At 69.4% G+C, this 55473-nt stretch carries 57 protein-coding genes, 1 tRNA gene and 1 pseudogene (1 of these 59 only partly in view); 31 read left to right on the forward strand and 28 right to left on the reverse strand.

Annotated features, from left to right (window positions below; translation table 11 throughout):
* Nucleotides 1-428 (reverse strand): annotated as a pseudogene (locus E4M00_RS10975) (hypothetical protein); the annotation flags it as partial.
* A 270-nt stretch (nucleotides 429-698) separates the two neighbouring features.
* Entirely contained in the window at nucleotides 699-1721 is a 1023-nt protein-coding gene (locus E4M00_RS10980; protein ID WP_135120584.1) for a LacI family DNA-binding transcriptional regulator, read from the reverse strand.
* A gap of 185 nt (nucleotides 1722-1906) precedes the next feature.
* Between E4M00_RS10980 and E4M00_RS10985 the strand changes: the two genes are divergently transcribed.
* The 6 genes from E4M00_RS10985 (at nucleotide 1907) to E4M00_RS11010 (ending at nucleotide 10574) form a co-directional block, all read left to right on the forward strand.
* Complete coding sequence (locus E4M00_RS10985; protein WP_135120585.1) at nucleotides 1907-3949, forward strand: beta-galactosidase; 2043 nt, start codon at nucleotides 1907-1909, stop codon at nucleotides 3947-3949.
* Nucleotides 3946-4854 (forward strand): carbohydrate ABC transporter permease, encoded by a 909-nt coding sequence (locus E4M00_RS10990; RefSeq protein ID WP_056169244.1) that lies wholly within the window; start codon nucleotides 3946-3948, stop codon nucleotides 4852-4854. The genes E4M00_RS10985 and E4M00_RS10990 overlap by 4 nt, the downstream gene beginning before the upstream one ends.
* Nucleotides 4851-5780 carry a carbohydrate ABC transporter permease gene (locus tag E4M00_RS10995; protein WP_135120586.1) on the forward strand — a complete coding sequence of 310 codons (930 nt, stop codon included), beginning with the start codon at nucleotides 4851-4853 and terminating at the stop codon, nucleotides 5778-5780. The genes E4M00_RS10990 and E4M00_RS10995 overlap by 4 nt, the downstream gene beginning before the upstream one ends.
* An 83-nt stretch (nucleotides 5781-5863) precedes the next feature.
* The gene (locus E4M00_RS11000) at nucleotides 5864-7192 is read left to right on the forward strand and encodes an ABC transporter substrate-binding protein (RefSeq protein ID WP_135120587.1); all 1329 of its coding nucleotides are present in this window, start codon (nucleotides 5864-5866) and stop codon (nucleotides 7190-7192) included.
* Nucleotides 7193-7199: 7 nt separating this feature from the next.
* Nucleotides 7200-9296 (forward strand): alpha-galactosidase, encoded by a 2097-nt coding sequence (locus tag E4M00_RS11005; protein ID WP_135120588.1) that lies wholly within the window; start codon nucleotides 7200-7202, stop codon nucleotides 9294-9296.
* 120 nt (nucleotides 9297-9416) lie between these two features.
* Nucleotides 9417-10574 (forward strand): hypothetical protein, encoded by a 1158-nt coding sequence (locus E4M00_RS11010; protein WP_135120589.1) that lies wholly within the window; start codon nucleotides 9417-9419, stop codon nucleotides 10572-10574.
* Between the two features lie 147 nt (nucleotides 10575-10721).
* Here E4M00_RS11010 and E4M00_RS11015 read toward each other — a convergent pair whose 3' ends face one another.
* On the reverse strand, nucleotides 10722-11492 hold the full coding sequence (locus E4M00_RS11015; protein ID WP_135120590.1) for an SGNH/GDSL hydrolase family protein: 771 nt from the start codon (nucleotides 11490-11492) through the stop codon (nucleotides 10722-10724).
* 310 nt (nucleotides 11493-11802) lie between these two features.
* Between E4M00_RS11015 and E4M00_RS11020 the strand changes: the two genes are divergently transcribed.
* From E4M00_RS11020 to E4M00_RS11030, 3 genes are read left to right on the forward strand one after another with little or no spacing between them, the layout of a single operon-like run.
* Nucleotides 11803-12249, forward strand: a complete 447-nt coding sequence (locus tag E4M00_RS11020; RefSeq protein WP_135120591.1) for an FAS1-like dehydratase domain-containing protein — start codon at nucleotides 11803-11805, stop codon at nucleotides 12247-12249.
* The gene (locus tag E4M00_RS11025) at nucleotides 12249-12665 is read left to right on the forward strand and encodes a MaoC family dehydratase (protein WP_135120592.1); all 417 of its coding nucleotides are present in this window, start codon (nucleotides 12249-12251) and stop codon (nucleotides 12663-12665) included. Before E4M00_RS11020 ends, E4M00_RS11025 begins: the two co-directional genes overlap by 1 nt.
* 3 nt (nucleotides 12666-12668) lie before the next feature.
* Nucleotides 12669-13847, forward strand: a complete 1179-nt coding sequence (locus tag E4M00_RS11030; RefSeq protein ID WP_135120593.1) for a UDP-N-acetylmuramate dehydrogenase — start codon at nucleotides 12669-12671, stop codon at nucleotides 13845-13847.
* 129 nt (nucleotides 13848-13976) lie between these two features.
* Here the strand turns inward: E4M00_RS11030 and E4M00_RS11035 are convergent, their stop codons facing one another.
* Nucleotides 13977-15509, reverse strand: a complete 1533-nt coding sequence (locus tag E4M00_RS11035) for a PucR family transcriptional regulator (protein WP_135120594.1) — start codon at nucleotides 15507-15509, stop codon at nucleotides 13977-13979.
* Between the two features lie 133 nt (nucleotides 15510-15642).
* On the opposite strand from E4M00_RS11035, the gene gabT reads away from it, so the two are divergent.
* The 5 genes from gabT to E4M00_RS11060 all read left to right on the forward strand — a co-directional run bounded on the left by gabT (nucleotide 15643) and on the right by E4M00_RS11060 (nucleotide 22449).
* On the forward strand, nucleotides 15643-17025 hold the full coding sequence (gabT, locus tag E4M00_RS11040; RefSeq protein ID WP_135120595.1) for a 4-aminobutyrate--2-oxoglutarate transaminase: 1383 nt from the start codon (nucleotides 15643-15645) through the stop codon (nucleotides 17023-17025).
* On the forward strand, nucleotides 17022-18500 hold the full coding sequence (locus E4M00_RS11045) for an NAD-dependent succinate-semialdehyde dehydrogenase (RefSeq protein WP_135120596.1): 1479 nt from the start codon (nucleotides 17022-17024) through the stop codon (nucleotides 18498-18500). The genes gabT and E4M00_RS11045 overlap by 4 nt, the downstream gene beginning before the upstream one ends.
* A 129-nt stretch (nucleotides 18501-18629) precedes the next feature.
* A complete protein-coding gene (locus tag E4M00_RS11050) occupies nucleotides 18630-19988 on the forward strand; it encodes a flavin monoamine oxidase family protein (protein ID WP_135120597.1) in 1359 nt (452 codons plus the stop codon).
* A complete protein-coding gene (locus E4M00_RS11055; RefSeq protein ID WP_135120598.1) occupies nucleotides 19985-20854 on the forward strand; it encodes a universal stress protein in 870 nt (289 codons plus the stop codon). The genes E4M00_RS11050 and E4M00_RS11055 overlap by 4 nt, the downstream gene beginning before the upstream one ends.
* Nucleotides 20855-20865: 11 nt before the next feature.
* Nucleotides 20866-22449, forward strand: coding sequence for an APC family permease (locus E4M00_RS11060; protein ID WP_135120599.1), 1584 nt, complete (start codon nucleotides 20866-20868; stop codon nucleotides 22447-22449).
* 117 nt (nucleotides 22450-22566) lie between these two features.
* On the opposite strand, the gene E4M00_RS11065 is transcribed toward E4M00_RS11060, so the two are convergent.
* Nucleotides 22567-22926, reverse strand: coding sequence for a hypothetical protein (locus tag E4M00_RS11065; protein ID WP_135120600.1), 360 nt, complete (start codon nucleotides 22924-22926; stop codon nucleotides 22567-22569).
* Nucleotides 22927-23012: 86 nt separating this feature from the next.
* The gene (locus tag E4M00_RS11070; RefSeq protein ID WP_135120601.1) at nucleotides 23013-24845 is read right to left on the reverse strand and encodes a PspC domain-containing protein; all 1833 of its coding nucleotides are present in this window, start codon (nucleotides 24843-24845) and stop codon (nucleotides 23013-23015) included.
* Nucleotides 24846-24959: 114 nt separating this feature from the next.
* Between E4M00_RS11070 and E4M00_RS11075 the strand changes: the two genes are divergently transcribed.
* The 3 genes from E4M00_RS11075 (at nucleotide 24960) to E4M00_RS11085 (ending at nucleotide 27357) form a co-directional block, all read left to right on the forward strand.
* Nucleotides 24960-26204 (forward strand): ATP-binding protein, encoded by a 1245-nt coding sequence (locus tag E4M00_RS11075; protein WP_135120602.1) that lies wholly within the window; start codon nucleotides 24960-24962, stop codon nucleotides 26202-26204.
* The gene (locus E4M00_RS11080) at nucleotides 26197-26862 is read left to right on the forward strand and encodes a LuxR C-terminal-related transcriptional regulator (protein WP_056169200.1); all 666 of its coding nucleotides are present in this window, start codon (nucleotides 26197-26199) and stop codon (nucleotides 26860-26862) included. Before E4M00_RS11075 ends, E4M00_RS11080 begins: the two co-directional genes overlap by 8 nt.
* A gap of 108 nt (nucleotides 26863-26970) precedes the next feature.
* Nucleotides 26971-27357 (forward strand): DUF1304 domain-containing protein, encoded by a 387-nt coding sequence (locus tag E4M00_RS11085; protein ID WP_135120603.1) that lies wholly within the window; start codon nucleotides 26971-26973, stop codon nucleotides 27355-27357.
* A gap of 62 nt (nucleotides 27358-27419) precedes the next feature.
* Here E4M00_RS11085 and E4M00_RS11090 read toward each other — a convergent pair whose 3' ends face one another.
* From E4M00_RS11090 to E4M00_RS11130, 9 genes are all read right to left on the reverse strand, one after another.
* On the reverse strand, nucleotides 27420-28157 hold the full coding sequence (locus E4M00_RS11090) for an endonuclease domain-containing protein (RefSeq protein WP_167756875.1): 738 nt from the start codon (nucleotides 28155-28157) through the stop codon (nucleotides 27420-27422).
* Between the two features lie 310 nt (nucleotides 28158-28467).
* Nucleotides 28468-29115 (reverse strand): response regulator, encoded by a 648-nt coding sequence (locus E4M00_RS11095; protein ID WP_167756876.1) that lies wholly within the window; start codon nucleotides 29113-29115, stop codon nucleotides 28468-28470.
* Between the two features lie 4 nt (nucleotides 29116-29119).
* A complete protein-coding gene (locus E4M00_RS11100; protein WP_135120606.1) occupies nucleotides 29120-30307 on the reverse strand; it encodes a sensor histidine kinase in 1188 nt (395 codons plus the stop codon).
* A 44-nt stretch (nucleotides 30308-30351) separates the two neighbouring features.
* On the reverse strand, nucleotides 30352-31161 hold the full coding sequence (locus tag E4M00_RS11105; RefSeq protein ID WP_135120607.1) for an ABC transporter permease: 810 nt from the start codon (nucleotides 31159-31161) through the stop codon (nucleotides 30352-30354).
* Nucleotides 31158-32033, reverse strand: coding sequence for an ABC transporter ATP-binding protein (locus E4M00_RS11110; RefSeq protein ID WP_135120608.1), 876 nt, complete (start codon nucleotides 32031-32033; stop codon nucleotides 31158-31160). Before E4M00_RS11110 ends, E4M00_RS11105 begins: the two co-directional genes overlap by 4 nt.
* Nucleotides 32034-32212: 179 nt before the next feature.
* Nucleotides 32213-33583: an RNA polymerase sigma factor gene (locus tag E4M00_RS11115; protein ID WP_240037050.1), complete on the reverse strand. Its 1371-nt coding sequence runs from the start codon at nucleotides 33581-33583 to the stop codon at nucleotides 32213-32215.
* Nucleotides 33580-33927: a YciI family protein gene (locus E4M00_RS11120; protein WP_135120609.1), complete on the reverse strand. Its 348-nt coding sequence runs from the start codon at nucleotides 33925-33927 to the stop codon at nucleotides 33580-33582. Before E4M00_RS11120 ends, E4M00_RS11115 begins: the two co-directional genes overlap by 4 nt.
* 5 nt (nucleotides 33928-33932) lie before the next feature.
* A complete protein-coding gene (locus E4M00_RS11125) occupies nucleotides 33933-34280 on the reverse strand; it encodes a YciI family protein (RefSeq protein WP_135120610.1) in 348 nt (115 codons plus the stop codon).
* Between the two features lie 125 nt (nucleotides 34281-34405).
* On the reverse strand, nucleotides 34406-35122 hold the full coding sequence (locus E4M00_RS11130) for a LysE/ArgO family amino acid transporter (protein WP_135120611.1): 717 nt from the start codon (nucleotides 35120-35122) through the stop codon (nucleotides 34406-34408).
* Nucleotides 35123-35194: 72 nt separating this feature from the next.
* Between E4M00_RS11130 and E4M00_RS11135 the strand changes: the two genes are divergently transcribed.
* Nucleotides 35195-36097 (forward strand): LysR family transcriptional regulator ArgP, encoded by a 903-nt coding sequence (locus E4M00_RS11135; RefSeq protein ID WP_135120612.1) that lies wholly within the window; start codon nucleotides 35195-35197, stop codon nucleotides 36095-36097.
* Between the two features lie 49 nt (nucleotides 36098-36146).
* Here the strand turns inward: E4M00_RS11135 and E4M00_RS11140 are convergent, their stop codons facing one another.
* The 9 genes from E4M00_RS11140 to E4M00_RS11180 form a co-directional block, all read right to left on the reverse strand.
* On the reverse strand, nucleotides 36147-37346 hold the full coding sequence (locus tag E4M00_RS11140; RefSeq protein WP_135120613.1) for a pyridoxal phosphate-dependent aminotransferase: 1200 nt from the start codon (nucleotides 37344-37346) through the stop codon (nucleotides 36147-36149).
* Nucleotides 37347-37394: 48 nt separating this feature from the next.
* Nucleotides 37395-37982, reverse strand: coding sequence for a hypothetical protein (locus E4M00_RS11145; RefSeq protein WP_135120614.1), 588 nt, complete (start codon nucleotides 37980-37982; stop codon nucleotides 37395-37397).
* Between the two features lie 99 nt (nucleotides 37983-38081).
* Nucleotides 38082-38345, reverse strand: coding sequence for a hypothetical protein (locus E4M00_RS11150; RefSeq protein WP_135120615.1), 264 nt, complete (start codon nucleotides 38343-38345; stop codon nucleotides 38082-38084).
* A 103-nt stretch (nucleotides 38346-38448) separates the two neighbouring features.
* Nucleotides 38449-38715, reverse strand: coding sequence for a hypothetical protein (locus tag E4M00_RS11155; protein WP_135120616.1), 267 nt, complete (start codon nucleotides 38713-38715; stop codon nucleotides 38449-38451).
* Entirely contained in the window at nucleotides 38712-39167 is a 456-nt protein-coding gene (locus E4M00_RS11160) for a glycohydrolase toxin TNT-related protein (protein WP_135120617.1), read from the reverse strand. The genes E4M00_RS11155 and E4M00_RS11160 overlap by 4 nt, the downstream gene beginning before the upstream one ends.
* Nucleotides 39167-39472, reverse strand: a complete 306-nt coding sequence (locus E4M00_RS11165; protein ID WP_135120618.1) for a hypothetical protein — start codon at nucleotides 39470-39472, stop codon at nucleotides 39167-39169. Before E4M00_RS11165 ends, E4M00_RS11160 begins: the two co-directional genes overlap by 1 nt.
* Nucleotides 39469-40944, reverse strand: a complete 1476-nt coding sequence (locus tag E4M00_RS11170) for a glycohydrolase toxin TNT-related protein (RefSeq protein ID WP_135120619.1) — start codon at nucleotides 40942-40944, stop codon at nucleotides 39469-39471. The genes E4M00_RS11165 and E4M00_RS11170 overlap by 4 nt, the downstream gene beginning before the upstream one ends.
* On the reverse strand, nucleotides 40944-41270 hold the full coding sequence (locus E4M00_RS11175; RefSeq protein WP_135120620.1) for a hypothetical protein: 327 nt from the start codon (nucleotides 41268-41270) through the stop codon (nucleotides 40944-40946). Before E4M00_RS11175 ends, E4M00_RS11170 begins: the two co-directional genes overlap by 1 nt.
* The gene (locus E4M00_RS11180; protein ID WP_135120621.1) at nucleotides 41267-41701 is read right to left on the reverse strand and encodes a YbaB/EbfC family nucleoid-associated protein; all 435 of its coding nucleotides are present in this window, start codon (nucleotides 41699-41701) and stop codon (nucleotides 41267-41269) included. Before E4M00_RS11180 ends, E4M00_RS11175 begins: the two co-directional genes overlap by 4 nt.
* 165 nt (nucleotides 41702-41866) lie before the next feature.
* Between E4M00_RS11180 and E4M00_RS11185 the strand changes: the two genes are divergently transcribed.
* The 7 genes from E4M00_RS11185 (at nucleotide 41867) to E4M00_RS11215 (ending at nucleotide 45400) form a co-directional block, all read left to right on the forward strand.
* A tRNA-Trp gene (locus E4M00_RS11185) sits at nucleotides 41867-41939 on the forward strand.
* Nucleotides 41940-41982: 43 nt separating this feature from the next.
* Complete coding sequence (gene secE / locus E4M00_RS11190) at nucleotides 41983-42255, forward strand: preprotein translocase subunit SecE (protein ID WP_056169155.1); 273 nt, start codon at nucleotides 41983-41985, stop codon at nucleotides 42253-42255.
* Between the two features lie 87 nt (nucleotides 42256-42342).
* On the forward strand, nucleotides 42343-43314 hold the full coding sequence (nusG, locus tag E4M00_RS11195; protein ID WP_056169153.1) for a transcription termination/antitermination protein NusG: 972 nt from the start codon (nucleotides 42343-42345) through the stop codon (nucleotides 43312-43314).
* Nucleotides 43315-43443: 129 nt separating this feature from the next.
* Nucleotides 43444-43872, forward strand: coding sequence for a 50S ribosomal protein L11 (gene rplK / locus E4M00_RS11200; RefSeq protein ID WP_055909661.1), 429 nt, complete (start codon nucleotides 43444-43446; stop codon nucleotides 43870-43872).
* A 73-nt stretch (nucleotides 43873-43945) separates the two neighbouring features.
* The gene (gene rplA / locus E4M00_RS11205) at nucleotides 43946-44635 is read left to right on the forward strand and encodes a 50S ribosomal protein L1 (RefSeq protein WP_055824575.1); all 690 of its coding nucleotides are present in this window, start codon (nucleotides 43946-43948) and stop codon (nucleotides 44633-44635) included.
* 83 nt (nucleotides 44636-44718) lie between these two features.
* Entirely contained in the window at nucleotides 44719-45087 is a 369-nt protein-coding gene (locus tag E4M00_RS11210; protein WP_135120622.1) for an iron chaperone, read from the forward strand.
* A 121-nt stretch (nucleotides 45088-45208) separates the two neighbouring features.
* The gene (locus E4M00_RS11215) at nucleotides 45209-45400 is read left to right on the forward strand and encodes a hypothetical protein (protein ID WP_056169147.1); all 192 of its coding nucleotides are present in this window, start codon (nucleotides 45209-45211) and stop codon (nucleotides 45398-45400) included.
* A 189-nt stretch (nucleotides 45401-45589) separates the two neighbouring features.
* On the opposite strand, the gene E4M00_RS11220 is transcribed toward E4M00_RS11215, so the two are convergent.
* Nucleotides 45590-47095 (reverse strand): APC family permease, encoded by a 1506-nt coding sequence (locus tag E4M00_RS11220; protein WP_135120623.1) that lies wholly within the window; start codon nucleotides 47093-47095, stop codon nucleotides 45590-45592.
* 243 nt (nucleotides 47096-47338) lie between these two features.
* On the opposite strand from E4M00_RS11220, the gene E4M00_RS11225 reads away from it, so the two are divergent.
* The 3 genes from E4M00_RS11225 to E4M00_RS11235 are packed head-to-tail and all read left to right on the forward strand — an operon-like array spanning nucleotide 47339 to nucleotide 49600.
* Entirely contained in the window at nucleotides 47339-48142 is an 804-nt protein-coding gene (locus E4M00_RS11225) for an amino acid ABC transporter substrate-binding protein (RefSeq protein ID WP_135120624.1), read from the forward strand.
* Between the two features lie 35 nt (nucleotides 48143-48177).
* Nucleotides 48178-48843 (forward strand): amino acid ABC transporter permease, encoded by a 666-nt coding sequence (locus E4M00_RS11230; RefSeq protein WP_135120625.1) that lies wholly within the window; start codon nucleotides 48178-48180, stop codon nucleotides 48841-48843.
* Complete coding sequence (locus tag E4M00_RS11235) at nucleotides 48830-49600, forward strand: amino acid ABC transporter ATP-binding protein (protein ID WP_135120626.1); 771 nt, start codon at nucleotides 48830-48832, stop codon at nucleotides 49598-49600. The genes E4M00_RS11230 and E4M00_RS11235 overlap by 14 nt, the downstream gene beginning before the upstream one ends.
* Nucleotides 49601-49741: 141 nt before the next feature.
* Here the strand turns inward: E4M00_RS11235 and E4M00_RS11240 are convergent, their stop codons facing one another.
* The 3 genes from E4M00_RS11240 to E4M00_RS11250 form a co-directional block, all read right to left on the reverse strand.
* Nucleotides 49742-51109 carry an NAD-dependent succinate-semialdehyde dehydrogenase gene (locus E4M00_RS11240; protein ID WP_135120627.1) on the reverse strand — a complete coding sequence of 456 codons (1368 nt, stop codon included), beginning with the start codon at nucleotides 51107-51109 and terminating at the stop codon, nucleotides 49742-49744.
* Between the two features lie 118 nt (nucleotides 51110-51227).
* Nucleotides 51228-51950, reverse strand: a complete 723-nt coding sequence (locus E4M00_RS11245) for a cache domain-containing protein (protein ID WP_135120628.1) — start codon at nucleotides 51948-51950, stop codon at nucleotides 51228-51230.
* Nucleotides 51919-52728: a FadR/GntR family transcriptional regulator gene (locus tag E4M00_RS11250; RefSeq protein WP_135120629.1), complete on the reverse strand. Its 810-nt coding sequence runs from the start codon at nucleotides 52726-52728 to the stop codon at nucleotides 51919-51921. Before E4M00_RS11250 ends, E4M00_RS11245 begins: the two co-directional genes overlap by 32 nt.
* Before the next feature lie 89 nt (nucleotides 52729-52817).
* Between E4M00_RS11250 and E4M00_RS11255 the strand changes: the two genes are divergently transcribed.
* The 3 genes in view from E4M00_RS11255 to E4M00_RS11265 are tightly spaced (each overlapping or abutting the next) and all read left to right on the forward strand, a layout consistent with a single transcriptional unit that may run on beyond the window.
* The gene (locus E4M00_RS11255; RefSeq protein ID WP_135120630.1) at nucleotides 52818-54071 is read left to right on the forward strand and encodes a CaiB/BaiF CoA transferase family protein; all 1254 of its coding nucleotides are present in this window, start codon (nucleotides 52818-52820) and stop codon (nucleotides 54069-54071) included.
* The gene (locus E4M00_RS11260; protein ID WP_135120631.1) at nucleotides 54068-55273 is read left to right on the forward strand and encodes an acyl-CoA dehydrogenase family protein; all 1206 of its coding nucleotides are present in this window, start codon (nucleotides 54068-54070) and stop codon (nucleotides 55271-55273) included. Before E4M00_RS11255 ends, E4M00_RS11260 begins: the two co-directional genes overlap by 4 nt.
* A protein-coding gene (locus tag E4M00_RS11265) for an aldehyde dehydrogenase (NADP(+)) (protein ID WP_135120632.1) crosses the window boundary here: on the forward strand, nucleotides 55270-55473 show its 5' end (the start). It continues 1284 nt past the right edge of the window; only the first 204 of its 1488 coding nucleotides appear in the window; it begins with the start codon at nucleotides 55270-55272; its stop codon lies beyond the right edge, outside the window. Before E4M00_RS11260 ends, E4M00_RS11265 begins: the two co-directional genes overlap by 4 nt.

Genomic DNA, 55473 nt, shown 5'->3' on the forward strand with positions numbered 1-55473 from the left:
CCGGTATTGATGGCGGCGGCGACGTGCGGGTGTCGGGGCGGCATCCGCTGCCCGGAGAACGCCTGCCGGGATGCTGTCGCCGCCCCCACCGCAATGAGTCGGGCCGCTTCAGCGGTGGAGCCGCCGGATGCAGCAGCGACGAGCGCGGCCGGAGACCGATACCCCTGCTGCTTCGCCAGCCCGTCACGGCCGAGCTCAGGGGTGGAGCGGTTCGCGATCTCGACGGCGACCCGCGCCCGTACGGCGGCGAGATGGCGTTCGGCCCGGGCGAGGACCTCATTCACGGTGAGCAGACCAGGACCGCTCATCGATTCCAGCTGCGACTGCGGGTCGGTGTCGGGAATCCCGAGAGCGGGAAGGGCGTCGATCCAGGCGGCATCGAGCGACGCGAGGTCGATCGCGAGTGCTCGGGTTGCGGTGCTGGGCATGACTCCACTCAATCAGCACCCACCGACACTCGTCCGCGTGGAATGCATAGTTGATCAGGATTTCCTTATCCACACCCTGTGTGTACAGCGGCTGCGGAAAGTGCCTGTGGAGGAGTGCCCGGGGTGGGTGAGTGTGATCTCATACGCGTCCTCGCTGCGCTCGGTCGCTACTCGATCAGCGGGAGAAGTGGTCGGGCATTACTCGATCTGCGGGAGTCGCTACTCGATCAGCGGGAGAGATCTCGGGCCCTCAGCGAAGGAGCGCACACCCTAGGCCGAGTCGCGCCAGACGATCGGGGTCTCGAGGAGGATTCCGCCGGCGGGCTGGTCCTCGCCGCGCAACTGCGAGAGTACGCTCTCCGCGACGGCGCGGCCGAGGCCCTCGGCCGGCTGGTGCACCGTCGAGAGGGCGGGTTGCGCGCGCACGGCCCAGGCGCTGTCGTCGAAGCCGACCACGCCGACGTCGGTGGGCACGCTGCGCCCGGCTTCGCGGAGCGCGTCGAGCACGCCGGCGGCGACGGCATCCGATGCCGCGAAGATCCCGTCGATGTCGGGCGCGCGCTCGAGGAGCGCGTGCATTCCCGCGCGGCCGGCGGCGTAGGAGTACAGCGGCACCCGTTCGACGAGCGCGGGATCGAAGCGCGCACCGAGAGCATCGGTGAACCCGGCGAGGCGGTCGGCGCCCGAGTCGCGATCGAGGGCTGCTGCGATCATTCCGACGCGCCGACGGCCGGTGCCGAGCAGGCGTTCGGTGATGCTGCGGGCCGAGCCGCGGTTGTCGATGCCGACGAAGGGCGCCCGGGCGAGGTCGGGCGGATGCCCCACGAATGCGGCCGGGATCTCGAGGCGCTCGACCACCTTGGTGATCGGGTCGTTCTGGCGAGCGGACACGATGATGACGCCGTCGACGAACCCGCCGCTGAGGTAGCGGGCCACCCGATCGGTGTCGCGCTCGGAGTCGACGATGAGGCAGGCCATCTGGTAGTCGGCATCCGACAGCGCGGTGTTGGCCCCCAGCAGGATCTCACCGATGTTCGGGTCTTCGAGGAACAGGGAATGGGGCTCGTGCACGATGAAGCCGATGGCCTGCGTGCGCTGCATCACCAGGTTGCGCGCCGCGTTGTTGGGCACGTAGCCGACCTTGACGATGGCCGCCTCGATGGCGACGCGCGCCTCCTCTGAGACGTAGCGCTCGCCGTTGACCACTCGGCTCACGGTGCCGCGCGAGACCCCGGCCTCGACGGCGACATCGTGCACCGTGGCGCGCTTGCGACGGAGGGGCGGAGTGGACACGAGACCCACTGTATTGGCTGCCGCTCACGGCGGCGCGCGGCCCGCCCGCGCCGTGCACGGGGCGAGCCGTGTTGACATCCGCGGAACCCTCTGATTAGTCTGTGCACGTTCACAGAAAATGCTCGGAGACAATCTCCGCGGCAATCTGTGCACGTTCACAGAGCAGCGTCGCTGAAAGGGAGTCGATGTCGCGAGCAGCGCACGAGAAGCCACGGGTCTCCGCCCGGGACTTCGCTCACGACGGGATCGCATTCGGATGCGACTACAACCCCGAGCAGTGGGATCCGGCCATCTGGACCGAAGACGTCGAGCTGATGCGCACCGCGGGCGTCGACCTCGTCGCCATCAACATCTTCGGCTGGTCGCAGATCAATCCGGGCCTGGGCGTCTTCGACTTCAGTGCCCTCGACACCGTGATCGAGCTGCTGCACGCCGGCGGCATCCGCATCAATCTCGGCACGGCCACCTCGTCGCCGCCCCCGTGGCTCACGACCCTGCACCCCGAGATCCTGCCGGTGACGGATGATGGAACCACCCGCTTCCCCGGCGGTCGCCAGGCCTGGTGCCCGAGCTCGCCGGTGTTCCGTCGCTACGCGCTCGCCCTCGTCGAGCAGGTCGCCGAGCGGTACGGCGCCCACCCGGCCGTCGAGCTCTGGCACGTCTCGAACGAGCTGGGCTGCCACAACGCGCTCTGCTACTGCGCCGAGAGCGCGACGGCTTTCCGCCGCTGGCTCGAGAACCGGTACGGCTCCATTGACGAGCTCAACCGGGCGTGGGGCACGAGCTTCTGGAGCCAGCGCTACAGCGCGTGGGACGAGATCCTGCCCCCGCTGCAGACCCTCTCGAGCCGCAACCCCGGCCAGATGCTCGACTTCCACCGCTTCAGCTCCGACGAGCTGCTCGACTACTACCGCTCCGAGGCCGCCGTCATCCGTCGCTTCAGCGAGGTGGCCATCACCACGAACTTCATGGTGACCAGCCACATTCGCAATCTCGACTACTGGAGCTGGGCTCCCGAGGTCGACATCGTCGCCAACGATCACTACCTCGACCACCGCCTCGAGGAGCCGACGGCCGAGCTCGCCTTCGCCGCCGACTTCACCCGCGGCCTGGCCGGAGGAGCCCCGTGGCTGCTCATGGAGACCGCCACCAGCGCCGTCAACTGGCAGCCGCACAACATCGCCAAGACGCCGGGGGAGCTCACCCGCAACGCCCTCGCCCACGTGGCCCGTGGCGCCGACGGCATCTGCTTCTTCCAGTGGCGGGCGTCGGCGCAGGGCTCGGAGAAGTTCCACTCCGCCCTCGTTCCCCACGCCGGCACCGACTCCGCCGTCTGGCGCGAGGTCGTGGAGCTCGGCGGTCTCATCGAGCGCCTGGGCGAGGTGGCCGGCAGCCGTGTCGTCGCCGAGGCCGCCGTGGTCTTCAGCTGGGACGCCTGGTGGGCCGGCGACGGCGAGAACCGCCCGAGCCACTCCGTCGCCTACCTCGACCAGGTGCACGCCGCCTACAACGCACTGCACGACCTCGGCATCACCGTCGACATCGTTCCGCCGGACGCCGACCTCAGCGCCTACAAGCTCGTCGTGCTGCCGGGTCTGCACCTGGTGACGGATGCCGATGCCGCCGGCATCGAGTCCTATGTCGCCGGCGGCGGCCACGTGCTCATCACCTTCTACAGCGGCATCGTCGACGAGGACGACAGGGTGCGCCTCGGCGGCTACCCGGGGGCCTTCCGCGATCTGCTGGGCATCCGCGTCGAGGAGTTCGCCCCGCTGCTGCCCGGCCAGTCGATCGGCCTGGCCTCGGGCGCCAGCGCGCGGCTCTGGACCGAGCGGCTGCAGGCGACGTCGGCCGAGGTGCTCGACAGCTTCGCCGATGGACCCGCAGCAGGCATCCCGGCCGTTACCCGCAACGCCCACGGCTCGGGCTCGGCCTGGTACGTGGCCACCATGCTCGAGGACGGCGCCTACAGGAACCTGCTCGCCGATGTCGCCCGGAGTGCCGGAGTCGCGCGCCACCCCGGCGGCGAGGACGTCGACATCGTGCGCCGCGTCGGCGACACCGGTTCCCACCTCTTCGTCATCAACCACACCGCAGACGACCTGGAGCTCCAGGCGACGGGCGAGGAGATCGTGACCGGCGCATCCGTCACCGGAACCCTGCTGGTTCCCGGCGGCAGCGTGCGCATCGTGCGCGAGAGCACCACCACCCAGGAGGGCACAGCATGACGACGACGTCGACCGTGGCGGCGGTACCCCGCCGACGGCGAGTGGTGCAGCACAAGCGCGCCATCGCCTTCTTCATCCTGCCGTTCGGCGTGCTGTTCACGCTGTTCTACCTGATCCCCATCGGCTACGCCATCTACCAGTCGATGCTCGTGGTGGAGCGCGACGGCACCTTCGGCGAGGCCCAGGAGGTGTTCGGCTGGTTCCAGCAGTACGTGCTGGTGTTCCAGAACGGACCGTTCTGGCGCTCGGTCGGCCGCGTTCTGCTGTTCGGCATCGTGCAGGTGCCGGTGATGCTCGGCCTCGCGCTGCTGTTCGCCCTGCTGCTCGACTCGCCCCTCGTGCGTGGCAAGAAGTTCTTCAGGCTCGCTTTCTTCGTGCCCTACGCCGTTCCGGGCGTCATCGCCGCCATCATGTGGGGCTTCCTGTTCTCGCCCAACCTGTCGCCGTTCACGGCGGTGACGAAGAACATCGACTTCCTCGGGGCGGACCTGGTGCTGTGGTCGATCGCGAACGTGGTCACCTGGGTGTTCGTGGGCTACAACATGCTCATCATTTACTCCTCGCTGCTCGCGATCCCCACCGAGATCTACGAGGCGGCCAGGCTCGACGGCGCAGGTCAGGCCCGCATCGCCTGGTCGATCAAGATCCCGCTGGTGCGCCCGGCCATCGTGCTCACCGCGATCTTCTCGATCATCGGCACGCTCCAGTTGCTCGCCGAGCCCCAGGTGTTCCGCTCGTTCAGCTCGGCTGTCACGAACACCTTCACCCCCAACATGACCGTCTACGCCACGGCGTCGGTTCCCAACGCCTCGCTCGCCGCAGCCTTCTCGGTGGTGCTGGCGCTGGCCACCTTCATCCTGTCGTTCACGTTCCTCAAGTTCACCCAGCGGAAGGAAGCCGAATGAGTTCCACGACGCTGGACCAGAACACGAAGCAGCCGCGCTCGCTGAAGCCGTCGAAGGCCTCCGACCCGTCGGCCTCGGCCGGCTCGCTCAAGGAGAGCCTGCTCTCGCGCACCGGCGCGATGCTCATCATGGGCATCTTCACGCTCTACTTCCTCATCCCCATCTGGTGGCTCTTCGTCGCCTCGAGCAAGAGCCAGGGCCAGCTGCTCACCACCAACGGACTCTGGTTCGCCGACTTCAACCTGTTCCAGAACATCGGCGACCTGTTCGCCTACCGCGACGGCGTCTTCCTCAGATGGATGGGCAACAGCGTGCTCTACGCCGGCCTCGGCGGCCTGGTGGCGACGATCATCGCCGGCATGTGCGGCTATGCGCTGGCGAAGTACCGCTTCCCCGGCCGCGAGGTCATCTTCAACGTGGTGCTCGGCGGCGTGCTGGTGCCGGCGACGGCCCTGGCGCTTCCCCTGTTCCTGCTGTTCAGTCAGGCCCAGCTCACCAACACCTTCTGGGCCGTCTTCCTGCCCAGCATCGTGAGCCCGTTCGGCGTCTACCTCACCCGCATCTTCGCCGCGCAGTCGGTTCCGGATGAGCTCATCGAGGCCAGCCGCATCGACGGCGCCGGTGAGATCCGCACCTTCTTCACCGTGTCGATCCGGCTCATGGCTCCGGCCCTGGTGACGGTGTTCCTCTTCCAGTTCGTGGCGATCTGGAACAACTTCTTCCTGCCGCTCATCATGCTGCGCAGCGAGGAGCTGTTCCCGGTGACCTTCGGGCTCTACGCCTGGAACACCCAGCTCAACCAGGTGCCGGAACTGCGCCCGTACGTGCTCATCGGCGCCCTGCTCTCGATCATCCCCCTGATCGTCACATTCCTCCTGCTCCAGCGATTCTGGCGCTCCGGCCTCGGAACCGGATCCCTGAAGTAGGACCCCTTCGCGAAGGCCGCGACATCGCGTGGCCGAGCGGATGCCCCACCAAGTAATCACCCATCACTAGATAGAGGATCAGCATGCAGCACATGAAGAGAGCGGCCGGCGTAGTCCTGCTCGCAACGCTCGCACTGGCCGGTTGCTCGGCGACGGGCGGAGGCGACGGCACCGCAGCCGACGCAGACGCCTGCAAGCCGTCGACAGGCAAGGTCGATCTCGAGTTCACCTCGTGGATTCCCGGCATCGAGGATGCCGTCGCCCTGTGGAACTCCGAGAACCCCGACATCCAGGTGAAGGTGCAGACCGGACCGAACGGAAACTCCGGCACGTACCAGAACTTCTTCAACCAGCTGAAGGCCGGCAACGCGCCCGACCTCGGTCAGATCGAGTACGACGCCCTGCCGAACTTCCGCGTGCAGGACGGCCTCGAGGACATCGGAGTCTGCTCCGAGGTGGCCGAGGCGAAGGACTCCTTCGTGCCGTGGACCTGGGGTCAGGTCACCCTCGGCACCGACAAGAGCGTCTACGGCGTTCCGCAGGACTCCGGCCCCATGGCCCTGTTCTACCGGTCCGACCTGTTCGAGGCGAACAACATCCCGGTTCCCACCACGTGGGCCGAGTACAAGGATGCCGCCAAGAAGGTGCGCGCCGCCGGCGGGTACATCACCAACTTCTCGCAGAGCGACATCAACCAGTTCGCCGGTTTCGTCTGGCAGGCCGACGGCCAGTGGTTCCAGAACAACGGTGACGAGTGGACCGTCGACCTGACCAGCGACGCCTCCAAGCAGGTCGCCGACTACTGGCAGGAGCTCATCGACGAGGACCTCGTCTCCACGGTTCCGGCCTGGACCGACGAGTGGAACAACGCCTACAACTCGGGCAACGTCTGGAGCTGGAACTCCGCCGTCTGGGGTGCCAACTCCATCGCGAGCGGCGCTCCCGACACCGCGGGCAAGTGGTCGGTCGCTCCGGCCCCGCAGTGGAACGCGGGCGAGGAGAAGGCCGGAAACTGGGGCGGATCATCCGTCGCCGTCTTCAAGGGCACCGACCACCTCTACGAGGCCTCGAAGTTCGCTCTCTGGCTGAACACCTCCGACGAGTCGCTCACGCTGCTCAACAAGTCGGCGAACATCTACCCCGCCACGACCGAGGGCCTCTCGCTCCCGTCGCTGCAGGAGGGTGTCGAGTTCTACGGCGGGCAGAAGATCTACGACGTCTTCGCGGATGCCGCGACCCAGGTGAACCCCGACTTCGTGTGGGGTCCGACCATGACGCAGACCTACGCCGACGTCTCCGACGGCTTCAAGGCCGCCGTGACCGGTGACGGTACCCTGTTCGACGCGCTCACCGATGGTCAGAAGTCGACCATCGACGCGATGAAGGCCCAGTCGATTCCGGTCAAGGGATAGTCATTTGATGCATCACCTCCGTGCCGCGGGCGTCAGTCTCCTTCTCGACACCCGCGGCACGGGCGTGCCCGGCGTCATCCACTGGGGGCGAGATCTCGGCCCGCTCTCCGACGCCGAACTCGTGTCCCTCGCCGACGCGATGGTTCCCGCCGTGTCGCCCTCGTCGATCGACGTGCCCATCCGGTTGAGCCTGCTGCCCTCGTTCCGCGAGGGCTGGAGCGGACGGCCGGCGCTGTCGGTGTTCCGCGATGCTCCGGTCGACCTGTCGCTGGAGCTCGTCGGAGTCGAGGCCTCGGGCTCGGGCACCGCATCCGGCATCGTCATCAGGCTGACGGATGCCGCAGCCGGCGTCGACGTGACCACGACGCTCGAGCTCAGCTCCGAGGGCGTGCTGCGCCTGCGCCACGCCGTCACGAACACCGGCGGCTCCGCGCTCGGCGTGGCGGCGGCATCCGTCGTCGTCCCGGTTCCCGACCGCGCGGCGGAGGTGCTCGACTTCTCGGGCCTGTGGACCCACGAGCGCCGCCCGCAACGGCAGACCCTCGGGCAGGGCGTGTGGTCGCGGGAGTCGCGGCACGGACGCCCCGGCCACGACAACGCCTACCTGCTGGCCGCCGGCACGCCCGGCTGCGGCTTCGGGCACGGCGAGGTCTGGGCCGCGCACCTGGCCTGGAGCGGCGACGGCGTGGTGTGGGCCGAGCGCTCTCCGCTGGGTCCGGCGACGATCGGCGCGGCCGAGCTGCTGGCGCCAGGGGAGCTCAGCCTCGACCCCGGCGCCTCGTATGACGGCCCGTGGACCGTGCTCGTGTACTCGGACGCCGGCCTCGACGGCATCTCCGACCGGCTGCATCCGTGGGTGCGGTCGTGGTCGACGATCGAGTCGCCGCGTCCGGTCGTGCTCAACACCTGGGAGGCCGTGTACTTCGATCACTCCCTCGAACGCCTGACGCCCCTGGTCGACGCCGCCGCCGAGGTGGGCGTCGAGCGCTTCGTGCTCGACGACGGCTGGTTCACCGGCCGCAGCGACGACCGCCGGGCCCTCGGCGACTGGTTCGTCGACCCGGCCGCGTGGCCTGACGGGCTGCATCCGCTGATCGACCGCGTCGCGGCATCCGGAATGGACTTCGGTCTCTGGGTCGAGCCCGAGATGGTCAACCGCGACTCCGACGTCGCCCGCGCGCATCCCGACTGGATTCTCGGGGCGACGGATGCCGTCACCTGGCGCTGGCAGAACGTGCTCGACCTCGCGAACCCCGACGCCTTCTCCTACGTGTTCGAGAGGCTCGACGCCCTGCTCGCCGAGTATCCGATCGCGTACCTCAAGTGGGATCACAACCGCGACCTGCTCGCCGGTTCGGCGCACAGGCAGACCTCGGCGCTGTACCGCCTCATCGACGCGGTGCGGGCGGCGCACCCCGGCGTCGAGATCGAGTCGTGCGCCTCGGGCGGCGGGCGGGTCGACCTCGGCATCCTGGAGCGCACCGATCGGGTGTGGGTGAGCGACACCAACGACCCGCTCGAGCGGCAGTCGATCCAGCGGTACACCTCGCTCGTGGTGCCGCCCGAGTATCTGGGCGGGCACCTCGGCATTGCGCGGGCGCACACGACAGGGCGGACCGCCACGCTGTCGTTCAGGCTGGCGACGGCGCTGTTCGGGCACGCCGGAATCGAGTGGAACATCGCGGAGGCGACCCCGGCGGAGCGGGCGAGCGTGGCCGAGTGGATCGCCGTGTACAAGCGCGAGCGCGGCCTGCTGCACAGCGGCCGGGTCGTGCGACCCGACGCGAGTGACGCCGCCATCGTGTCCCACGGGGTCGTCGCGGCCGACGGATCGCGGGCACTGTTCAGCTATGCGGCGTTGGCGGCCCCGGCCGCAGCGATCCCGACGCCCCAGCGCTTCCCCGGGCTCGACCCCACGCGGCGCTACAGAGTGCGCCCGCTCGTGCTCGGCACCGACGTCTTCACGCTGCAGGATGCCGCCCCGGCGTGGTGGGAGGCCGGCGAAGTCGTGCTCTCAGGAGCCGTTCTCGGCGAGGTCGGACTCCCGATGCCGCTGATCGCGCCCGAGAACGCCGTGCTGGTGGAGTTCGACGCGGTCGACTGAGCGCGCCGGTCGCCGCGCTGTCGCTCCTCGCTCGTGCTGCAGTTCTTTCGATTGCGCCGTGCAGAAACGACAGCGCGCGTCGCGGGTCGTCGGTGAGCCGCCCTCACTAGGCTCGGGCGCGTGAGCCAGCACACTCCTGCCCAGTCGACGCCCGCCGCATCCGTCGCCCCAAGCGACCCGACCGGAGCCACCACGGCCGCCGGCGTCGAGTCTCGCGCCCTGCTGTTCGCGATCGGCGGCTTCGTCCCGGCCGGCGTCATCGGGCTCATCCTGTTCGGCAGCCACGACATCCCGCTGGCCGGAGCGAACTCGCTCGGCAATGTGACCGCGATCGTCAGCGCCGTCCTGGCCCTCGTGGTGTTCATCGTCGGCTACGTGCTCTCGTACGCCGAGCCCTCGCGGGCCTGGTTGCGCGACGTGCGGCTCGGTCGCCAGTTCCTCGACATCGGCGGGCTCGCCTTCGCCCACGCCGTGCTCTGCTACCTCGCCTACGGCGTGCTGTTCAAGCTGCTCCAGGACGCCTTCCTCGACGCCGTCGTGTTCCCGATCCCCGCGGCCGTGCTGCTCGGCGCGGCGTGCGCGACGAGCAGCTACTTCGTCTACCTCTCCGCCGTGCACATGACGACGTCCCGCGTGGCCTCGACCATGGCCATCTTCCTCGTCCTCGGCCTGCTCACCAGCATGCTCACGGCGGCGGATCCGCTCTGGTGGACGATGAACATCAGCGCCCTCGGCATGAACGACGACCTCTCCAGCCACGTCTTCAACTTCACGCTCCTGATAGCGGGCATCGTGCTGACCACCATGGCGAACTACATGACCGCCGAACTCGAGTCGGGTCCGCTCACCCGCACCGATGCGACGACGACGGATGCCGTCGCCCTGGGCCGCGCCCGCTACGTGAAGTGGTCGCTGGTGCTGATCGGCGTGTTCCTCGCCTGCGTGGGCATCTTCCACGTCAACGATTTCTTCTGGATCCACAACACCGTGGCCACGGGCATGGCCGTGGTGTTCTGCGTGCTGGTGTTCCGGCTGCCGTGGGTGGTGCCCGGACTGCCGCGGGCCTTCTTCGTGGTCGGCTACATCTTCATCGCGGTCATCGTGGTGTCCGCCGTCTTCTTCGCCACCGGGTACTACAACCTGACCGCCGTCGAGATCATCGCGTTCGCGCTGATCTTCACGTGGCTGATCGTTCTGATCCGCATGGTGTCGGCGGCGGCGACGGATGCGGCGGCCCTGCCCGCGCCGCCCGTCGCCCCGTCACCGCTGGTCGAGTAGGCCGCGAGCGCAGCGAGCAGCCGTATCGAGATCACGTCTGCGTGCCCAAGGGTCTGGGTGGGCGCCGATCCTCGGCGTGATCGCGATACGCGTCCTCGCTGCGCTCGGTCGCTACTCGATCAGCGGGAGCGGGAGCGAACGGCGTACCTACAGCTGCACCGGCTCCAGCACGGCGCGCTTCGCCGCGCGACCGTCGCCCGAGGAGCGCCCGGTGAGGCGGCGTCCGATCCACGGCAGCACGAACTCGCGGTAGTAGGCGGCGGTGTTGCGCGACTTCGGTCCGGCCGGTGCCGCAGCGACCTCCTCGACACCCCACTCGGTCGGAACCGGAACTCCGATCTCGGTGAGCACGTTGCTGGCGACGCGGGCGTGGCCCAGCGCGTTCAGGTGCAGGCGGTCGGCCGACCAGTAGCGGATGTCGCGCAGTCCGACATCCGAGAAGTTGTCGACGAAGGTCACGCCGGGCAGCTCCGCCAGGTCGCGCAGCGCCGTCGTGAGGTCGCGGCCGCGACGGTCGAACGCCGAGCCGAGCGGCAGGTGGTCGAGGGGATTGGCTCCCGAGAGCATGAGCGCGTGGATGCCCTCGGCACGGATGCGCTCGATCGCCCCGCGGAAGCGTCCGGCGATGAGCTCCACATCCATGCGGGGGCGCAGGATGTCGTTGCCACCGCCGTTGAAGCTGATCACCTCGGGTCGCAGGTCGAGTGCCGGCTGCAGCTGCTCGTCGATGATCGGAACGAGCTTGCGGCCACGGATGGCGAGGTTCGCGTAGGTGACGGTGCCGAGGCCCGTCGAGGCGGCGTTCTGGGCGAGCCCGACCGCCACGAAGTCGGCCCAACCGCGCACGGTGCCGTCGGGCTGTTCGTCTCCGACGCCCTCGGTGAAGCTGTCTCCGATGGCCACGTAACTGCTGAACACGTACTCTCCCCGATCCCGTGCCGGCTCGGCCGGGCACCCGTCGAGCCTAGACCTGTCTCAGTTCGCTGAGGCTTCCCGCTCGCAGAGCGACGGGAGCGGAGCGAGCGCCGCGAAGTGGACGGAAGCCGACATCCGGGACCTCGGCTTCGCCGCAGGCGCTTCGGGCGGTCGCTTCGCTCGGCCCTCAGCGAGCGGGGTACTCGTTCGCTGAGGCCCGGGCGCAGCCCGCGGTCGAAGCGGGGATGCGGTCGCTGCGCTCGGCCCTCTGCGAGCGGGGGTGCTGCGAACGCAGCGTCGGTAGACTGGCGGGGTGCCTGTGAACCCCGAGCTGCTGGGACGCACGTTCCCGCCCGCGCCCCCTTATCTCGTCGGTCGTGAGAAGGTGCGCGAGTTCTCGCGTGCGGTCTTCGCCACCAACCCGATCAACCTCGACGTCGACGCCGCTCGCGCCGCCGGTCACGCCGACCTCGTCGCGCCCCCGACGTTCGCCATCGTCGTGCAGGAGATCACCCTCGCCCAGTTGCTGGCAGAGGAGGACTCGGGCATCGACTTCACCCGCGTCGTGCACGGCGACCAGCGCTTCACGACGACGCGCGCCATCGTCGCCGGAGACGAGCTCACGGCGCAGCTCGCCGTCACCAGCGTCAAGACGCTCGGCGGCCACTCGATGGTCACCGCGGAGTCCACCATCACCGATGCTGCGGGCGAGCACGTCGTCACCGCCATCTCCACCCTGGTCGTGCGAGGAGACGAGTGATGCCCCAGCTGACCGACCTGACCGTGGGCGACATCGTCGCCGAGCGCTCCGTCACCCTCACGCGCGACTCCCTCGTGCGCTACGCCGGTGCCTCCGGAGACTTCAATCCCATCCACTACCGCGATGACGTCGCGGCATCAGTGGGCCTGCCCGGCGTCCTCGCCCACGGCATGCTCACCATGGGCCTCGCCGTGCAGCCCGTCGTCGACTGGGCCGGCGACCCCGCCCGCGTCGTCGACTACCAGGTGCGTTTCACGCGTCCCGTGCTCGTCGACCCGCAGCACGGCGCCGTCGTGAACGTCGTCGCCAAGGTCGGCGCACTCGACGTCGAGGCATCCGTCGCCCGCATCGACCTGACCGTGAGCTTCGACGATGCGACCGTGCTGGGCAAGGCCCAGGTGCGGGTGCGGCTCTAGCCCATGCCGGAGTCCTCGATCGTCGCCCTGCGCGAGCTCACCACCATGCGTGTCGGTGGGATGCCCGAACGGATGCTCACTGTCACGACCCAGCGCGACCTCGTCGATGCCGCGCTCGCTGTCTGGGCCGACGGCGGCGACTGGCTGCTCCTCGGCGGCGGCTCGAACACCGTCGCGAGCGATGAGCCGTTCGATGGCACTGTCATCCGCATCGCGACCCAGGGCATCGAGGTGCTTCCGGAGTCCTCGGGCCCGGGGCTCGTACGGCTGCGGGTGCAGGCCGGTGAACCCTGGGACGATCTCGTCGCCTACACGGTGCGGCATGGCTGGTCGGGCATCGAGGCGCTCAGTGGCATCCCCGGACTGGCCGGAGCCGCCCCGATCCAGAACATCGGCGCCTACGGTCAAGAGGTCTCCAGCGCGCTGACCGCCATCGAGTTCCTGGACTACGACACTGGCGAGGTCGAGCGCGTCGATGCGGCCGACCTCGAGCTCGGTTACCGCACCTCGGTCATCAAGCAGGGCCGTCAGGGTGTCGTCGTGTCGATCGAGCTCGAACTGCACGACACCGCTCACGAGCGCGACGTGCTCGGCGAGGAGCTCGGTCAGCCCATCGCCTATGCGCAACTGGCCAGCACCCTCGGTGTGCAGCCGGGCGACAGGGTCTCGATCTCGCAGGTGCGGGCCGCGGTGCTGGCGTTGCGTGCGTCGAAGGGCATGGTGCTGAACGCCGACGACAACGACACCTGGAGTGCCGGCTCGTTCTTCACCAACCCGATCGTGCGCGAGAGCTTCGCCCGCACCCTTCCGGCCGATGCTCCGCGCTGGCCGATGGCGGCCGACGAGCCCGACGTCGTCGAGCCTCTCGACAGGCCGGCCCTCGACCCGTGGGAGGCCGCTCAGCAGGCCCTCGCCGCACCGGCGCGCCCGGCTGAGCCGTCGCCGCGCTTCGTGAAGCTGTCGGCGGCGTGGCTCATCGAGCACTCCGGCATCCGTCGCGGCTTCGGACTGCCGGGAACGCAGGCGGCCATCTCGAGCAAGCACACTCTCGCCATCACCAATCGCGGTGAGGCGACCGGTGAGGAGGTCGCCCAGCTGGCGCGCTATGTGCAGCAGCGGGTGCAGGCCGAGTTCGGCATCATCCTGCACCCGGAGCCGGTGATCGTGGGGTTGGAGATCTAGCTCCGCACTCCGCTCGCTGAGGCCCGGACGGAGTCCGCGGTCGAAGCGCCTCTCGGGGTGGCGCGATGCCTGGTGCGCATCGGCCGCCGACTTCGTCGGGGCCTCGGCGAACGGGGACCGCGGCGGGATTCAGCTGGAGGCCACCAGCGCCGCCCACAGCTCCGCGCGCGCCGGGAAGGTCGAGAGGTCCCGACCGAGCACGCGTTCGGCCACCGCGATGCGGTTGCGCACGGTGTGCCGGTGCACGCCGAGAGCCTGGGCAGCCGCGTCGAACTGCGCGTCGTTCTCCAGCCACGCGCGCAGCGTCGCGATGAGGGCGGTGCCGTTCTCGGCGTCGTGCAGCGCGAGAGGGGCCAGGCCGGCGCGGGCGATCTCCGCGGCATCCGTCGCCCCGAGAGAGGCGAGAACACCGCCGGCGGCGACGGTCTCGAAGTCGACGACCGACCCGCCGGATCCCTCGATGACGGATGCCGCCGCCAGCGCGCGCCGCGCCTGCGCCCGAGAGCGCGCCAGCTCGTCGAGCGCGCCGGGCGCCGACAGGCCTATGCGTGCGTCGAAGGTCGCGGCGAGCCGGCGCAGCAGGGGAAGCGCGGCCGCTGTCGCGACCGCCAGCAGCTCCCCATCGACGGCGCCGAAGAAGAGGGACGAGGGGGTGCGGCGGGTCTCGGACTCGAGCAGCTCCTCGAGCGCGCCCCGGCGGTCGGTGTCCACGGCGATGACGGCCGTCCTCACGTCGCCCGTCGGCATCCCGCCCCAGAGCTCGGTGCCCGCGGTGCTCACCAGCTCGACCTCGCCTCCGAGCAGGAGGCGGAGCACCCCGGTGCGCAGGCGCGACCTGGAGGCGTCGAGCTCGTGGTTCTGTTCGAGAGCGAGGCTCGCGAGCCCGACGACGGAGGCCACCACCTCGCGCGCCGACTGGTCGAGCGAGGTTCCACCGCCGACGGCGAGCACCCCGCGCAGCCGGCCGCGGCGCCCGAGGGTGTGCAGGGTGAGAGTGTCGTCGCCGGCCGTCGAGGTCGCGCTGGCGCGGGTTCCGCGCGTGAGGAGGAGGGTCGCATCCTGCCGCACTCCGCGGAGCGCCGTCGGCTCGATCGCGTCGGCGGGGAACACCCGATCGACCGCTCCCGACGCGTCGAAGAGTGCGACGCCCTGCCCGAGCGCCCGGGCGAGTTCGGCGAGGGCTGCACGCAGGCCGTCGGGGCGGAGGGCCGCGAGCGAGATGGCGCGTTGCGCATCGAGAGCCCACGAGTGCCGCGCGTAGGCGTCCGCGGCGATGAGGTCGGCCGTGACCCTGGCTATCGCGATGAAGGGGACCCGGTAGGGCACCTCGAACAGTGGCAGCCCGTGGCGGCGGCAGGCGTCGATGAGGGCGGCCGGGGTTCCGTTGCGCACCACCTCGGTGCCGAAGCCGAGGCCGACGACGCCGCGGTCGACCAGCCGGGCGACGTAGGCGTCGGCATCCGTCGGCGAATCGCCGAACTGGGTTCCCGTGGTCAAGAGCACCTGATCGTCGACGAGGAACGGGGTCGGGTCGGCGAGGTCGGTGCTGTGGGCCCACTGCACGCCGCGGTCGAGAGCGCCGACCGGCAGGGCGTCGATGTCGCTCACCAGGGTGAGCGCGAGCTCGGGCCGGCGCAGCAGGGTGGCGAGAGTGGGGAGCATCGGTCCCTCCGGGCGATAGACATCGTGAACAGTACAGACCCTTTCAGTGTACGCAGCGGCCATCGGCTCACGCGGTGAGCGGGTCTAGCATCGCCACATCGCACGTCACCCTCGCACCATCTGGAGACCGCTCATGACCCTCGTCGAATCCGCGCCCACGTCCGCCGTCACCGGGGGCCCGAGCCTGCCGCAGGAACGCCGCCTCGTCACCGCCATCCCGGGACCGAAGTCGATCGAGCTGATGAGCCGCAAGACCGAGGCCGTCGCGGCCGGCGTCGGCGCCACCATCCCGATCTTCACCGCTGCAGCCGGCGGGGGAGTCGTCGTCGACGTCGACGGCAACTCGCTCATCGACCTCGGCAGCGGCATCGCCGTCACGGGCGTCGGCAACTCGAACCCGCGCGTCGTCGTCGCCGTCGCCGAGCAGCTCGAGCGCTTCACGCACACCTGCTTCACTGTGGCGCCCTACGACTCCTACGTGGAGGTCGCCGAGGCCCTCAACCGTCTCACCCCGGGTGACTTCACCAAGCGCAGCGCCCTGTTCAACTCGGGCGCCGAGGCCGTGGAGAACGCGGTGAAGATCGCCCGCCACTACACGCGCAAGCAGGCCGTCGTGGCCTTCGACCACGCCTACCACGGTCGCACCAACCTCACGATGGGCCTCACGGCCAAGAACCAGCCGTACAAGAACGGCTTCGGCCCGTTCGCCCCCGAGATCTACCGGGCACCGCTCTCGTACCCGTTCCGTGACGGCGGACTCGACGGCGTCGAAGCCGCCGAGCGCGCCATCCTGCAGATCGAGAAGCAGATCGGCGTCGAGAACCTCGCCGCGCTGATCATCGAGCCCATCCAGGGCGAGGGCGGCTTCATCGTTCCCGCCGACGGCTTCCTGCCCACCCTGCTCGCCTGGACCCGCGCCAACGGCGTCGTGTTCATCGCCGACGAGGTGCAGACCGGCTTCGGCCGCACCGGCCAGTGGTTCGCCAGCGACGCCGAGGGCGTCGTGCCCGACATCATCGTGACAGCGAAGGGCATCGCCGGCGGCCTCCCGCTGTCGGCCGTCACCGGTCGCGCCGAGATCATGGACGCAGCCCAGGTCGGCGGCCTCGGCGGCACCTACGCCGGCAGCCCGATCGCCTGCGCCGCGGCCCTCGCCACCATCGACGCCTACGAGAACGACGGCCTCATCGAGCGCGCTGCCGCCATCGGCGAGGTGCTGCTCGGTCGCCTCGGCGAGCTCGCGGCATCCGACCCCCGGATCGGAGACGTGCGCGGTCGCGGGGCCATGGTCGCCATCGAGCTGGTCGACCCGGCCACGGGAGCTCCGGATGCCGCCCTGACCGGCCGCGTCGCGGGCGCTGCCCACAAGGCCGGCGTCATCGTGCTCACCTGCGGCACCTACGGCAACGTCATCAGGTTCCTGCCACCACTCACGATCGGCGACGACCTGCTGCTCGAGGGTCTCGGCGTCATCGCCGACGCGCTCGCAGCCGACGCCGGGGCGGTCGCAGCATGAGCGCCACGGTGACGGCATCGCGCGAGGCCGAGCTGCTCGCATCCGTTCCCCACCAGCTCTTCATCGGCGGCGAGTGGACGGATGCCGCAGGCAGCGCCACGCTCGACGTGCGGGACCCCGCCACCAACGCCGTCATCGCGACGATCTCCGACGCCTCGGTGGAGGACGGCGCCCGCGCCCTCGACGCCGCCGTCGCCGCCCAGGCCGACTGGGCGGCCACCGCGCCCCGCGTGCGCGGCGAGATCCTGCGGAAGGCCTTCGACCTGCTGCAGGAGCGCAAGGAGGACTTCGCCCTCCTCATGACTCTCGAGATGGGCAAGCCCCTCGCCGAGGCGCGCGGAGAGGTCGCCTACGGCGGCGAGTTCCTGCGCTGGTTCAGCGAGGAGGCGGTGCGCATCAGCGGTCGCTACGGACTCAACCCCGAGGGCACGGGCCACATGCTCGTGTCGCAGCAGCCCGTCGGGCCCTGCTTCCTCATCACGCCGTGGAACTTCCCCCTGGCGATGGCGACGCGCAAGATCGCGCCGGCGCTCGCCGCTGGTTGCACCGTGGTCGTGAAGCCGGCCGAACTCACCCCGCTCACGACGCTGGCGTTCGTCGCGCTTCTCGTCGAGGCCGGCCTGCCCGCCGGAGTCGTCAACGTGATCACCACGTCGACGTCGTCGGCCGTCTCCGGTCCGATCATCGCCGACCCGCGCCTGCGCAAGCTCAGCTTCACCGGCTCGACCGGCGTCGGCCGCAAGCTCATCGAGCAGGCGGCCACCGGCATCCTCCGCACCTCGATGGAACTCGGCGGCAACGCCCCGTTCGTGGTGTTCGAGGATGCGGACCTCGACAAGGCCGTCGACGGCGCGATGCTGGCGAAGTTCCGCAACATCGGCCAGGCCTGCACCGCCGCCAACCGCTTCATCGTGCACGAGGCCGTGGCTGCCGAGTTCGGCGCCAAGGTCGCCGAGCGCGTGAAGGCGATGGCCGTCGGCCGCGGCACTGAGGACGGCGTGACCATCGGCCCGCTCATCAACGACGCAGCGGTCTCGACTTCATTGGACCTGGTGACGGATGCAGTGTCTCGCGGCGCCTCCGTTCTCACCGGCGGCAGCGCGGTCGACGGCGAAGGCAGCTTCTTCGAGCCGACGGTCCTCTCCGACGTACCGGCCGACAGCCGGATGCTCCGCGAGGAGATCTTCGGTCCTGTGCTGGGCATCTCGACGTTCAGCGACGAGGATGAAGCTGTGCGCCTCGCGAACGGAACGGAGTACGGCCTCGTGTCGTACGTCTTCACCGAGAGCCTGGCGCGCGGACACCGCATGATCGAGCGCCTCGAGACCGGCATGATGGGCCTCAACGTCGGCGTCGTCTCCAACGCGGCCGCGCCGTTCGGCGGGGTCAAGCAGTCGGGCATCGGCCGCGAGGGCGGGCTCGAGGGCATCCACGAGTACCTCTCGACGAAGTACACGCTCATCCCCGTCTCGTAGTAATAACACCGCAGCACACCCCGCTCGCCGAGGGCCGAGCGCAGCGACCGCCCGAAGCGCGCACCACGAACGCTTCGGCCGCGACTGCGTCGGGCCACAGCGGGCGGGGCTGGAAGGAACACACGCACCATGCAGAAGATCGAACGCGACGTCGTCGTGATCGGAGCCGGAGCATCCGGACTCACCGCCGCCTCCGAGCTGCGCAAGGCAGGCCTCACGGTCGCCGTGCTCGAAGCCCGCGACCGCGTCGGGGGCCGCCTCTGGACTGACGACATCGACGGCGCCACGCTCGAGATCGGCGGGCAGTGGGTCTCGCCCGACCAGGACGCCCTCATCGAGACCCTCGAGGATCTCGGGCTCGACACCTACGAGCGCTACCGCGAGGGACTCAACGTCTACATCGGCCCGACCGGCGAGAAGCGCACCTTCGAGGGCGAGATCTTCCCCGTGGCCGCCCAGACCGAGCAGGAGATCGTCACCCTCATCGAGAAGCTCGATGCTCTCGTCGCCGAGATCGATCCCGATCAGCCGTGGGCGCATCCGCTCGCCAAGGACCTCGACGAGATCTCGTTCAGCCGCTGGCTCGAGACGCAGACCGAAGACGAGGAGGCGCGCGAGAACATCGGCATGTTCATCGCCGGCGCCATGCTCACCAAGCCCGCGCACGCGTTCTCGGCACTGCAGGCGCTCCTGATGGCGGCATCCGCCGGCAGCTTCTCGAACCTCGTCGACGCCGACTTCATCCTCGACAAGCGCGTGGTCGGCGGTCTGCAGCAGGTCCCCCTGCTGCTCGCCGAGCGCCTCGGCGACGACGTGCACCTGAACTCCCCCGTGCGCACGCTGCGGTGGGGGTCGGATGGCGTGACCGCCATCAGCGAGACCGTGGAGGTCAGCGCCCGCTTCGCCGTGCTCGCGGTGCCGCCCATCCTGATCAGCCGCATCTCCTATGAGCCGCCGCTCCCGCGCCGCCAGCAGCAGTTGCACCAGCACCTCTCCATGGGCTTCGTCATCAAGGTTCACGCCGTGTACTCGACGCCGTTCTGGCGCACCAACGGCCTCTCGGGCACGGCGTTCAGCCCCTACGAGCTGGTGCACGAGGCCTACGACAACAGCTACCACGGCGACCCACGCGGTACTCTCGTGGGCTTCGTGGCCGACGAGGCGGCCGACGGCGTCTTCGCGCTCAACGAGGAGGACCGCAAGCAGGCGATCCTCGAGTCGCTGTCGCACTACTACGGCGACGAGGCCCTCACCCCCGAGGTGTTCTACCTGAGCGACTGGGGCAGCGAGGAATGGACCCGCGGCGCCTATGCCGCGAGCTTCGACATGGGAGGCCTGGCCCGCTACGGCGCAGACCTCCGCACCCCCGTCGGGCCCATCCACTTCTCCTGCAGCGACCTGGCCGGCAAGGGCTACCAGCACGTCGACGGAGCCATCCGCATGGGCATCGAGACCGCTGCCGCCATCGTGGAGCGAGCGGGCGCATGAGTGCCGCGCCCCGCATCGTCGCCGGCTACACAGCCGACGATTCCGGGGCCCTGGCCCTGGCCGGACGCCTCGCCCGCGCCAGCGGTGCGCTGCTCGAGGTGGTCATGGTGCTTCCGAGTGAGGCTCGCAACGCCTCGGTGCCGACGGATTCCGGCTACGAGCGCTTCCTCAAGGAGCAGTCGCGCACCTGGCTGACCACGGCGTCGCGCGCCCTCGGCGACGACGTCGAGCGCGCCCTGCACATCCGCTACGCCGAATCGTTCGCCGAGGGGCTCATTCAGGCCGCACACGAGTTCGGCGCCAGGCTCATCGTCGTGGGCGCCGCCCGTGGCGGCCTGTTCGGTCGGTCGCGCATCGGCTCGGTCGCCGATGAACTGCTGCACTCCGCCGACGTGCCCGTCGCGCTGGCGCCGGCCGGATCGCGCGAGGTGCCCCTGGATCTGGGCGTCACGCGCATCACGACGATGATCGGAACGCGTCCGGGGGCGGATGCGCTGCTCGAGGCATCCGTTCGCCTGGCCCGTCAGACCGGGACGCCGCTGCGGCTGCTGTCGCTCGCCTCGATCGACCTGCCTGCGGGCCTCGACGAGCACCTGGCCGCCCTCACCGGAAGCGCCCACGCCGAGGAGGTGCTCGACGAGGCCCGCCGTGCACTTCCCGAGGGCATCGCGGCATCGGCCGCCACGGCCGCGGGCTCGAGCATCGAGGACGCCGTGCGCGCCCTCGACTGGGAGCCGGGCGAGATGGTGCTGGTGGGCTCGAGCCGGCTCGCTGCACCCCGGCACCTCTTCCTCGGTTCGACAGCCGCCAAGATGCTGCGCGAACTCCCCGTCCCCATGATCGTGGTGCCCCGCACCACCGCCTGAAAGAGGCAGCAATGACGCACTCCTCAGACCCGCAGGCACCGCTCACAGCGGCCAGCGCCGCCATCCCCGGCACGGCTGCCGGCAGTGAGACCGCGAAGAGGGGCAAGGGCCTGAGCGCGGGCTCGGTCGGCCTCATCGGCGCCATCGTCATCGGCATCTCGTGCATCGCCCCGGCCTACACGCTCACGGCGGCGCTCGGCCCGACGGTCTCCGAGGTGGGGGTGCAGGTTCCCGCCATCATCCTGGTCGGGTTCATCCCGATGCTGCTCGTGGCCTTCGGCTATCGCGAGTTGAATCGACGGATGCCGGACTCGGGCACGTCGTTCACCTGGGCGACCCGGGCGTTCGGGCCGTGGGTGGGCTGGATGGCCGGATGGGGCCTCATCGCGGCGACCATCCTCGTGCTGTCGAACCTCGCCGGCATCGCCGTGGACTTCCTGTTCCTGCTGATCTCGCAGATCGCCGGCAACCCCGACATCGCCGAGATCGCGATGAACCCCTTCGTCAACGTGGTGACCTGCCTGCTCTTCATGCTGGGCGCGACGTGGGTCTCCTATCGCGACATGCAGACCACCCAGAAGCTGCAGTACTGGCTCGTGGGGTTCCAGGTTCTGGTGCTCGTGCTCTTCTCCGTGGCGGCCCTGGTGGAGGTGGCCAACGGCAACGCCTTCGACGCCACGGCCATCGAGCTGTCGTGGTTCAACCCGTTCGCCATCGAATCGTTCAGCTCCTTCGCCGCCGGCCTCTCGCTCTCGATCTTCATCTTCTGGGGCTGGGACGTGACCCTCACGATGAACGAGGAGACCAAGGGCTCGTCGAAGACGCCGGGCCAGGCCGCCACCATCACCGTCGTCACGATCGTGATCCTCTACCTGCTCATCGCCGTCTCGCTCATCGCGTTCGCCGGCGTCGGCGACGGGGAGTTCGGCCTCGGCAACCCCGACATCCAGGACAACGTCTTCTTCCACCTCGCCGGCCCCATCCTCGGCCCGCTCGCGGTGCTGGTCTCGCTGGCCGTGCTCACCAGCTCGGCGTCGAGCCTGCAGTCCACCTTCGTCTCGCCTGCCCGCACCCTGTTGGCCATGGGCCACTACGGTGCCCTGCCCGAGAAGTTCGCGAAGGTCAGCCCGCGGTTCTTCACCCCGGGCTACGCCACCATCGTGTCGGCCGTCGTGGCGTCGGTCTTCTACACGGTGATGCGCTTCCTCAGCGAGAACGTGCTGTGGGACACCATCACAGCGCTCGGCATGATGATCTGCTTCTACTACGGCATCACCGCGTTCGCCTGCGTCTGGTACTTCCGCGCCCAGTGGTTCCGCTCGGTGCGGAACGTGTTCTTCACCCTGCTGTTCCCGCTCATCGGCGGCGTCATCCTGGGCGTGCTGTTCTTCACGACGCTCATCGACAGCATGGACCCCGACTACGGCAGCGGGTCGTCGGTCGGCGGCCTCGGCCTGGTGTTCGTGCTCGGCATGGTGGTGCTGCTCGGCGGCGTCGTCGTGATGCTCTGGCAGTGGCACAAGCGGCCGGCCTTCTTCCGCGGCGAGACGCTGACGGCTGCGGAGGCCGAGACCGCGGAGGAGCCCGTGCACTGAGGGCCGAGCGCAGCGACCGCCCGAAGCGTTTCCCAGACGGCCGCAGCTCGGGTGCGCTTCGCCCGCGGACTCCGTCCGGGTCTCGGCGAGCGGGTGGGCGCGGACTCCGTCCGGGGCTCAGCGGACGGGCCGGCTCCGCGTCGCCCGCCGCAGGATGCCCGCGAGACCGGCCACGAGCAGCAGCCCGCCGAGGGCGAGCACGGCGTAGAGCGCGAAGGTGCCCGGGGTGAGCGTCTCGAGCCACGACGAGAAGTCCTGACGGCGCTCGAGGTCGGTGACGATCACGAGCAGCACGGAGGCGATCGCAGCTAAGGCGAGTCCCCAGACGATGGCGGCCCAGCGGATGACGGGCCCGGCCGGCACGGACGCCGCCGGCGCCGGTGAACCGAGCGTCGTGGTCGCGGCATCCGGAGCAGCGGCATCCGTCGCCGTCGGGTCGAAATCGTACGGCGTGGTCGGGTTCGAGTCTGTGCTCATGGTCGTTGCCCCTCGGGATTGGTGACCCGGATTCAACCGGTCGGTCCGTGAACGGTGGTGGCGGCTCTGCGTGTCCTGGTCGTCGCTCACGGTCGGTCCTCCTCGTGGATGGTGACCTGGATGCCGCCGGTCAGGCCGTGGATGGTGATCGCGGCGTCGGGCGCTGTGCCGATGCCCGGGCTCTCGCCGACCACCCCGACGAGGTGCATGTCGCCGTCGGCGTCGGTCACCCGGCTGAGCTCCTGCCCGTTCGTGTACTCGCCGTCGGCGCCGACGGTCCACACCGAGGAGTAGCCCGAGGCGAGCTCGGCGTCGATCTTCACCGCGGCTCCGTCGTAGACGTCGAGGTAGACGTTGCCGGCCCCCAGGGTGATGTCGACCTTCTGCGTGCCGGCCAGCGCCGCTGTGCCGGCGTCCGCCGTGATGAACGCGGTGCCGGCCGGAATCAGGTAGCTCGCCGATCCGTCGAGCCCGATGGAGTTGTCGCCGAGGAGCAGGTGGTCGGTGCGGGGGACCGCAGCCGACCCGATCGCCAGCAGCAGGGCGGCGATCGTCACGAAGGCGAGGAAGCCGCTGCGTCGACGGAGCAGCCCGGCGACGATCATCGAGATCGCCGACACGAGGGCGGCGACGGCGAGTCCGATCGTCACGGCGTAGGCGCCGTTCACCCCGTCGAGTGCGGTGATCGCGGCGATCGATCCGGCCACGAGGCCGGCGCCGAGGGTGGCGACGATGTAGGCGAAGCTGGTGCGAGGTCGGGTGAGCTTGCGCACACGCCTGGCCTCCTCGGCGCGGGCCGTGAACGCTGCGGCCCAGGCCTTGTTGTCGGCGACGAGCTGCGCACGCGCCGCGCGGTTGGCGTCGGCCTGCGACTGCCGCCACGCCGCGTGGTCGACGCGCCAGGCGGCGTGCTGGGCCTTCCATGCCTCGTACTCGTCGGTGCCGGGGTCTGTGCCGGCCGGCTGCGCCGGGGCGACGGGCTCGGTGGCGTCGGGGGCGGCATCCGTCACCGGAGTGGTCTGCGTCGGGTTCGTGGCGCCGGATGCCGCGGCCACGGTGGGCGCGCCGTAGACCGGGGCCGTGCCTGCGGCGGCTTCGGCCTCGTACTGCGCGAACGCAGCCTCGGGCGAGGTCGAGGCGGAGCGCGACGCCAGGTCGGAGGTGCGGTTGCGGCGCACCAGCCAGATGATGAGGGCCGTGACGGCGCCGATGAGCGCGATGGTCCAGAGGAAGCGGATGCCGTAGACCCAGGGGCTCGACGACCAGAAGCTGCCGTACTGCATGTCGTTCCAGGCGTCGCCGTAGAACGGGTCGCCGCCGATGGCGAAGGGCGAGAGGCCGAGCAGCACGAGGATCGCGATGCCCACGAGGGCCTTGTCGAAGACTCCGCGCAGCAGCTGTTCGAGGTGGATGCGCCCGGTGAGGTCGGGCAGCAGCAGCCAGGCGAGGCCGTAGAGCAGGAAGACGGGTACGCCGAACAGGGCGCACACGACGAGAACGCCGCGCACGATGATGGGGTCGATCGAGAGACGGGCGCTCACTCCGGCGGCCACGCCGCCGAGCCAGCCCGGCAGGCGCGGAACGCCGAGCGAGCGCATCCAGCCGAAGAAGCCGGTGTCGGGGGCGGATGGTGCTGCTCCGGACGAGGGTGCGCCTGAGCTGCCTCCGGCGCCGCCGCCTCCGCTGCCGCCGTCGGGGCTTGCGTTGCCCAGGTCGCCGTCGTCGCCCGGGATGCGGCCGGCGGATTCGCCCCCCGGCGATCCGCCGGCCGTGCTCCCCGCGGCTGTGTCGGCAGTGCGTGCCGAGGCATCCGTGGGGCTCATGGCAGTCGACGCCGCATCCGCCGTGCCGCTTCCCGTGTCCGGTGCCGCGGACTCGGAGCCGGACGATTCTTCTGATGGGGTCTGTTTCACTGCCATGACTCGATGGTGCCGCCTCGAGCACTCGGCTCGCTATCAGGTACGACCCTGACCGCACCCTGACTTCTCCCGGCCGTCCTCCCGGGGTCGACCATCGCGTGATTGGATTCAGGGGTGTCCACAGCATCCGCCCGCCGTCTGAACGCGCAGAACGCGCGGTCGGGCGCTCCCCGCGGCGCCGGCCCCGTGCCTCCGCTCGTGCGAGACCGTGACTGCTACGTCGCCGGGGTCGCCGGGGGACTCGCCACGCACCTGGGCTGGTCGCCGCTGCTGGTGCGCGTCATCTTCCTCGTCACGGGGCTGGTCGGTGCCGGAGTGCTGCTCTACCTCTGGCTCTGGGCATTCACCCCGTGGGCTGAGCCGACGGATGCCGCCCCTCGCGTCACCCGTCGGGCCCCCGTCGCCTGGATCCTCGTCGCTCTTGCCATCGGCGGCGCCGCCACGGCCATCGGCCAGGCTCTCACCACCTACGAGGTGCGCGTCGGCGGCGCGGTTCCGTGGATCCCGACGGTCGTGGTCACGGTGCTCCTCGCGGTGGCCGCCGGGGCCTGGACGAGCTTCATCGACCGCCGCGACCCCGAGCGCGGCCGCCGCACGGAGGTGGCCGTGCGGCTCGTGGCAACCGGTGTTCTCACCGTGCTCGCCGTCGTGCTGCTCACGGGTCCGAGCGCCGCGCAGAGCCCGACCGTCGTGTTCCTCGCGGCGCTGTTCGTGGTCATCGGCATCGGGCTGCTCTACGCGCCGTCGCTCGTGACGCTCTGGAACGACCTCACCACCGAGCGCGTCGCCCGCATCCGCGACGAGCAGCGCAGTGCGATCGCGGCGCACCTGCACGACTCCGTGCTGCAGACGCTCGCCCTCATCCAGAACCGCGCCGGCGCCTCGAGCGAGGCCGGCCGCCTCGCCCGTGCGCAGGAGAGGGAGCTGCGCAGCTGGCTGTTCGAGGGCGACTCGCCCGCCGACAGCGACCTGGCCACCGACCTGCGCGACTTCGCGTCGGCCCTCGAACTCGACTACCCCGTGCACATCGAGGTCGTGGCCGTCGGATCGTCCACCGAGCGCGCCAGCGGCGAGCTCGCAGCGGCCGCGCGCGAGGCCATGCTCAACGCCGCTCGGCACGCCGGGGGCGACGTCTCGGTCTACATCGAGGGCGCGGCGACGGCGGTCGACGTGTTCGTCCGCGATCGCGGGCCCGGCTTCGATGTCGCATCCGTCGCCTCGGATCGTCTCGGCGTTCGCGAATCGATCATCGGACGGATGCGGCGGGCCGGCGGCCGCGGCACCGTCGGACCGGGCGCCGGCGGCGTGGGCACCGAGGTGCACCTGCGATTCGAGACCGGGGAGGCAGCGCGTGGCTGAGCAGATCACCGTGGTCGTCGTCGACGACCACTCCATCTTCCGCTCGGGGCTGCGGGCCGACCTTGACGACTCCGTGCTGGTGGTGGGTGAGGCCGACGACGTCGACTCCGCCATCGCCGTCATCACCGCGGCGGCTCCCACGGTGGTGCTGCTCGACGTGCATCTTCCGGGGGGAACGGATGCCGCCTCCTCCGGTGGCGCCGAAGTCATCAGGCGCACGGCGGCGCTGGTGCCCGGCACGCGCTTCCTGGCGTTGAGCGTCTCGGACTCGGCGGAGGACGTCGTGGGAGTCATCCGTGCCGGTGCCCGCGGGTACATCACCAAGGGCAGCTCGGGGTCGGACGTGAGTCGCGCCGTTCACGCCGTGGCCGGCGGCGACGCCGTCTTCTCGCCGCGGCTGGCCGGTTTCGTGCTCGACGCCTTCGGTGCCGCGGGTGGCGAGATCGCGTCGACGGATGAGGAGCTCGACAGGCTGTCGGCCCGCGAGCAGGAGGTGATGCGCCTCATCGCCCGCGGCTACGCCTACAAGGAGGTGGCAGCGACGCTGTTCATCTCGACCAAGACCGTGGAGACCCATGTGTCGAGCGTGCTGCGGAAGCTCCAGCTGTCGTCGCGACACGAACTCACGGCCTGGGCGACGGCGCGCAAGCTGTTGTAGCTGTAGCTGTAGCTGTAGCTGTAGCTGTAGCTGTAGCTGTAGCTGTCGCTGTCGCTGTCGCTGTCGCCGTGGCTGCGGCATCCGCGGCTCGGGTCATAGGGTGATGGCATGCTCATCGCCAGCCTCGTCATCCTCTCCATCGCGGCCCTGATCCACGTCTACATCTTCGTGCTGGAGTCGGTGCGCTGGACCGAGCCGTCGACGCGCAAGACGTTCGGCACCACCGCCGAGACCGCCGAGATCACGAAGGGCCTCGCCTTCAACCAGGGGTTCTACAACCTGTTCCTGGCGATCATCCTCGCCATCGGCGTCGTCTTCCTCGCGGCCGGCTCGCTCGAGATCGGTGCAGCGCTCGCGTTCGCGAGCGCCGGGTCGATGGTGGCCGCCGCGTTGGTGCTCATCCTGTCGGACCGCACCAAGGCCCGCGCCGCGATGGTGCAGGCGACGGCGCCGCTGCTCGGCCTGGTGCTGCTGCTCATCGCCCTGGCGCTCTGAGCTCCACTTGTCGATTGTGGCGGGCTGGGGCATCCGTCACCCGACCACAACTGACAAGTCGACTACCGCCCCCGCCACCCGCGGGCCCGCAACTGCCGTTCGATGCGACGGATGAGGCCGCCGACGTCGGCGAGATCGTCGGCGTTGACCCTGATCACCGTGTAGCCGAGCGACTCGATCTCGGCGATCCGAGTCATGTCGCGCCTCCACTGAGACTTGTCGCGATGATGATCGCCCTCGTATTCCAACACGATCGGGTAGTCGGCGAAGAGCAGGTCGACGCGGGCCACGAATCGCCCGTTCTCATCGACGAGATCGACGTTCGGCAGCACCGCGGGCAGGCCGGCTGTGATGGCTACCACCCGGAGGATCGACTCCTGCGGTGACTCGGAGCGCTCGCTCAGCAGGGGAATCGCTCTGTCGAGCAGGGCGCGCCCGCGCCGACGTCCGAAGGCGTCGACAGCGCTCGCCAGGGCGGCTCGGGTGCAGGTCGGTCGCCTCCGTCGGATCAGTTGATCACCCGCAGCGACGAGGTCGGGAAGCTCGACCACAGCGGCGAGGTCGCACCAGGTGCGAGGGGCCGAGGTGATCAGGATGCCCGCGATGGTGACGAGCTGCGTGGGATCGACGTCGACTTGGCGTCCCCGGATTCCCCTCCGACGGGGTGCCGTCCGCGGTGGTGGCACTGCGACGTCGAGGCCGCGCTCCACCTGGGTCGCTAACGAGTACGGCAGTGGCATGTGCCACAGCAGTGCAGCGGTGGGTCCGATCAGGAACGCACCGTTGGGCAGGATGCGCATCGCGAGTTCACAGCGGGCCAGAAGGTCGAGGTGGAGCTGTGACGGGACGCGGGTGCCTCGGAAGGGAGTGGCCAGATCGCGAGCTCGCGTTCGACCACGAGACAGGCCCGCTTCAGTGGCATCAGCCAGGGTGAACCCGCGCCACGCCAGCGGCTCAGGAAGAGGCTTCGGGCGGGACATGCGCCGAGTGTCCCAGCCGGCCCATCTCTCCGGTCGCTGCTGTCCACAGCGTCGATCGACTTGCCAGTTGTGGCTGGGTTCGGCATCCGTCACCCGACCACAAGTGACAAGTCGACCTCGGCCGCCGGAGCTACAGCAGGCCCAGCTCCATCGCGCGTGTCACAGCGCGGGTGCGGTCGCTCACGGCGAGCTTCTCGAAGACGTGCAGCAGGTGCGTCTTCACCGTGGCCTCGCCGATGAAGAGTGCGGCCGCGATCTGCGGATTGCTGTGCCCTGCCGCCACCAGCTTCAGCACCTGCAGCTCGCGCGCCGAGAGCCGTGGCGTGTCGGCGGCCTCCGGGGCCGGCGTTCCTGACCGCACCCGCTGCACGAGCATGGCTGCGATGTTCGGGGCGAGCACAGTCTGGCCCCGGGCGACGGCTCGCACGCCCTCGATGATCTCGGCCTGGGGAGCAGCTTTCAGCAGGTAGCCGCTGGCTCCGGCCTCGATCGCGCCGATGATGTCGTCGTCGGTCTCGTACGTCGTGAGCACCAGCACCCGCGTCGACCCGTCGGCGCCGCCCGCGGCCAGGATGCGCGCCGTCGCCTCCACGCCTCCGACGCCGGGCATGCGCAGGTCCATGAGCACGAGGTCGGGGTTCAGCTCGGCCGTCAGGCGCTGCGCCTCCTCACCGTCCGCCGCCTCGCCCACGACCTCGATGTCATCGGCCGTCGCGAGCAGACCCACGATGCCCGCGCGCACGATGGGGTGGTCGTCGGCGACCACCACACGAATCACGGGCTCAGTCTCCGGTTTCGCCATCCGCATCACCCTCCGCCATCGACGCTACCGGCAGCATGACGGTGAGGGTCGCACCACCGCCCGGCGTCTCGCCGACCGAGACGCTCCCGCCGACGAGGCCGACCCGCTCGCGCATGCCGGCGAGGCCGAAGCCGCCCGAGCCCTCGTCGGCCACTCCGGCGAGCCCCGACCCGTCGTCGCTGATGGTCAGAACGACGGCATCGTCGGCGCGTTCGATCCGAACTGAAGCCGTCGCCGCGCGGGCGTGCTTCCGCACGTTGGCGAGGCCCTCCTGCGTGCAGCGCAGCAGCACCACCTCGCGCTCGCGGTCGAGTCCGGTCGCGTCGACGGAGGCCTCGACGAGCACCCCGGTCTCGCGCTGGAAATGCGCGGCCAGCCGCTGGATCGCCTCGGCCAGGCTCGAACCCGACGGCACCGCCGCCATCGACGCCACCAGCGAGCGCGCCTCGGTGAGCGATTCGCGGGCGAGGGCCTCGATCATCTCGATGCTCTCGACGGCGCGCTCCGAGCCCTCGAGAGCCGCCACTTCACCGCGGGCGCGCTGTGCCACCATGACCAGCCCGGTGAGGGTCTGCGCGATGGTGTCGTGGATCTCGCGCGCCAGTCGCTCGCGTTCGCTCGAGACGCCAGACTCCCGGGAGAGCGCCGTGAGCTCGCCCTGCGCAGCCTGCAGGTCGGCGAGCAGCTGCGCACGCTCCTCCCCGTAGGCGGCGATGCGGGTGATCCAGAGGCCGAGCGCGAGCGAGAACATGACGGACAGCGCGGCGATGGCGATGCCGTTCGCGAGCCCGCCCATGCCGTAGCGGGCGGTGTAGCCCACGACGACGGCGGAGCCGATGAGCAGGTTCGCGAACACGGCGCTTCGCGTGTTCGTCGCGATCGACCAGACGTAGGGGTAGAGGAAGGTCTGCAGGATGGCGAACGACGGCTCGACGGCGACCCCCACGGCGAGCACCACCGCGAACAGGAGCACGGCCACGGCATCGTGCGGGCTCGGCGGGGCCATGATGCGCCAGCGCCCGTAGGCGAAGTAGACGACGAGGAACGCAGCGGCAGCCGCCCAATCCGTCCAGTCGGCTGCGCCGGGCGACGAGGCTATGACGGAGATGCCCGCGACAACGAGGGCGACCGCGACCGCGGCGAGGTCCCACCAGCGTCGATTCTGCACGGCTCTACTCTGTCAGCCGGCGACAGCCCGCTCCGAGATCCGCGTCAGGCATCCTTGCGGATCCAGCGGAACGTGAGGCGACTCAGCACCAGCCCGATGACCAGCCAGACCAGCAGGGCGATGGCGACTGCGCCGAGGTCCCACGACCCGCCCACCTCTAGCGCCTGGAAGTCCTCGGGCAGGAACACGGCGCGCATGCCCTGCGCCATCCACTTGAGCGGGAAGATGCTCGCGATGTTCTGCATCCATTCGGGCAGCAGGTAGAACTGCAGGTAGACGCCGGAGATGAACTGCAGGATCAGCACGATCGGGATGACGACGGCCGTGGCGCTGCGGCCGGAGCGTGGCAGGGCCGAGAGGGCGATGCCGAGGAACGCCGAGGTGATGATGCCCAGGACGAACACCCAGGCGAAGGTGGCCCACGACGAGAGCTCTGTGGGGAGGGCGATCCCGAACACGGTTCCCGCCACCAGCAGGAGGAGTCCCGCCTGCAGGATGCCGGTCACGAACACCTGCCCGATCTTGCCGAGGAAGTAGCTCACCGGGGACAGCGGGGTGCCGCCGAGACGCTTGAGCGTGCCGTCGCCCTTCTCGCCGGCGATGTCGACGGCGAGGTTCTGCACTCCGGAGAGCAGGATGCCCGCCGCGACCATTCCGGGAAGGTAGTAGGCGCCGACACTGATGCTGGTGGTGCCCGGTCCGGCGCTCACGTCGCCGGAGGAGCTGAATGCCGTCGTGAAGATGCCGAGCATGATCAGGGGGAACAGGAACGTGAAGAACACGGCGTCGGGCGACCGGAAGTACCCGACGGTCTCGTAGCGGACGCGGGATGCGCCCAGGCTGACGATGCTCATGCCAGCACCGCCTGGGCCTCGGCCTGCGATTCCGCGACGAGGCGCAGGTAGATGTCCTCCAGGCTGGGGCGGATGACCTCGAGCTCGGGTGGTTCTGAGCCGAACTCCGCGCACAGGGCGCTCACGAGAGCGCCGGGCTCGGTGGTGCGGCGTTCGCGCATGCCGTCGCGGTCGCGCCAGCGGACGCGGGGGATGCGGGCGTCATCGCCGCCGATCTCGTCGAGGCGTCCGATGTCGATGTGCTTGCCGCCGGCGATCACTCCCACCCGGTCGCTCAGCTGAGCCGCCTCATCGAGGTAGTGCGTGGTGAGCAGGATCGTCGTGCCCTCGGACTTCAGCAGCCGCACGAGAGTCCAGAAGTCGCGCCGGGCCTCGGGGTCGAAGCCCGTCGTCGGCTCGTCGAGGAACAGCAGCTCCGGCCGGCCGATGATGCCGAGGGCGACGTCGACCCGACGACGCTGACCGCCCGAGAGTCGGGTGATGCGGGTCTTCGCCTTCTCCTCGAGTCCGACGGCGGCGATGACCTCGTCGACGCTGCGCGGGTTCGGGTACAGGCCCGCGAAGTGCCGCAGCTGCTCCGACACCGTCATCACGCCCGATTCGCCACCGGACTGCAGCACGATGCCGAGACGGGCCTTCCACGCCAGACCGCCCTTGCCGGGGTCGATGCCGAGCACGCTCACCTCGCCGTCGGTGCGGTCACGGTAGCCCTCGAGGATCTCGATCGTCGTGGACTTGCCTGCGCCGTTCGGGCCGAGCAGGGCGAAGGTCTCACCGCGGTGGATGTCGAAGCTCACGCCGTCGACGGCGTGGTGGTGCCCGTACTTCTTGTGCAGGTCGCGCACCCGCACGACGGCTTCAGGTTCGGTCATGCCCTCAGAGTGGCAGCGGCGGGCCTCCGGCGGCAGCCCCTCGATGGCTGATTCGCGGCATCCACCGGTCGGGGGATGCCACCCCTCCTGCCGACTCGCCCGGATTCGTCGCTACGAGGAGCCTCGGGGGCCGTCACAGCGACGAATTCGGGCGACTCGGGGAGAGGAGGGAGGGTGGGCTACTCGACGGGCGGTGCGATCAGCGCCGCACGCCGCCGCTCCAGGTACCGCCGCTCGGGGCCGGCAGGTGCGAGCGCGATGGCGGCGTCGTAGCGCTGGCCGGCGGCATCCGCTCGCCCGAGCCTCCGCAGGAAGTCCGCCTGGGCGGCAGGCACCAGGTAGTAGCCGTCGAGGGCTCCGGATGCCGAGACCTCGTCCACCGCGGAGAGGCCGGCCTCGGCACCCTCCGCCATGCCGCGCGCTATCGCCGCGTTCAGCGCGACGACTGGCGACGCATCCGCTGCGGCCAGACCGGCGTACAGCGCGGCGATGCGTCGGTAGTCGGTCGCGTCGGCGGACGCGGCCGTCGCATGGCAGGCGGCGATGGTCGCCAGCGCCTGGTAGCGATCGGGTTCGGGCTCCAGCCGGTAGGAGGCGTCGAGCGCGTTCAGTCCGCGCCGGATGGCCAGCGCATCCCAGCGCGACCGATCCTGGTCCTCGAGCGACACCAGCTCACCGTCGGCATCGGTGCGCCCGGCACGCCGTGCGTGCTGCAGCAGCATCAGCGCGAGCAGCCCGTGCGCCGACGCAGACCGGGGCAGCAACTCGGTGAGCAGGCTGCCCACACGGATCGCCTCGGTCGAGAGGGCCTCGTCGTGGGCTGCGTCATCCGTCAGCGTGTAGCCCGCGTTGAACACCAGGTAGAGCACGGCCAGCACACCGCCGAGCCTTTCGTCGAGGAGCTCCGCCGGTGGCACGCGGTAGGGGATGCCGGCGTTCTGGATCTTGCGCTTGGCCCGCACCAGTCGTTGCGCCATGGTGGCCTCGGGCACGAGGAACGCCCGCGCGATCTCGGGGGTCGTGAGCCCGGCGACGGTGCGCAGGGTGAGCGCCACCCTAGCCTCGATGGCGAGCGCGGGGTGACAGCAGGTGAAGATGAGGCGCAGGCGGTCGTCGTCGATGTCGTGCCCGGAGTCGTGCTCGCGGTCGGGCCGGTCGAGCTCGTCCATCATCGCCACCTCCCTCATCTTCAGCGCCTCGTTCGCGGAGCGACGGATGCGGTCGAGCGCGCCGTTGCGCGCCACCGTCGTGATCCACGCCCCGGGGTTGCGCGGCACTCCCTCGACGGGCCAGCGCTCGAGCGCCTTGGCGAACGCGTCCTGCGCTGCATCCTCGGCCAGCGACCAGTCGCGGGTCACCCGGATGAGGCTCGCCACGATGCGCGACCACTCCGCCGCGTGGGCGGCGGAGACGGCTGCGGCGACGGTGCCCGGAATCGCGGCATCCGGAGTCGCAGCAATCGGAGTCGCGGCATCCGGAGTCGCAGCATCCGGAGTCGCGGCATCCGGAGTCGCCGCATCCGAGTTCGCAGCGTCGGCATCCCTCGTCACGCCAGCGGTTCCCCGTTCGCCTGAGCCAGCGGCCGCAGCTCGATGCGGCCGAAGCGTGCCATCGCGTGGGTGCGGGCGATCGCGATGGCCTCGTCGAGGTCGGCGCAGTCCAGCACGGCGAACCCGGCGATCCACTCCTTCGACTCGGTGAACGGACCGTCGGTGACGACCAGCTCGCCGCCGCGCACGCGCACCGTCGTGGCCTCGTCGGCCGGCCGCAGCCGCCGTTTGTCGAGCATCACCCCGCGTTGCTCGAGGTCCGCGTCCCACTGGGCGTAGTCGTCGTCGGCGGCCACGTAGGGCTCGCCCTCCGGATCCACCACGACGAACATGACGTACTGCATGAGGATCAGGCCCCCGAGTCCAGGCCGAGAGTCCAGAACTCGCGCACCTCGATGCGTCCGAACCGGGCCATCGGATGCCGCGACGCGATCTCGACGGCCTCGTCGAGCGAGGCGCACTCGAGGATGTCGAACCCGGCGATCCACTCCTTCGACTCGGTGAACGGGCCGTCGGTGACGAGCAGGTCGTCCCCGCGCACCCGCACGACGCGCGCGTCCTGCGGCTCACGCAGGCGATCGCCCACCACTCCCTTGCCGCTGCCGTAGACCTCCTTCACCCAGTCCTGGATGTCGTCCTGCTCGGCGTCGTAGGGCTCGGCCTCGGGATCGGTGGCCACGAACAACATGTAACGCATCTGGTGTCTCCTGCTCTCGTCGTCTGCACTGCGCGACCTCTCGTCACGCTACGTCAGTACGACGAACAGGGGAACGGGCGAATCGACAGCTCGGCCGGATCCGCGCCGGATTCGTCCCGCGAGTGCTACAGCGGCAGGACGAGCATCACACCGAGCACGATCATCACCGCCGCGATCACGCCGTCGAGGATGCGCCAGGCCCGCGGCGACCGCAGCACCCGCCCCAGGTGGCGCGCTCCGATGCCGAGTGCCGAGAACCAGATGACACTCGCCGCCATCGCGCCGGCAGCGAACCACCAGCGCTCGTCGGTGTAGCTGTTTGCCACGGAGCCCAGCAGGAACAGCGTGTCGAGGTACACGTGCGGGTTCAGCCAGGTGAGGGCGAGGGTCGTCGTGACGACGGCGGCGACGGATGCCGTCACTCGAGGCGCGCGTGTGGCTGTGGCGACGCCGACCGGGGAAGCGCCGCCGCTCGGTGCTGCGGCATCCGGAGTGGCATCCGTCGCCGCAGGATCGGTCGTGGCGCTCTCCGCCGCATCGACGAGGCCGCCCTCGCCGCTCCACGCCCGCCGCGCCGCGAGCACCCCGTAGGTGATGAGGAACGCGGCCCCGGCCCAGCGCACCACGACCACGAGCCATGGCACGTGCTGCAGTGCGGCGCCGATGCCGCTGACGCCCACGGCGATGAGCGCGGCGTCGGAGAGCGCGCAGATCGCGATGACGATGAGCACGTGCTCGCGGCGCATGCCCTGCCGCAGCACGTAGAGGTTCTGCGCGCCGATGGCGATGATGAGCGAGAAGCCGACGCCGAGACCGGCGAGCAAGGGCACGAAGGGGAGCATGGTGACGACGCTACGGGCCGTCGCCGCATCAATCCAGCTCAAGATTCTGCACCTGCATTAGCGTTGCTTCACATGAAGATCCCCCTCGATCTGGCCCGCACCCTGCTCGCCGTCGTCGACGCCGGCACCCTCGAGGCCGCCGCCCGAGACCTGCGCCTCACGCCCTCGGCGGTGAGCCAGCGAGTGAAGGCGCTCGAGCAGCGACTCGGACGCGTGCTGCTCGTGCGCTCCAAGCCGGTTCGGGCGACGGATGCCGGTGCCGCCGTCGTGCGGCTCGCCCGCCAGACCGCCCTGCTCGAGCACGATGCGCTCGCCGCCGTCGGGCTCGACGAGGAGCAGGTGACGCGCATGCCGCTCGCGGTGAACGCCGACAGCCTGGCCACGTGGATCCTGCCGCCGCTCGCGCGCGTGGCCGCATCCGTTCCCGTGGTGTTCGACCTGCACCGCGAGGACCAGGACTACACGGCCGAGCTCCTCGAGACCGGGGCCGTCATGGCAGCCGTCACTTCGCGCGAGGCGCCCGTGGCCGGGTGCACGTCGAGCCGTCTCGGGGCGATGCGGTACCTGGCCGTCGCCTCGCCGGCATTCCGCGACCGCTGGCTGCCGGGTGATCAGGGCAGCCCGGGGCATCCGGATGCCGCGGACTACGCGCTGGCTCCCAGCGTCTACTTCGACCGCCGCGACGACCTGCAGGCGCTCGCGCTGCGCGAGTACGGCGTGCTCACCGACCCGCCGCTGCATTACGTGCCGGCATCCGCCGACTTCGCCCGGGCAGTGCTGCTCGGGATGGGCTGGGGGATGCTGCCGGAGGCCCAGTGCGCCGAGGCCCTCGCGGCCGGCGAGCTGGTGCGGCTGCAACCGCACCGGTCGATCGACGTGCCGCTGTACTGGCAGCAGTGGAACCTGCGCTCCGAGCTGCTCACCGCCGTCGCCGACGCTGTGGCGGATGCCGCGCGCGAGGCGCTGCGGCCCTGAGGCTCGCCGCCGGGCGCCCTGCACACTCGCCCGTTCCCGGGCGTAGGACCTATGCGAACAGGCGCTGCAGGCGCTGCACGCCCTCGAGCAGCGGCTCGTCGCCGAGCGCGTAGCTGAGGCGCAGGAATCCGCTCGGCCCGAAGGCCTCGCCGGGAACCACGGCCACTTCGGCCTTCTCGAGGATGAGGTCGGCGAGCTCGAGCGAGGTCGTCGGGGTGACGCCGTGCCACTCGCGGCCGAGCAGGCCGGAGACGTCGGGGTAGACGTAGAACGCGCCCTCGGGGGTCGGCGTGACGATGCCGGGGATCTTGTTGAGCTCGGCGACGATCGTCTTGCGACGGCGGTCGAAGGCCTGGCGCATCACCTCGACGGTGTCCTGCGGGCCGGTGAGGGCCGCGATCGCCGCACGCTGCGAGATGTTCGACACGTTGCTCGACAGGTGCGACTGCAGGTTGGCGGCTCCCTTGATGGCGTCGGCGGGGCCGACCATCCACCCCACACGCCATCCGGTCATGGCGTAGGTCTTGGCCACCCCGTTCACCAGGATGGTGCGGTCGGCGAGGGCGGGAACGGCCTCGACGATCGAGACGGCCTTGACGCCGTCGTAGACCAGGTTCTGATAGATCTCGTCGGTGATCACCCAGAGGCCGTTGGCCTCGGCCCACTCGCCGATGGCCTTCGTCTGCTCGGGGGAGTAGACGGCACCCGTGGGGTTCGAGGGCGACACGAAGAGCAGCGCCTTGGTGCGCTCGGTGCGTGCTGCTTCGAGCTGGTCGACCGTGACCAGGTAGCCCTGCTCGCTGCCGGCGAAGACGTCGACCTGAACGCCGTCGGCGAGCTTGATGGCCTCGGGATAGGTGGTCCAGTACGGCGTCGGGACGAGCACCTCGTCGCCCGGGTCGAGCAGCGTCTGGAACGCCTGGTAGACGGCCTGCTTGCCGCCGTTGGTCACGATGACCTGGCTGGGCGAGACCTCGAGCCCCGAGTCGCGCAGGGTCTTCGCCGCGATCGCCTCACGCAGCTCGGGCAGGCCGGCCGCCGGCGTGTACCGGTAGTTCTTGGGGTCGTGCACGGCCGCGAGGGCCGCCTCGACGATGTGCGCGGGAGTCGCGAAGTCGGGCTCGCCCGCGGCGTAGCTGATCACCGGTCGCCCGGCGGCCTGCAGGGCCTTCGCCTTGGCATCGACCTTGAGGGTCGCCGATTCGGCGATCGCGGAGATTTTGGAGGAGATTCGACGCTGTTCAGCCACGGTCCAATCCTAGCCACGGGCCTCGCCTGTGACGGGGGATGCCGTCGGTCAGAAGGTCCGCAGATAACCCCATCGCCAGGACAGAGCGTGCAGCGCACGTTCATCGAGGCTGGGCTCGAGCAGCAGCATCCGCTGGGCGAAGACCGGATACAGACTGTCGTCGACTGCTTCGCTCCACGCGGCTTCGACGGTGTCGGATGCCGCGACGACACGTCGCACCTCGGTCAGCAACGTCTCACCCGCCGAGCCGGGCACGAGCGCCAGCACCGCCTCCGCGTCGGCGGTCGGCGTGCGCTCCGCACCATGGCCCGTGTACGCGACGATCCCGGCCGTGAGTCCGATGGTGCCGTCTCCGGCCCCTGTCGCTCCCTTCTGCGCCCGTCGCTCCTGTCGCCGCGCATCAAGACGCGCTCCGGCGCGCAGACGCTTCAGGAAGTCGTCGTAGGCGGCACTCTCATCGGCGTACATGCGTTCGCTCACGGACGCCTCGCGCTCGTCGATCGAGAACACCAGGAAGCCGCCATCGACCCGCCGGATGCCGACCTCGTCGGGTCGGCGCTGTTCGTCGTCGAGCAGTCGGTACTTCGTGAGGCCTTCGGACGCGATGATCCGCTTCACGTCGGAGAGAGTCGTCACGGTGTCTCCTGCTCAGCTCGAATCAACGGGAGGAGGATCATGCGGGACTCGAAGAACTCGTCGGCATCCATGGTGTGCATCCTCTCGCCTGCTGCGCCGTCAGACCGGTGTGCCGCGGTTCCAACCCGGCTCTTGGAGCAGCAGGTCGTCATGCTCCCGCCGCCGGCACTCCTCCACGAACGGGATCGCCGATGACGGATCATCGAGAAAGTGTGCGTACCGCGCGTCGGTCACGGCGTAGTACTCGTTGTAGTCGGCTACGCCGATACTCACAAGGATTGCCACGTAGCGGCGTCCGGAGCGCTCGTCCACCCCGAGCGAGAAGCGCTCGGCGCGGGAGAAGTACTCGTCGCGTGGCTCCACTCCGATCCCTCCAGTCATCGAGCACCGCCCGCTCGAATCTGGCAACCGCTTCCGCGCTCGGTCATAGCAGGCTGGCTTTGCCTGAGTGGAGCCCCGTTCGGCATCATCGCCAGAGGTCGGGCTCGCGCTGTGCCAGTTCGTTCCACACGCGCAGGCGGTGGATGAAATCGGTCAGCGCGGCATCCTCCGTCTGGTGACGGATGCGGGACCCGTCGACCTCCTCGGCGCGCTCTCCGGTGTCGAACACGTCGAAGCCGCTGTCGTGCTCGACGATGACGACCGCGTTGGTCTTGCGGGTCGGCTCGTCGAACCACACCGACCGGGTGAGGCCCTCTTCGGCGATGATCCTGAGGGCGTCTGCTCTGATCATCGGCCGGTGCTCCCCACGGTCGGACGGATCTCCTGCAGGATGCCCAGGCGCAGGAGGTAACTGACGGGCAGGGAGAGTGTCAGCATCGAGGCGCCTCCGGGCTCTCCGAACGCAGGAGCCACGGTGCCGACCCAGATCTGGCGGTCCCAGCCGAAGTAGTGGATGTCGACGAGGGCGTCGATGTTCTGGCGCAGCTCAGCATCCGTGGACCGGTCGTAGGCGGCGCGCAGGTCGGTGGGATCGCCGATCACCGCGTACTGGTGGTACTGCGCTGGATCCTCGACCCACGGCAGCGCCCTCTGCGGGTAGGAGTAGGGAACGCCTCCGACGACGGGGTAGACGAATCGGCTGGTGGGCGGCCCGTACTGGTCCCAGATCTCGGCCCCGCGCGGAAGCGGTGGCTCCGTGAAGCCGTTGCCGTCTGCATCCAGCCACAAGCCCTGTTCAGGCATCACACACCCTGTTCTCTCGCGCCGAGACGCTGTTCGCGCTCAACCTGCCGCTCAGCTCGTCGGCGAGCAGCCTCGCGATTGTTCGCTCGAAGTCGTTTGAGGAACTCGGTATAAGCCTCTGTCTCGTCCGCGAAGACGCGCTCGTTCAGCGACGCCGCCCGCTCGTCGGTTGTGAAGACCTGCAGCCCGCCCGGGTCCTGCCGGATTCCGATCTCCCGCTCGCGCAGTCCGTGGTCGTCGAAAAGGTTGAAATGCGCCAATCCCTCGTCGGCAATGACACGGTGAACGTCACTCAAGGTCGTCACTTGACCTCCTTCAGGATGCCCAGCTGTTCGAGTTGCTTGACAGGCATCGGCATGTGGATCTGATCGATTCCGCCTGAGCTGCCGAAGCCGGGCGCGATCGGGCCGCGCTCGACGTTGGTGTTGAGTCCGTACTGTTCGATCGAGGCGACGATCGAGTCCTTCACGGGACCGGCAGGGAGCTCGTCGATGGCCTGGGGGATCTCACTGAACGGACGTTGCACCGTGTACTGGTGGTAGTGCGCCGGGTCTTCGACGAAGGGCAACGAGCGCTGCGAGTGCGGATGCGCGGGGCCGTCGGCTGGCACGGGCGAGGTGTACAGGCCGTCAGCAGGACCGTAGCGATCGATACGTTCGTCGATCTGGGGAACATAGTCGGACTTGACAGGCTTGCCGTCGACGATGACGTATCCACCCTGCGGCACCTCCTCGGTCCACCTGATGTTTCCGTCGGAATCGAGGAATTCCGGGCGCCTCGGGATCTGCTCGCCTGGCGGCCATGTGCCATCAATGGCGAAGTCACGCGCGTAGTCGGGGTCGATGTTCTCGAGGTACTTCGTCAGATCGGCGTCGCTGACGGCGCTTCGCGAGAGCGAGTCGTTGACGTGGGGAGGATTCGCGGCCGGATACCGACGCCCAGGGGGAGCGTCAGGAGCCCGGGGGGAGAAGGGGCCCGGAATCGTCGGGGTCTTGCTGCTCGGAATGGCGGGGGTCTTGGTGCCGGGAAGCATCCGGCCGGCTGCTGCGTCGAAGCGCTTGAAGAGCGTGGCGAGCTGGTCGATCAGCTTGGTGAGCTGCTTCGCCGACTCGAGCAGGCGGGTGACGGTCTTGCCGATGCGGGCCGAGAGGGAGGAGACGCGGCTGGTGGCCTGCGAGATGATCAGCGGGGTCGCCGTGCCGAGGGTGATGACCAGCGTGGCGGCGTAGCTGATGACGGAGCCGACGATCTGGGCGATCGCGTCACGGGTGAGGTCGTGCACGATCTTGACGATGGTCGCGGCGATGTTCATGCCGACGCCGATCGCCTCGGCCCAGCCGCCCGCAGCCCGGAGGTGTTCGGCCGTCTCCTGCTGGAAGCGACGGTAGGCGTCGATCGCGTCGCCCTCCGAGGCGTCGAGGTCGCCCAGAACGCTCACGAGGTTGTCGCCGGATGCGGCGAGGGATGCCCCGATGTTGGCCCAGGTCGCGGCGAACCCGGCGACTTCGCCGGCGTCGCCTGTGAGGTCGTTCAGCCACCCCTTGAGGGGCTCGAGATGCTCCATGATCCAGCCGAGACCCGCGGCGATCAGCGACCCCAACGGGTCCATGACGGCGGCGACGGTGTCGGCGATGGCGGAGAACGCCGCGAGGCCGCCGGAGACCCAGTCGCCCGACTGGATGGCCTGGACGAGGGCTTCGCCGTCTTCGAGCAGGAACGTCCCCGAGAACGGGGTCGACATGTCGACGGATGCCGCGACGAGCGAGTTCGCAGCCATCAACGCACCTGGTCGACAGCGTTGAGGAGCGGCGCGAGTTCCTCGGTGATGTGGCTCTCGAGGGCCGTGAAGTCCGATCCGACGCCGCGGATCTCGCGGGCGCTGCGCTCGACGAGAGCGCCGGCGGTGCCGATCATGCTGCTGGCGACCCCGGTGATCATCGTGGCCGGGGCGACGAGGAAGCTGCACATGAGCCCGAAGGCACCACCGCCCAGGTTCATCGAGCCGGCGGCATCCTTCGCGTTACGAACGTCGGAGGCCACGGTGCCGACCCTCGTGGCGTGCTGCTGGATGCGATCGAAGTCGATCGAGATGCGGTCGCTCATCGGTACCCCAGAGTCGTGTCGTCGGTGGCGGGCGGCATCCGTTCCTCGACCTCTGCCCGGAGATGCGCCGTCACCTCGGACTCCTCACCGAAAGCATCGGCTGCGATGGCGACGGCACGGTCGCCGGCCTGTCGCTGGGCTGATGCCGCAGCCTTGAGAACGGCCTGCGAGAGCGCATCGGACCGGAGCGTGCGGGCGGCGGACTCGAACTCGATGTTCGTGAGGCGGCCGGTGGCGTCGACCTCGACCGTCACCTCACCACCCGGCGAACTCGCGCGCGCTCGCAGCGCATCGACATCACGGCGCACGTCCTCTGCGCGCTCGGCTCGCTCCGCCGCTTCAGCGATCTGTGCGTTGACCCGCGCGATGGCCGCGTCGGGATCCCCCCAGATATTGCCCCCAGTGGCGCCGTCAGGATCGATGAACGTCATTCAGCGATGATAACCACGGGGACGGCATCCGTCGCGGTTTTACTCTCTCCGTCCCGTCGCGTACACTTGTGCATGTTGTGAATTCAGCAAGATTCTCTGCGCCCTTTTTCGGGTCGCTGGAGAATCGCGCAGGGCTCGCGATCTACGGCATCCGACGGATGCCATAGGGCGGTGGCTCAATTGGTAGAGCAGCGGTCTCCAAAACCGCAGGTTGCAGGTTCAAGTCCTGTCCGCCCTGCAAGTCGGTGCTGACGTACCGGCCCACGAAAGGTGTAACTGAGGTGGCCCGAAAAGTTATCGACGAGCCGAGCGAAGATGTCGTCGCCAACGCCAAGCGCGACCGCGACTCCAAGCGCGGTCCGTTCGCCCGTATGGCGCTCTTCATCCGCCAGGTCTTCGGGGAACTGAAGAAGGTCGTCACCCCGACCCGCAAGGAACTGTTCAGCTACACGGGCGTCGTGCTGGTCTTCGTGGTCATCATGATGGCGCTCGTCTCCGGGCTGGACTGGGTGTTCGCCCTCGTGGTCGCCTACGTGTTCGGAACCCCTCAGTAACGACAGACGAGTTCGACACCGCAGCCGTCAGCGGCTGCACGGGCAGGCATCGCACGGATGTACGCACAACCTAAGGATTGAGAGCAAGTGGCTAAGACTGAGCACGACGACGTCGACTGGGCAACGGCTGCAGAGCAGTCGTCCGAGGACGACGAGGCGCAGGAGGGCAACACCCTCGCGCACGACGAGGACTCCGTAGAGGCCGCCGAGCACTCCGCGATCCACATCGAGGACGACGCCGACAACGTCGAGATCGACCTGGATGCCGCGCTCGACGCCATCGCGGACAGCAACGACCCCGAGGCTGACGCCGTCGTCGACGACGCCCTCGAGATCGACTCCGCCGACGAGGCTGAGGCCGCCCTCGAGGCGACCGAGGACGCCGCAGAGGTGTTCGCCGAGGAGGACGCTGCCGAGGCCGACGCCGAGCCCGCCGAGGTCGACCCCTACGAGGAGTTCCGCCAGGAGCTGCGCTTCCAGCCCGGCAAGTGGTACGTCATCCACTCCTACGCCGGCTTCGAGCGCCGCGTGAAGCAGAACATCGAGAACCGTCGCCAGTCGATGGCCATGGAGGACTACGTCTTCCAGGTCGAGGTTCCGATGGAGGACGTCGTCGAGATCAAGAACGGCCAGCGCAAGATGGTCACCCGCGTGCGCATCCCCGGATACGTGCTCGTGCGCATGGACCTCAACGAGGACAGCTGGTCGGTCGTGCGCCACACCCCCGGTGTCACCGGCTTCGTGGGCAACTCGCACAACCCGACGCCGCTCCGCTTCGAAGAGGCATTCGGCATGCTGAAGAGCCTCGTGCAGATCGTCGAGGCCCCCGCGGCCAAGGGCGGATCGTCACGCGGCGGTGCGACCCAGTCCCGCGTCATCGCGGCCGAGGTCGACTTCGAGATCGGCGAGACCATCACGATCAAGGAAGGCTCGTTCGCGGGCCTGCCCGGTTCGATCAGCGAGATCAAGCCCGAGAGCGGCAAGCTCACCGTGCTCGTCTCCCTGTTCGAGCGCGAGACCCCGGTCGAGCTCAGCTTCGACCAGGTCACCAAGCTCTAAGCAATTTCGCAGGGCGACCTCGATAGAATCGAAGGTCGCGTTCGCGCAGACAGATCACCGCCGTCCAGATCGGGCGCGCGGGAGAGTGCTCCGGCATGCGGAGCGTTCGTCAAGGAAAGAGAGAAAACAATGGCACCGAAGAAGAAGGTCACTGGTCTGATCAAGCTTCAGATCAAGGCCGGCGCAGCCAACCCGGCCCCGCCCATCGGCCCGGCTCTGGGTCAGCACGGCGTGAACATCATGGAGTTCTGCAAGGCCTACAACGCGGCGACCGAGTCGCAGCGCGGCAATGTCGTCCCCGTCGAGATCACCGTCTACGAGGACCGCTCGTTCACGTTCATCCTGAAGACCCCGCCCGCCGCCGAGCTCATCAAGAAGGCCGCCGGCGTCGCCAAGGGTTCGGGTACCCCGCACACCGTCAAGGTCGCGAAGCTCTCGCAGGCCCAGGTGCGCGAGATCGCCGAGGCCAAGATGGTCGACCTGAACGCCAACGACCTCGACGCTGCGTCGAAGATCATCGCCGGCACCGCTCGCTCGATGGGCATCACGGTCGAGTAATCGACCTCCACAAGACATTTCGTGGCAGCGCCCGCCAGGCGCAGACGACCACACTCTCTCAAGGAGAAACAACATGGCACAGAAGTCAAAGGCCTACCGCGCCGCGGCCGAGAAGATCGAAGACGGCAAGTTCTACACCCCCACCGAGGCAGTGACGCTCGCTCGCGAGACCGGCTCCGCCAAGTTCAACTCGACCGTCGAGGTCGCGCTGAAGCTCGGTGTCGACCCGCGCAAGGCGGACCAGATGGTGCGCGGCACCGTCATCCTCCCGCACGGAACCGGCAAGACCGCCCGCGTCATCGTGTTCGCGACCGGCCCCGCCGCTGAGGCTGCCATCGCAGCAGGCGCTGACGAGGTCGGCGGCGCCGAGCTCATCCAGAAGGTCGCCGACGGCTACACCTCCTTCGACTCGGCGGTCTCGACCCCTGAGCTCATGGGCCAGGTCGGCCGCCTCGGAAAGGTGCTCGGCCCCCGCGGCCTCATGCCCAACCCGAAGACCGGAACCGTCACGCCCGACGTGGCCAAGGCCGTCTCCGACATCAAGGGCGGAAAGATCGAGTTCCGCGTCGACAAGCACGCCAACGTGCACTTCGTCGTGGGCAAGGCCGGCTTCACCGCCGAGCAGCTCGACGAGAACATCAAGACCGCTCTCGAGGAGATCGTCCGCCTCAAGCCGTCGAGCGCCAAGGGCCGTTACATCCAGAAGGGCGCCGTGTCGACCACGTTCGGCCCCGGCATCCCGCTGGACATCAACGCTCTGTAAGCATCAGCTCGCAGTACCTGGAAGGGCCCGCCGGTTTCGGCGGGCCCTTCCTGCATTCCGCAGGCAGGTGGCAGGATGACGGCATGGGTGCGCTCGACGACTACCTGGCGACCCTCGATGGGGCGGACCGCGACGTGCTGAGCGGCATCCGGGATCGAGCCATCGAGATCGTTCCGGATGCCGAACAGGGGATGAGCTACGGCATGGCCGCTCTCCGCTACAGGGGCAGGCCGCTCATCAGTGTGCGTGCGACGGCGAAGCACCTGTCGGTGTTCCCGTTCAGCCCCGAGGCCGTCGAGGCTGTGGCGGGCGCTCTCGCCGGCTACTCGTTGTCGAAGGGCACGATCCGGTTCAGCGCTGAGAAGCCGTTGCCCGACGACGTCGTGACGCGGCTGGTCATCGCGCGGCGCGACGAGATCGACCAGGCGCTCGGCGACGCACCGGCTCGCTGACCGCCCTGAGTGCAGTCCGGCTGACCGCATCGTCGCCGCCTGTCAATCCCTAGAGGCGATCGTCTCCGATGCGTAGCGTCGATGATGAGAGACGGCATCCGTCTCACGAGAGGAGGGCGCCATGAGCGACCCCACGACAGCGGACGAGCCCGACGTGCTCGAGCAGCCGGACGCGACAGTGCAGCCAGACGGCAGCGACAAGGAGCCCGTCGAGGCCGACTGGCGCCAGACGGAGCCCGACGACACGTTGGGCCTGTCAGCGAAGGACGGCGATCCGATGGATGACTCGACCCCGGTCGACAACCTCGAATGAAGACCTCCGGGTGGTCCGCCTCCCGTCGGACCACCCGGTTGCTGGAGCGCCCGCGCGACTCCAGCATGATGCCCCCGACAGTTCAGGGTCGGGGGCATCACCTCTGCCGGCTCCGCTCGCTGACTCGCGCACGACCGAAGCGAACCCGAAACGCTTCGGCTGCAGCGGATGTTCAGCGGGCGGGACGGTTCAGCGGACCGCGGAGGAGTGCGTCCGCAGTCTCTCCGCCACCTCCACCGCATCGCCGGCGGGGGCCGTCGACTTGCGGTCGGGGCGGGCGATGAAGAGGTAGAGCAGCCCGGTCACGAGTACGACGCCCAGGCCGATGATGACGACGTAGTCGGTGAAGAAGTCTCCCGACGTTCCGGGCGTGGCCAGGAGCACCATGGCGAAGATGCCGTAGGCGAGGGCCACGATGTTCACCACGAAGCCGAGGGCGCCGAGGGAGAACGGTCCGGCAGGCTTCCAGCCCTTGAAGCGCTGGCGAAGGGCCGCGAGCACGACCATCTGGAACGCCACGTAGATGCCGAGCACGGCGAACGATGTGACGGGCACCAGCAGGTCGGCGTTGATCCAGACCAGGACGGCTATGAGGGCCGGGATGGTGCAGGCCACGATCAGCGCGTTGGTGGGCACCTTGGCTCCGGCCGAGACCTTCGAGAGCCAGGCGTGACCGGGGATCATGCCGTCGCGGGCGAAGGAGAACAGCAGTCGGCTGGCGGCAGCCTGCAGGCTGAGCACGCACGACAGGAACGCCGTGATGGCGATCACGAGGAAGACCTTGGCGCCCACGACGCCGAGCGATGCCTCGAGGATGCCCGGGATGGGATCGGCGTCCTCCCCGGCGACGATCGAGGCCAGGTCGGGGGCGGCCAGGACGTAGCCGCCGAAGGCGAACAGTGCCGAGACGCCTCCGACGAGGATCGTCATGATCATGGCCACCGGGATGCGCTTGGCCGGGTTCTCCACCTCCTCGGCCACGTCGCCGCAGGCCTCGAAGCCGTAGAAGAGGAACAGGCCGGCGAGGGCTGCTCCGAGGAAGGCCGGCCCGTAGCTGCCGTCGCCTTCCACGCCCATGGTGTCGAAGAAGACGCTGAACTCCTGGTGGCGCTGGAAGATGAGCAGGTACAGCCCCACGCCGATCACGCCCACGAGTTCGGCGGCGAGGCCGATGCGGGCGACGCGGGCCAACGACTTCGTGCCGGTGAAGTTGATCAGCAGTGCCACGACGAGGAACGCGAGAGTGATGAGCAGCGTCGAGGTGGGGTTCGCCTCGATGCCGAACAGGCTCGCGGCGAAGCCGGATCCGAACTCGGCCACGGCGGTGATCGTCACGATCATGGCCCAGATGTAGACCCACGCCGCCATCCAGGCGTAGCGGCGGCCCCAGAGCCGCCGCGTCCACGGGTAGATGCCGCCGTGGATCGGGTACTGCGACACGACCTCGCCGAACACGAGAGACACGAGCAGCTGGCCGGCGCCGACGATGATGATCCACCAGATGGAGGGCGGTCCGCCGACGCTCAGGGCCAGCGCGAACAGCGAGTAGACGCCCACCAGCGGCGACAGATAGGTGAAGCCGAGGGCGAAGTTCGCCCAGAGTGACATCGACCGGTTGAAGGAATCCTCGTAGCCGAGCACGCTCAGGTGCTCCTGATCGGTGATCGCCTCGCGTGGTTGCTGTTCTAGGGACATCGTGACCTTTCGGTGAAAGCCGAGAGGAGCTGCGGATGCCACCGGCATCCGTCACCACCTCACTGTGTGTGCCGCAACGATAGCGAATCATCCGGTCGCAAAGCTATAGCGCCGGATGATTGATTTCGCGCAATTCGACGTCACGAGATTCGCGCAGGAGGGAATGCCTGTGCTGGGCTGGAGGTTTCCTTCGGGGGCGCGGAACTCGTGCCTCCAGCTCCACAGATCGGACACCCCCTCCTCATGCGTCGCTCCCCCCTCGCCGTTCTCGCCGCAGCAGCGGCCGTCGCCATCGCCCTCACGGGGTGCTCCACTGGCGGATCGTCCGACGGTTCGAGCAGCGGCGACGACTACGGCCTCGTCACGGCGGGCACGCTCACGGTCGCGACGGAGGGCACCTACCGCCCGTTCAGCTTCCACGAGAACGGCGCCGGCGACCTGACCGGCTACGACGTCGACATCATCAAGGCCGTCGCGAAGGAGCTCGACCTGAAGGTCGTGTTCCAGGAGACCCAGTGGGACGCCATCTTCGCCGGGCTCGACTCCGGGCGCACCGACCTCATCGCCAACCAGGTGTCGATCAACCCGGAGCGCGAGGAGAAGTACCTCTTCAGCACCCCGTACAGCACGTCGCCCGGCGTGCTCGTGGTCAAGGACACCACCACCGACATCACCGACTTCGCCGATCTCGACGGCAAGAAGTCGGCCCAGTCGCTCACCAGCAACTGGTACGCCCTCGCCGAGGAGAACGGTGCAGACGTCGAGGCCGTGGAGGGCTGGGCGCAGGCCGTGGCACTGCTCGAGCAGGGTCGCGTCGACGCGACCATCAATGACAAGCTGACCTACCTCGACTACGTGAACACGAAGGGCGACAGCGGCATCCGCGTCGCGGCCGAGACCGACGACCCGTCGCTCAGCGCCTTCGCGCTCGCGAAGGACAAGACGAAGCTCGTCGCGGCCATCGACGGCGCCCTCGAAGACCTGACCGCCGACGGCACCATCGCGTCGATCGGCGAGAAGTACTTCGGCGCGGACGTGTCGAAGTAGCCCATGCCGCCTGCTCCACGTTGTAGCCTGCGCTGATGGACGACCGGTTGCAGCTGCTCCTCGACTCGTTCTGGCCGATCGTCTGGGGCGGCATCACGGGCACCATCCCGCTGGCCCTCATCTCGTTCGCCATCGGGATCGTGATCGCGCTCGTCATCGCGCTCATGCGGCTCTCGAAGAACCGCGTGCTGTCGGGCATCGCCCGCGTCTACATCTCGATCATCCGCGGGACGCCGCTTCTGGTGCAGCTGTTCGTGATCTTCTACGGCCTGCCGACGATCGGTTGGGTCATCAACCCGTGGCCGAGCGCGGTCATAGCGTTCTCTCTGAACGTGGGCGGCTATGCGGCCGAGGTGATCCGCGCCGCGATCCTCAGCGTTCCGAAGGGGCAGTGGGAGGCCGGCTACACGATCGGCATGTCGAGCACGCAGACGCTGCGCCGGATCATCCTGCCCCAGGCCGCCCGCGTGGCGGTGCCGCCGCTGTCGAACACGTTCATCTCGCTGGTGAAGGACACGTCGCTCGCCTCGGTCATCCTCGTCACCGAGCTGTTCCGCGTCGCCCAGAACATCGCGGCGTTCAGCAGCGAGTTCCTGATCGTCTACATGGAGGCGGGTCTCGTGTACTGGCTCATCTGCCTGGTGCTCTCGAGCGGGCAGGGCAGGCTCGAGAAGAGATTGGATCGCTATGTCGCCCACTGACGATGCACTGCTCGCGGTCTCGGGGCTGCGCAAGAGTTTCGGGGAGAACGAGGTTCTCCACTCCATCGACCTCGAGGTGCGCCGCGGAGAGGTCGTCGTGCTGATCGGCCCGAGCGGATCGGGGAAGACCACCGTACTGCGCTCGTTGAACGGACTGGAGACGCCGGACGCCGGAGTCGTGGCGTTCGCGCACGGCCCGTCCGTCGACTTCTCCCAGCCGGTGTCGAAGGCCGAGCGCGACTCCCTGCGCAATCGCTCGGCGATGGTGTTCCAGCAGCACAACCTGTTCCCGCACCGCACCGTGCTCGAGAACGTCATCGAGGGCCCCGTGCAGGTGCAGAGGGTGCGGCGAGCGGATGCCGTCTCCCAGGCGGAGGCCCTGCTCGAGCGCGTCGGACTCGCCGAGAAGCGCGACGCCTACCCCCACGAGCTCTCGGGCGGCCAGCAGCAGCGCGTCGGCATCGTGCGAGCGCTGGCGCTGAAGCCCGACCTGCTGCTCTTCGACGAGCCGACCAGCGCGCTCGATCCCGAGCTCGTGGGCGATGTGCTGGGAGTCATGAAGGGTCTGGCCGACGAGGGCTGGACCATGGTCGTCGTCACCCACGAGCTGAGCTTCGCGCGTCAGGTGGCTGACGAGGTGCTGTTCATGGACGGCGGCGTGATCGTGGAGCGCGGTGCGCCGGCGCAGCTGTTCACAGCGCCGACGCACGAGCGCACGCGGAAGTTCCTCGACCGCATCCTCCGCCCCCTGGACTGAGCGGCCCCGCCGGCAGAGCGACGCGAGCGCAGCGAGTGCCGCGAAGCCGAGGACGTGGCGCGGGGTTCCTCGGCTTCGACGGCGACTCCGTCGCTGTCTCTGCCAGCGGAGGGTCAGCGAACAGCGAGCGGTGGGGTGCCTCTAGCCGACGCGGATGAGCTTCTTGTTCACGAACTCGTCGGCGCCCAGACGGCCCATCTCACGGCCGGTGCCCGAACGCTTCACGCCGCCGAAGGGCAGCTCGACGCCGTCGGCCAGCACGAGGTTGACGAAGACCATGCCCGCCTCGATGCGATCGGCGACCCGGGCCGCCTGGTCGGCATCCGTCGTGTAGACGTAGGAGCCCAGGCCGAACGGGGTGTCGTTGGCCAGCATCACGGCGGCGTCCTCCGACTCCACACGGTAGACGGATGCCACGGGGCCGAAGAACTCCTCGTGGTACGCGTCGGCCTCGGGGGAGATATCGGTGAGCACGACCGGCGCGAAGTAGTTGCCGTTGCGCTCGCCCGTGGCGTGCACGGTGACGCCCTGGGCTGCGGCGCGGTCGAGCTGGTCCTGCAGGCGGTCGGCCGCGGCCGAGGACGAGAGCGGGCCGAGCTTGCTCTCGTCCGAGGTCGGGTCGCTCGGCTGGGTGGCCGCGAAGCTGGCCGTGAGCTTCGACACGAAGTCCTCGTAGAGGTCGTCGATCACGATGAAGCGCTTGGCGGCGTTGCACGACTGGCCGGTGTTGTCGAGACGTGCGGCTGCGGCATCCTCCACCACCTTGTCGAGGTCGTCGGTGCTGAGCAGCACGAACGGGTCCGACCCGCCGAGCTCGAGCACGACCTTCTTGAGGTTGCGGCCGGCGATCTCGGCGACGGCGGCACCCGCGCGCTCGGAGCCCGTGAGCGAGACTCCCTGCACGCGGCGGTCGCCGATGACGGTCTCGATCTGCTCGTTCGTGGCGTAGATGTTGACGTAGGCGCCCTGGGGGAAGCCGGCGTCGGAGAAGATCTGCTCGATGGCCGCGGCGGACTCCGGGCACTGCGGAGCGTGTTTCAGCAGGATGGTGTTGCCGATGATGAGGTTGGGACCTGCGAAGCGGGCGACCTGGTAGTACGGGAAGTTCCACGGCATGATGCCGAGCAGGACACCGAGCGAGCTGCGACGGATGACGGCGCTGCCCTCACCGGCCAACAGCTTGACGGGCTCGTCGGCGAGCACGTCGGGGGAGATGTCGGCGTAGTAGCCGTAGATGTCCGCGGCGAAGTCGACCTCGCCGAGTGCCTGCTCGATGGGCTTGCCCATCTCGCGCACGATGATCTTCGCGAGCTCCTCGCGGCGCTCGGTGTGCAGCTCGCTCACACGGCGGATGAGCGCTGCGCGGTCGGCGGGGCTGGTGGAGCGCGCCCACCCGGAGTGTGCGGCATCCGCTGAGGCGATGGCGGCCGTCAGGGCCTCATCGGTGATCGTGGGGTAACTCTGGACGGTCTCCCCGGTTGCCGGATCGATCACTGCGTAGTCGGTCATGCCAGTCCCTTCGTGACGAGAACGTGCTGGGTGCGGATCCACGATGGCGCCGCGACACTGCCTGCACGAGGATCAGCCTAAATCACCGGCCGTCAGAAAACATCCGGTTTGCAATGATTCACCTCAGGCGATCGATCGCGAGCGGCGTTCCCGTGCAGACGAACTGTTCGGCCGCAGCGGTGACGAGTGATCCCGGCTGGGCGGCAGGATCCGTCGAGATGATGACGCGGCCCGCGGCGTTGACCAGCGCGAGCGGCTCGTCGATGAGCAGCAGCAGGGGCAGCAGCTCGCGTTCGAGGCGACGCACGGCGATGTCGGCTCCGACGACGCCCAGCATCCGCTCGCCCACGGTCACGGGCATGGTGAGCGTGAGGATGTAGTCGCAGGTGCAGAGGTGATCGACGTAGGGACCCGTGACGTGGGTCGCCTGCGTCTCGGCCGGAGTGGCGTACCACTCGAGGGCACGCACGTCGCGCAGGTACTCGGCATGGGACCGGGTGGTGAGGTCGAGGCGGGTGGGTTCGGTCGTGCTGCCGAAGAGCGGGCCGGCATCGAGGGGGCCGAGCCACCAGGCGAAGTGCACGTCGCGCCCGGCGACGACGCCGGGGGCCGCGATGAAGCCGGCCCCGACGAGCAGGGGGTTCTCGCTGACGAGTTCGGGCAGCACCCTCGATGAGACGAGGTCGTCGACGGATGCCGCTGTCGCCGGCGCCGCGGTGTCGGCGAGCGTGGCCACGATCTCCTCGCGCCAGCCGGCGAGCTGCTCGAAGACCTCGCCGAACAGCTCGCTGACGGCCGCGGCGCAGTGCTCAGGCGACGTCGTCGGCAGTGTCGCGGTCACGGCGCACCTCCTCGCGGTGCAGGCTGGTCTTGGCGGCGAGCAGGCCCTCGGCGAGGGTCTGCACCATGGCCGAGACGAGCTCGCGGGCGACGGCGGGAGCGTGGGCGCTCACGGCCGCGGCGATGGCCGTGCTCGTGCTCAGCACCGACACGCGGGTGTCGTCGTCGTCGAGGGCGAGCAGCAGGAGCGGGCCGAACTCGGCCTGCACCCGGATCTGCTCGCGCACGAGACGGGCCGACTGGCTGAGCACGGCGAGCTCGAGGAACAGCCCGCCGATGTCGAAGCGCGCCGGTGCGGCCGTGGCCACGTCGATGCCGGCGACCTGGGCCGAGAGGCGCTCGCCCTCGGCATCCGTCGCCCGCACCGCAGCACGTTCGGCGCAGCCGGCCAGGATGGTCGCGAAGTACACGGCCATGTCAGAGAGCTCGACCTGGGTCAGGGCGTGCAGGCGGGCATCGAGCAGTCCGCCGTGCAGGGCGTCGCCGGTGACGAAGCTGCCGCCCTCGCGGCCGCGGCGGGTCTCCACCAGGCCGGCGTCGCGCAGGATGCCTAGGCCCTCGCGCACGGTGATGAGGGCGACGCCGAAGCGGCGCGAGAGATCGGGCTCGCTGGGCAGGCGCTCACCCGGCGCGAGCACGCCGAGGATGATGGCGTCGGTCAGCCGCTGGGCCACCTGCTCCGAGCGGCCGGTGTCCGCCAGCTGCGCGAAGATCGCCTCGCGAGCGGCTGATCCGACCCGCGGGGCCTGCGCCTCCGCCCTCGCCTGTGAATCGCCCATGGCCATCACCCTAACCGAATGGAGGGCTGGCCCTCCGAAAATCATTCGGTCTAGGATGAATCGCATTCGGGACATGCGAAGGCGGATGGATGACCAGCGACGACGGGGAACGGCGAGGGCCGCTCTCCGGCGTGCGCGTCGCGGACTTCTCCCGGGTGCTCGCCGGGCCCTACGCCACGATGATGCTCGCCGACTTCGGCGCCGACGTCGTGAAGATCGAGTCGCCGGCCGGCGATGACACCCGGTCGTGGACTCCGCCGGTGGACGCATCCGGTGCCTCCACCTACTTCGCCAGCGTCAATCGCAACAAGCGCTCGGTGGTGCTGGACCTGTCGATGGATGCCGGCCTGGCGGAAGCGCGCCGGCTGGCGTTCTCGGCCGACGTCGTCGTCGAGAACTTCCGGCCCGGCGTGATGGATCGCTTCGGCCTCGACTTCGAGTCCGTTCGGGCCGCCAACCCCGGCGTCGTCTACTGCTCGATCACCGGCTTCGGCGACGGCGAGGGAGCGGCGCTGCCCGGGTACGACCTGCTCGTGCAGGCCGTCGGCGGGCTCATGAGCGTGACCGGTGCGCCCGACGGCGACCCGACCAAGGCCGGGGTCGCCCTCGTCGACGTGCTCACCGGGCTCAACGCGTTGTCGGGGATCCTGCTGGCACTGCGGTCTCGGGATGCCGCTGGTGGGCCGACGGTCCCAGGCACGTCGGCTCCCGGCTCCCTCGTGCAGGTCGACCTGCTCTCCAGCCTGCTCTCGGGTCTGGTCAACCAGGCGTCCAGCAGCCTCGCCACCGGTGTCGCGCCGCGGCGGATGGGCAACGCGCACCCGAGCATCGCCCCCTACGAATCGTTCCGCGCCGCAGACCGCGACCTCGTGATCGCCGTGGGCAACGACCGGCAGTTCGGCGCGTTGGCCGCGGTGCTGGGTGACCCGGCCCTAGAGGACCCCCGCTTCGCCACCAACCCCTTGCGGGTCGCGCACCGCGCCGAGCTGCGCGCCGTCATCGAGCAGGGCCTGGCAACGGCTCCGGCCTCCGACTGGGTGTCGCGCCTCAGTGCCGCAGGCGTCCCCGCCGGGCTCGTGAACGACGTCGGCGAAGCCATCGCCTTCGCCGAGTCGCTCGGACTCGCCCCCGTCGTCGAGGTCGATGGCAGCCGCTCCATCGCCAACCCCATCCGCCTCGCGAGCGACCCAGCCGCCTACGACTCCCGTCCGCCGCGGCTCGGGGAGCACGCCGGGGCCGACTGGCTCGCGGCATCCGTCAGCCCCGCATCCGTCAGCCCGGCATCCGATCCCGCATCCGTCACCGAATCGCCCCTCGCCTCCAGCACCGAAGGAACCGCATGAGCACAGACTCCGCTCTCATCGTCGACACAGTTTTCGACCTCGACGCCCTGCTCACGGAGGAGGAGCGCGGGTGGCAGCAGAAGGCGCGCGCCTTCGCGACCGAGCGCATCCTGCCGGTCATCGAGGACGACTTCGAGAACAAGCATTTCCGCCGCGAGCTCGTCGCGGAGCTGGGTGCGGCCGGGTTCCTCGGCATGCACCTGCAGGGCTACGGCTGCGCCGGAGCCGGTGCCGTCGCGTACGGTCTCGTGTGCCTCGAACTCGAGTCGGCCGACAGCGGCTGGCGCACCTTCGTGTCGGTGCAGGGGTCGCTGGCCATGTCGGCCATCTACAAGCACGGCAGCGAGGAGCAGAAGCAGCACTGGCTTCCGCGCATGGCGACGGGCGAGGCCATCGGATGCTTCGGGCTCACCGAGCCGAGCGGGGGCAGCGATCCGGCGGCCATGACCACGACCGCACGCCGCGACGGCGAGGAGTGGGTGCTCGACGGCGCCAAGCGCTGGATCGGCCTGGCGAGCATCGCCGACGTCGCCGTGATCTGGGCGAAGGCGACCGACAGCGACGGCTCGACGGCGGTGCGCGGCTTCGTCGTTCCCACCGACACCGACGGCTTCACGGCGACGCCCATCGACGGCAAGCTGTCGATGCGCGCCTCGATCCAGTGCGACGTGACTCTCGAGGGCGTGCGGCTTCCCGTCGATGCGGTGCTGCCCGGTGCCCGCGGCCTGTCGGGCCCGTTCTCCTGCCTGAACGAAGCGCGGTACGGCATCGTCTGGGGTGCCATGGGCGCCGCCCGCAGCTGCCTGGAGGCGGCGCTCGGACGCGCCCGCACTCGCGAGGTCTTCGGCGAGCCGATCGGGGCTCGGCAGCTCGTGCAGGGCAAGCTGGCCGACATGTTCGTCGAATACGAGAAGGGCGTCCTGCTGGCTCTGCACCTGGGCCGGCTCAAGGAGCGCGGCACCCTCACGCCGGCGCAGATCAGCGTCGGCAAGCTCAACAGCGTGCGCGAGGCGCTGCACATCGCGCACGAGGCGCGCTCGATCCTGGCCGGCGACGGCATCACCAGCGCCTTCCCGGTGATGCGGCACATGGCCAACCTCGAGTCCGTGCGCACCTACGAGGGCACCGACGAGATTCACCAGCTCGTGCTCGGTCGCGAACTCACGGGCATCGCCGCCTTCTCATCGGCGTCGGTAGCATGAGCGCCGTGATCCACGCCGACACCACGGGAGACGAGCTCGCCGCCATCGTCGCGGCGGCTGCGGCATCCGAGTTCTCCCTCACCGATCGTGCCAGCCGTGCACTCTGGCTGCACGCGCTCGCCGACGCCGTCGACGCCGACCGTGCCGAACTGCTGGCCATCGCCCGCATCGAGACGCACCTGTCGGAGGGGCGCCTCGAC

The organism is Orlajensenia leifsoniae, assembly GCF_004570845.1.
In the GTDB taxonomy this organism is placed as follows: Bacteria; Actinomycetota; Actinomycetes; order Actinomycetales; family Microbacteriaceae; genus Orlajensenia; species Orlajensenia leifsoniae.

Coding starts and splice junctions, on each gene's coding strand:
- E4M00_RS10985 (WP_135120585.1), top strand. CDS start 1,907: ATGTCGCGAGCAGCGCACGAGAAGCCACGGGTCTCCGCCCGGGACTTC.
- E4M00_RS10990 (WP_056169244.1), top strand. CDS start 3,946: ATGACGACGACGTCGACCGTGGCGGCGGTACCCCGCCGACGGCGAGTG.
- E4M00_RS10995 (WP_135120586.1), top strand. CDS start 4,851: ATGAGTTCCACGACGCTGGACCAGAACACGAAGCAGCCGCGCTCGCTG.
- E4M00_RS11000 (WP_135120587.1), top strand. CDS start 5,864: ATGCAGCACATGAAGAGAGCGGCCGGCGTAGTCCTGCTCGCAACGCTC.
- E4M00_RS11005 (WP_135120588.1), top strand. CDS start 7,200: ATGCATCACCTCCGTGCCGCGGGCGTCAGTCTCCTTCTCGACACCCGC.
- E4M00_RS11025 (WP_135120592.1), top strand. CDS start 12,249: ATGCCCCAGCTGACCGACCTGACCGTGGGCGACATCGTCGCCGAGCGC.
- E4M00_RS11030 (WP_135120593.1), top strand. CDS start 12,669: ATGCCGGAGTCCTCGATCGTCGCCCTGCGCGAGCTCACCACCATGCGT.
- E4M00_RS11035 (WP_135120594.1), bottom strand. CDS start 15,509: ATGCTCCCCACTCTCGCCACCCTGCTGCGCCGGCCCGAGCTCGCGCTC.
- gabT (WP_135120595.1), top strand. CDS start 15,643: ATGACCCTCGTCGAATCCGCGCCCACGTCCGCCGTCACCGGGGGCCCG.
- E4M00_RS11045 (WP_135120596.1), top strand. CDS start 17,022: ATGAGCGCCACGGTGACGGCATCGCGCGAGGCCGAGCTGCTCGCATCC.
- E4M00_RS11050 (WP_135120597.1), top strand. CDS start 18,630: ATGCAGAAGATCGAACGCGACGTCGTCGTGATCGGAGCCGGAGCATCC.
- E4M00_RS11055 (WP_135120598.1), top strand. CDS start 19,985: ATGAGTGCCGCGCCCCGCATCGTCGCCGGCTACACAGCCGACGATTCC.
- E4M00_RS11060 (WP_135120599.1), top strand. CDS start 20,866: ATGACGCACTCCTCAGACCCGCAGGCACCGCTCACAGCGGCCAGCGCC.
- E4M00_RS11065 (WP_135120600.1), bottom strand. CDS start 22,926: ATGAGCACAGACTCGAACCCGACCACGCCGTACGATTTCGACCCGACG.
- E4M00_RS11070 (WP_135120601.1), bottom strand. CDS start 24,845: ATGGCAGTGAAACAGACCCCATCAGAAGAATCGTCCGGCTCCGAGTCC.
- E4M00_RS11085 (WP_135120603.1), top strand. CDS start 26,971: ATGCTCATCGCCAGCCTCGTCATCCTCTCCATCGCGGCCCTGATCCAC.
- E4M00_RS11090 (WP_167756875.1), bottom strand. CDS start 28,157: ATGCGCATCCTGCCCAACGGTGCGTTCCTGATCGGACCCACCGCTGCA.
- E4M00_RS11105 (WP_135120607.1), bottom strand. CDS start 31,161: ATGAGCATCGTCAGCCTGGGCGCATCCCGCGTCCGCTACGAGACCGTC.
- E4M00_RS11110 (WP_135120608.1), bottom strand. CDS start 32,033: ATGACCGAACCTGAAGCCGTCGTGCGGGTGCGCGACCTGCACAAGAAG.
- E4M00_RS11120 (WP_135120609.1), bottom strand. CDS start 33,927: ATGCAGTACGTCATGTTCGTCGTGGTGGATCCGGAGGGCGAGCCCTAC.
- E4M00_RS11125 (WP_135120610.1), bottom strand. CDS start 34,280: ATGCGTTACATGTTGTTCGTGGCCACCGATCCCGAGGCCGAGCCCTAC.
- E4M00_RS11130 (WP_135120611.1), bottom strand. CDS start 35,122: ATGCTCCCCTTCGTGCCCTTGCTCGCCGGTCTCGGCGTCGGCTTCTCG.
- E4M00_RS11135 (WP_135120612.1), top strand. CDS start 35,195: ATGAAGATCCCCCTCGATCTGGCCCGCACCCTGCTCGCCGTCGTCGAC.
- E4M00_RS11155 (WP_135120616.1), bottom strand. CDS start 38,715: ATGATCAGAGCAGACGCCCTCAGGATCATCGCCGAAGAGGGCCTCACC.
- E4M00_RS11160 (WP_135120617.1), bottom strand. CDS start 39,167: ATGCCTGAACAGGGCTTGTGGCTGGATGCAGACGGCAACGGCTTCACG.
- E4M00_RS11170 (WP_135120619.1), bottom strand. CDS start 40,944: ATGGCTGCGAACTCGCTCGTCGCGGCATCCGTCGACATGTCGACCCCG.
- E4M00_RS11175 (WP_135120620.1), bottom strand. CDS start 41,270: ATGAGCGACCGCATCTCGATCGACTTCGATCGCATCCAGCAGCACGCC.
- E4M00_RS11180 (WP_135120621.1), bottom strand. CDS start 41,701: ATGACGTTCATCGATCCTGACGGCGCCACTGGGGGCAATATCTGGGGG.
- rplK (WP_055909661.1), top strand. CDS start 43,444: ATGGCACCGAAGAAGAAGGTCACTGGTCTGATCAAGCTTCAGATCAAG.
- rplA (WP_055824575.1), top strand. CDS start 43,946: ATGGCACAGAAGTCAAAGGCCTACCGCGCCGCGGCCGAGAAGATCGAA.
- E4M00_RS11210 (WP_135120622.1), top strand. CDS start 44,719: ATGGGTGCGCTCGACGACTACCTGGCGACCCTCGATGGGGCGGACCGC.
- E4M00_RS11215 (WP_056169147.1), top strand. CDS start 45,209: ATGAGCGACCCCACGACAGCGGACGAGCCCGACGTGCTCGAGCAGCCG.
- E4M00_RS11220 (WP_135120623.1), bottom strand. CDS start 47,095: ATGTCCCTAGAACAGCAACCACGCGAGGCGATCACCGATCAGGAGCAC.
- E4M00_RS11225 (WP_135120624.1), top strand. CDS start 47,339: ATGCGTCGCTCCCCCCTCGCCGTTCTCGCCGCAGCAGCGGCCGTCGCC.
- E4M00_RS11230 (WP_135120625.1), top strand. CDS start 48,178: ATGGACGACCGGTTGCAGCTGCTCCTCGACTCGTTCTGGCCGATCGTC.
- E4M00_RS11235 (WP_135120626.1), top strand. CDS start 48,830: ATGTCGCCCACTGACGATGCACTGCTCGCGGTCTCGGGGCTGCGCAAG.
- E4M00_RS11240 (WP_135120627.1), bottom strand. CDS start 51,109: ATGACCGACTACGCAGTGATCGATCCGGCAACCGGGGAGACCGTCCAG.
- E4M00_RS11250 (WP_135120629.1), bottom strand. CDS start 52,728: ATGGGCGATTCACAGGCGAGGGCGGAGGCGCAGGCCCCGCGGGTCGGA.
- E4M00_RS11255 (WP_135120630.1), top strand. CDS start 52,818: ATGACCAGCGACGACGGGGAACGGCGAGGGCCGCTCTCCGGCGTGCGC.
- E4M00_RS11260 (WP_135120631.1), top strand. CDS start 54,068: ATGAGCACAGACTCCGCTCTCATCGTCGACACAGTTTTCGACCTCGAC.